Raw genomic sequence first — 57,671 nt, 5'->3', positions numbered from 1 at the left:
GAACTGCAATGCGGTGATCGACGATCATCTTTTCAAGCTGGTGGATGATCAAATCGGCCGAGTCGCCCGACGGCAGGCGGCCGACCGCCCACTGCGGAGCAAAGTAATTTTCGTCCGTCGTTGCGTAGGGGTTGTCGGAAAATACATAATCGTCGTCATCGTCGACGGGATTGGGCAATCGATGGAAGGGCAGGATGCGATCACCGCCGACGAGCAGCAGCGCGCCGATCATTTCGCCGCGCAGTTTCAAGGCTTGATCGAGATCGGCAAGTCGCAGCTTTATTTGCCAGGCGTTCGCCGGATCTGCAGGCTGCATTTTGAAGTTTTCAAACGAAGACGGATCGTCGATGTACACATGATAGGCGGTCCACCCGGGTCTCTTGCGGATGGTTTCGGTCAAAGTCACGATTGCCAGATCGATCTCTTTGAATTTTTCCTCGCCGAAAACTTGAATCAGGCGCGTTCGACTCGACAGGATGATGTACGCAGGGAAGCGGCGATCCTCGTCCGCAGCCTGACGCCGGGCATTCAGGCGCTCCGCGATGCGGGAGAAATCCGCTTCGACCTCGGGAAATGAGCTTGCGTCCGTCAAATCGTCTGCGAGGAGACCGTCGCCGCTGTTGGGTCCTTGAAAGCCTTCTCCGGGCAGAGGTTCGATGGGGTGCACGTCGATCGCATCGGAGGATGCCTGTGTGGATGCGCCGGCCTCGACGCTTTCCTGAATATTCTCCGCTTCGGACTTCAAGGAAGTCTCGGGAGAAGCAGACGGTTCGGAGGACAGCGATTGAGGGGCAGCGCCCGCCAATTTATTGGCCCCCAGGACCGCACTCACTTCTGCAGGCACCGGGCTGGCGAGTTTAAGCGTCATTCTTTCCGGCCACAACGTCCGATAGGGGTGTGCCTCGCCCAGGATTTTCATTGTGACAATTCCCAGCGGGTCGTCCACGGCCGCCTGGTGAAGATACGCCACCCCGCGGCTCACGTCGCCGCGCGCGAGCATATCCTTCGCGAGAAAGATGCGGAAGGCGATGCACTGTGGCCAGCGATCGTGACCCATTCGTGCAAGTGCAAGTGCGATTTGCTCCGCGCCGGCATTTTGATGGGCTTGAATCGCAACCAATATAGGAAGCGGCGTCTCGGGATCAGCGGCGAGTGCTTCCTGGGATTTGCGGATTGCCAACTCAGTATCGCCTTCCTGAATGGCATCGAGGCACTGAGCCAATTGAACGGCCCAGGATGGACTGTGTTCGGGATCGAGTATTTTCCCCTGCAGCAAATCCGCACACGATTGACTCACGCTGGAAGCCAAAGGATTGCCGTTCTCCTTATGCGCAGCGGCGAGCGTCTGAAATGCGGCAGAGTTTTCCGGATCGGATAACGTCAACTTGGTCAAGCGTTCAATGGCTTGTGTAACCCGGGTCTGGTCAATCTCGATTCGGGCAAGCTTGAGTTGAACTTCCATGTCACCGGTCCAAGTTTCGAGCCAGTCCAATGCTATGGAACGTGCAAAATCCAATCTACCTGCGATCCGAGCTGCTTCGATAAGCCGTATGAGTTCGAGGCGATCGATCATCGTTTCACCGTCCGTTTATATGCCGCCGTGCACCAATTCCAGCGCTCGAACAGCGGCTAGCTGCTGGATTATTTCCGTATCTTTCGGATTGAGTTCGATGGCGCGTTCGAGTAGGCGCGCAGCTTGGGGATACGCCTTTTGTTGTTTCAATATCAGCCCGGCGCGATAGTGGGATAAATCGTCCCGTGGATCGAGTTCAAGAGCGCGCCGGTAAGCATCGAGTGCTTGGGCGATTTCCCGGCGTTGTTCGTGCACCTGGCCCAGCTCGCGCGAGATCGAGGCTTGATCCGGTGTAGTGGATTGCGCTTGCAGTAATTCATCCAGCGCGCGATCCAACTGCCCGGCCAGACGGCACAGTCGGCCGACCTGGTAGCGATATGCTGCATCCCGCGGGGAGAGCAGCGTAGCCTGCGTCGCAGCTTCGATGGCGTTCTCGAGATCTCCAGCGCGTTCGTAAGCTTCCGCTAGTGTCGAATGCAATTTTTCGTCCCGTGGATGCGCTTCGAGCAGGGTGTGCAGTTCTGCAATCGCATGCTGCGGCCGGCCGATTTGAAGCAGGAGCTTGCAGCGGCCAACGCGAATGTCAAGCTGCCCTTCCGAGCTTTTAATCGCCTGATCGTATGCTCTGAGGGCTTTCTCGTATTTCCCCTGGCTGGCGAGAATTTCGCCCATCCCCACCAGGACTTCCATGTTTTTCGGCGCCATGCGAGCTGCAGAGTCGATGTGGGACATGGCTTGATCCGTCTTTCCCTGCGACATTGCAGCACGCGCGGCCCCAATCAAACAAGCAGGATCGGAGGGGTACAGCGTAGAGGCACGTTCAAACCAGGTCTGGGCGATTTCCGCTTTTCCGTTGGCCATGGCGACTTCGGCGGCTTCTTTCCAGGCCGATTTTCGTTCCGGCGCTCTCTCGATCAGCTGCTCGTAATAGACCAGGGCTTCGCTGAGCTGCCCCGAATTTTTTAGCGCGTGGGCCAAAGCATGTAAGTTTTCCGGATCATCGGGATCGAGTTCTGCAGCCTGCTGCAGATGCGCCACAGCGGCGTCGAAGCGATTCTGATCCTGATATCGCGATGCAGCGATCGTGTGCCACGTGACTTCGTTCGGCCACGCCGACAAGGCGAGGTTTAGACTCGAAAGCGAATCCTCGATTTCGCCAGCCTGCCAGAGGGTGTCGCTGGCAAGGAAACTGACCAGCGGCTGAACGACCATGTTGCGAGAGGCGATGTTGTAGGCCTGGATTGCCTGTGTGGTGTCACCCAGGCTTGTGTGGCACAAGCCAAGCAAGATCGCTCCCCAGGCGTCTGGGTCGATGTTGTCCGGGTCGGACTCGATGACCTCGATTGCTCTCTCCGGGTTTCCGGTTTTGAAAAGAAAGATCGCCAATGCGTGGACCATGCAGCTCCATCCAGGAGAGATCTCCATATCAAGATCGGAGTCGATATCCTCGATCGAGATCGAGTCGAAAGTTAACGAAGACCAGCGCTTGAGCCGATCGACGGTACGCTTCGCGGCGCCGGCTTGATAAATTCTTTCGATGAGCGAATTGATCTCGTTTTCGGCGGACGGCGATGCACATTGCGGTATTGGAGCGTGGGCCTGAGCGGCTCCAAGGGTTGCGTATAGCCAATATGTGTCCGCGATTCGCAAACGCAGCTTTGCTGATGCCAGAAGCGTTTCCACATCTCCGTCTTTGGAAAGTGTTTCTTCGATAACGTTTACCGCATCATCCCAGTGTCCAAGACGCATTGCAGTTTCCGCGATGCAGAACGTGTCTTCCGTCGTGCGGGGAGATGCTTGTAAGGTGTCTTGGAGAAGCTTCTCCGCTCGCATGAGATCGCCGTTCGTCAGGGCAATCTGTGAGAGCAGCGCATCGGCACGGAGTGGGTAGGTAGAAAACTCCCGAGCTTTCGAAAGCGTGTGTTCGGCTTCATCAAAGCGGCCCAGCTGCAAATAGCACTTTCCCAGATCCATGAGACAATCGATGTCGTTCGGAGAAAGTTGGACCGCGCGCTGCAGCACTTCCAAGGCATCCAGCGGAGATCCAAAACGCAGCAGTGAGTTACCGGCTTCTTTCGCAAGATCTGCAGAACCAGGTGCGAGCTTGTAGGCTCTCAATACATGGTCCAGACCTCTCTGTGTCTCACCGGCGGTGAAATACGCACGACCCAAATGCAAGTTCAGCCCGGCGTTGTCTCCATCGATCTGGATTGCTCGCTGCCAGAGACCGATTGCCGAAGCGTGACGATCCAGGTTCCACAGAGCTCGAGCACCCTGGGTGAGAGCGGCCAGGTTGTCCGGCTCGAACTCCAGAAGACGCATCCAGGCTTTCTGTTCAATCTCGATATCACCCAGCGTCTGACTCGTCTCCGCCAATTCTGCGTAGAAATCAGCCTCTTCTGAAGACCGTGCCAGGGCCTGTCTCAGATTGACCAGGGCGTAGGCGGGTTCGTCGAATTCGATCAGCAATTTTGCCGCTGCCAACAACGACTTCGGGTTCCGCCGATCGATCGCAAGCGCCTGACTCAAGGAATCCCTGGCTAATATGTGTCGTTCCGCGTTATGCGCATATCGTGCAAGATCCAACCAGCTGAGTTGATTGCCCGGATTATCTTCAAGTAGACGTTGTGTCGCCTGCATTGCATGATTCCATTCTTTCATGGCGACGGCGGAATCTCGCAGCGCGTTCAGCGCATCGGCGTTTCCGGGCTCGATTTCGACTGCCTGCTGAGCGACATGCAAGGATTGTTCAGGCATTCCGCCGGATAGGTAAGCGCGCGACAACTGGGTGAGAACGTCGGTCGACGCGGGGAATTTCTCTTGTGCGGTTTCCAGCGTCGTCAAGGCGATTGGGAGCCGTCCGGTGGCGAGTGCGGTTCTTGCGGTCCCCATCAGCGCTTTTATGCTAATATCCCGATCCGTTTCATTAATTGATTTCAAACTCGATTGATAGTTTTGGAACGCTAGCTCGTTTTCGCCGGCGTACTCCTGTGCACGCGCCATCCAATATTCCAGGTTCGGATCGGCGATCCCGGCATCACGTGCGATTTGCAGATGTTCCACGGCCTTCGAAGCAAATTGCATGTCCGAATGTTCTCCGGACTTGGCTATGACGCGTCCGGCAAGATAGTGTGCCTCGGCTGGGGCGTCAGCTGGAAGATGGCTGAGGAGCTCGGCAGCGAGATGATGCTCATTACGGTGTTCATGCACCTTGCCGAGCGCCGTGCGGACTCGCCAGTTGTAAGGTTCTTTCGAATGCGCTTCTTTGAGCGTCGACAATGCCGCATCATCTTGGCCGGAGTGATCAAGGACCGCACCATATCGCAGCAGCCATTCGACGTTGTCGGGATCCAATTCGACTGCCTTTACAATGGAATCTCTGCTCTGGTCCAGCAGTCCCTGGCGGCTATTGAATGCTGCCTGCGCAGCATAAAGCGATGCCTCTTCGGGCAGATGCCCGATGGATTTCGAAAGCACCTCAGCGGCTGCGTCCGAATCGCCGGCTGCTTCTTTCGTTTCTGCAAGTGCGATCCATGCCCGTGGATTATCGGGATGTATCTCTACCGCACGTTGGATATGCTTGAGGGCGGATTCGAAACGGCCCAGTGCAGAATGTGCTCTCCCAAGAACGATGTTGGCGCGCACGGAGTCGGGATCGTTTTTCAGCAGGTTGATTGCTGTCTCTTCCGCGATGGTAGCTTCGTTCGCTTGTAGTGCGCATTCCGCTACGTCCCACAGATAACTGGGATCATCGCTCGCAAGCTCTTTCCAGTGAGTCAGACTCGCATGCGCAGCGCCGCTTTCTTGTAAGTTTATAGCCAGAAGCTGACGCGCTTCATTGGCTTGGGGGTGGATTGCCAACAGCAGCGCGGCTTGTTCGGCAGCGGCCGTATGATCCCCCAGCGAGCTCAACTTGCCGATATACTCCGCTCTCGGTGTGTACTCATACGGTGAACGATTCACGTACGCTCTTGCAATCTGCAGGGAACTATCGAAATCTCCGCAGTCCTGCAATCCTTGCGACAATGCTTTCAGCCAGCGACCACTGAGGTGGAACGCTGTGGGAACGCGTATTGCCGCAGGACGTAGATGCGCAATCGCGTGATCTGTATCGCTTAGCCGAACGAGGGCGTTCCCAAGAGCGATTTGTTCCTCGATGCTCTGTGGGTCCTGATCGATGATGGACAGAACCTCATCGGGCCTATCTTGATCGACATACGTCAAAGCGAGATCGGCACGTCGCCTGGGCGAGGGGCACGAGCGAAGTGCTTGTTTCCGAGCTTCGATCTCCAGAACACCATCTCCCTCGAGATACGCCGTTTCAGCGATATGATCGGCGATCGAGGCTGCGGTTTTCGCGGTTGCCTTCCAGGCGAGATCGAGACGTTCTCTTGCGTCACCGTACTCTCCCAACGTGAGGTCGCGAATTGCATCCGTCAACAAGACTTCGGGGTCAGATTCCGCCGAAGCTGCGCGTCGGGTATCATCTTTCGACGTCGAATGCACGATTGCATTCACGAGTCCGGCTTCATCGAGTTCTCGAAGCAGAAGCGTAAATGGCTTCCACGTGTTCGGGAGCATCTCGATGATTTTCCCGGCAGCCTCATTCGCGGTCATGTTCGCCAGGAACATGTTTGCTGCGAGCGCAACGCCCTCGGGCGTCAGCCCATCGAGTAGAAGGTGGAGTAATTTTTGTGGATCATGGATCCACGTCCAGGCGCAGCACAGTGGTGATTTCCATAGTTGGGGTTGGCGACGAGCTGCGTTCGCAATTTCAGAGGCGTCGTCTCCGGCATTGCATTGGCGGGCAATGCCAACCGCCAGTAATGCGATCGATTCGAAATCCGTTTCGATTTCCGATCCGTGCAGGATCGTTTGCATCGAATTCTGTAGCCGAAATTCCAACGTTTCCGGCAGCGGTGATTCCGCGCTTTCAAGCTTGGCATCATCGAAAATGGAGTGGATCAGTGTGGAAGGTGTGATTGGCTTGGATGCATTTGAATGGATGACGCGCTCGATAAACGCAGGATCATGCAGTTTACTCCAGGCTGCAGGCACACGGAGCAGGTGCGCCAGGCTTAGAGACAACTCCTGGGGGCTGAGAATCGTACGCAGCGCATCGAGAACTGCTGAATCTGAAAGTGGGGAGTCCATGGGTTTCGGCTCAGCCCAGGTTCCATTCAATTTGTTGAATCAGCCAGTAGGACGCCGCGATCATGATCATGCCCAGTGAAATCAGGAATACGCCGATCCCATTTGCGGTACGAACCAGTTGATTGATCGACGAGGTCAACTCAGCCGCACTCTGGACCAATCCACTGATCTCGTGACTCATGCCCTTTTGGCCTAAACGAGCCGTATGCGCTGCAATCGTCTGCAATTCTTTGGAATAGCTTCTCGAAAGCAAGATCAAAACGCCGATCACGACCGACAAGCAGCCCAACAGAAATACTCCCGCTGCGATGATGATTTGCAGATCTTTATAAGAAAGCGGAATCATGTTCGCCTCCAGAATCTAGAATTCTGAAGGTGAATGTTGCAAGGAATGTGCCAGTATGGGTTTGGGCGTTTTTACTTTTTCTTGCTCTTGGACGAAACCTGAATATCCGGAGGCAAGTGTGCGAGGTCGATTTCTTCGTCGTCACAAAACAGCATCGCTCGTTCGATGACGTGCCGGAGTTCGCGAATATTGCCGGGCCAAGAGTGTGCTTTGAGCGCATCGATCGCACGGGAAGTTATGCCGGTAATGTTGTTTCCCGTTCGCAAGTTAATCTGGCGTATGAACGTACCGGCCAGGGCGGGAATGTCGACGATGCGATCTTTGAGTGGGGGTAGATGCAGATCGACCACCTTGAGCCGGTAGTAAAGATCCTCCCGAAATGCACCTTCCGCAATCATGGCCTTCAAATCACGGTTGGAAGCCGCCAGGATTTGGATGTCGACATCAATCTCGGTCACACCGCCGACGCGGCGAAAGCGGTGCTCGTCCAGCACGCGCAACAACTTCGCCTGCATTTCGGGCTTGGTCGACGAGATTTCATCCAGGAACAAAATACCCCCGTCTGCGATCTCGATCAGCCCGGGCTTCCGTTTCTGCGCGCCTGTGAATGCGCCTGCTTCGTGCCCGAAAAGTTCGGATTCGATCATCGTGTCGGGCAGCGCGGCGCAGTTGATGGGAATGAACGCCTTATCCGCGCGGGGACTCATGCTGTAAATCGCTCGAGCAAGCACTTCCTTGCCGGTTCCGGTCTCTCCGGTGATCAACACGGATGCGGAGGCCGCAGCGGCGCGCTGCGCCTCGCTGACGATGCGCTTCATCTCGGACGTTTCTCCGATCACCCATTCGGCTTGTTCGCCCGACGAGCGCCGTAAAAGATCGAGTTCCCGGCGCAGCAAGACCACTTCTTGCGCCCGTTCGACGGCCTGGAGCAAGCGGTTCAGATCCAGGGGTTTCTGGAGAAAATCCTGCGCTCCCTTCTTCATCGCTTCGACGGCGGTGTCCACCTCACCGAAAGCGGTGATCAAGATCACCGGCGGGCTGGGATTTTCCATGCTGATGCGATCGAGCAGGGATATGCCCGACCCATCCGGCAGAACGACGTCCAAGAGTACGATGTCCGCGGCGCCCGTATCGATGGCCTTGTTCGCAGATTTTAGATCGCCGGCCTCGATCGCCTCATAACCCGCGTCGCCGAGCGCTTCGGAAACGAACGATCTTGCGGTGTCTTCGTCGTCGACAATTAGAACCGTTCCACTCATGCATTTTCTCCTGCGGATGGTTTTGCGGCCGGCAGTGATATTGTAAAGACTGTGCCCGCGTCCGGGAAGCTTTCCACGTGAAGACTTCCTTTGTGGGCAGTCACAATCCTGCGGCTTATTGCTAATCCCAGGCCCGTACCTTCTTTTTTGGTGGTGAAGAAAGGATCATAAATGCGGTTGATCACGTCCGGGGGAATTCCGGGACCGGTGTCGGCAATCTTCAACTCGACCATGTCTCCTTGCACGGATTGATTCATCGATACCGCGATGGAGATGGTCCCGCCTTCGGGCATGGCTTCGAGCGCATTGGTGATCAGATTGACGATGACCTGTTCGAGCGTTCTCACGTCCGCCAATGCCTTCGACGCGTCCTTAGAAAACGTCGTGTGGTGAGAAACGTCGGACTGTGACAATCTGGGAGACCAGCGCGCGAGTATCCGGTTCATCAACTCGCTCAAATCGATCGGCTCGATTTTGAGTTCCAGAGGCCTCGAAAAGAAGAGCACGTCACTCATCAATTGATCCAGACGGTTGCATTCCTTTTGAACCCGTTGGAGGGATTTGTATGAAGGGTGGTCTTCTCCAAGTCGAGACGCAACAAGCTGGACGCCGGTGCTGATGTTGTTGATCGGGTTGCGTACTTCATGGGCGAATATGGCCATCAACTCGCCAAGTAAGGCCCGTTGCGAAAGCGTTTCGGTCTGATCCTCGATGGCCTGCTGCTCGGATTGATCTTTGAGAATGAGGAACAGGCTGGATGACAGTTCGCTCGTCGATGGTACGACGCGCAGATGGAACGGCAGACGAGTTCCGTCACGGCGGTGCAGCTGAACGCGTGATTGTTCCGCAAGACGTTGGTGGCCGAGGGCGTCGAGAAGTGTCGCAGAGATGTCTTCCGGTCCCACGAGGACATCCTGGATGGGCAGGCCGACGATTTCTTCGGGTTGATAGCCGAGTGAGCGATGAATTGCGGAATTGGCTTTCAACACGTGTAGATTTTCGTCGAGTGTGATTAGTGTATCTTGAAAGGATTCGAAGTAATTGGCTATTTCCTCTTCGAGACGGTTGACGTTCTGCTCCGCTTCCGCGAGAGCGCCTCGTTGTATTCCGGATAGGATCGCGGCATGGCAGAGATTGGCGATCACAGACATGACGGAATTCGTATCGGGCGGAACGGCTTCTTGCTCTTTCCAGCCGGCGACGAGTAAACCGATCCACGCCGTTGGTGTACCGAGAAGCGAGCAGTGCAGGGCGACCAATCCGGCAGCACGGGCGGCTTTGTGGAGTAGGTGATCGGGACGCTGGCCGATGGTCCAGGTGTTATTGGCCTGTAGCTGACTCAAATCGGTGGCCGCCAGTGATTTTGGAAATTCGAGTCCTTGCGCGTTATTCAAAATATAACCCGGACTGGTTGCGGACACACGATAGAGGTTGATCGAGGATGCGTTGAGCGCTTCTTTTCCAATTTCTAAGGCGGCGGGGAAGGCGGAAGGACCCCCTTCGAGCAGTAAACTGGAGATTTCTGTAAAATACTTCAACCGTCCGGCTTGTGCGCGTCGGTGTTCTGTGACTCGCTTTCGATGGCTCGAACGAGTCAGGATCAGAAGCAGCGCAGATCGTGAAGGACTGACGGGATAAGGCTGGATATCGACGAGTTCGATGGCGCCCTCGTGCGTGTGCAGAGGCACATCCTCGAGTAGAACATCGTGCTGCTCCCAACTATCGAGTAATTTGCCGAGCGCTTTTTCACCCGCTTCGTCTGGGAACAATTCGGATGGTGTTAACGTATCCAGGTCCGTACTCGCGTAGCCCGAGAGTAAAATGAATACATGATTCCAGGCATAGATGCGGGAACCATCTTCCGATATCACTAAAACGGCTGCATCGAGTGTATCTGCGAGGATTCGAAAGAATTCGTGAAAAGGAACAGGTTTGAAGAATCGGGCAATGGGATTTAGAGACGACGAATCCGTTGGCAAGTTATAACCCTATCGATGATTGCCCTTCGAGTCGCGATGCCGCAGACGAGCCGGCAGTATCCCCTCGATCGAACGGTACTTTGCGACCGTACGACGGGCAATTTTGATCCCTTCCTTGTGTAGTTTCTTGGCGATTTGTTCATCCGTGAGCGGACGTTTCTCGTTTTTAACAATCTCCTTGATGCGATCCCGAACCGACAAACTGCGATCGAAGAATCGGGAGAGTGGGAGAATGCGTCCGTCTGGAAATGCAACAGCCTTTTGCGCCACCGCGCGCGATATGGTCGATTCGTGAACGCCGATCTTATCGGCCAGCTCCGCACGCGTCATCGGACGCAGATAACGATCCCCTTTGAGTATGTATTCACGTTGCTGCGCAACGAGATTTTCCATGACCTGGCAGACCGTGTTGTTACGTTGCTGCAAGCATTTCACGAACAAACTGGCGCGTTCGATATGCTCCTTCCATTCCTCGGAAAGATCGCCGTCTTGGCGTTCCTGGTATTTTTTGAAAAGGGGATTGACGCGCAGCCAACCCGTGACAGGCGCAAAGATTTCAACGACGAGAGAGTCATCGTCATCCGACGTACTATGTGTGATAGAGATATCAGGTGAATGGTACACCTCGGGGTTTTCCGGCTGCGGCTGCCTGCCGGAACCCCATGACGATCTTGCGGGATAGGGGCTGAGATTGTCGTGGATGAACTCGGCCGCCTGACGTACACGATTCGCGCTGATGTCCAGATGGGAGGCGATTTTCTCGAATTCCCGGCGCCCCAATTCTGCGAAGTGGTCTTGCAGCAATTGCTTCGCAATTTCGCGCTTCTGGCCCCCGTTTGGCAGCAGATCGAGCTGCACTTGAAGGGCCTGCTGCGGTCCACTCGTCGCCAATCCTGGTGGATCTACGCGCGAAATCAACTGCAAGACGCGGTTCACTTGCGAAATCGGCGCACGCGTCATACGGGCGATGATGACGGGCGGATCTTGTAGAAAACCGTCATCGTCGAGGCTGGCCAGGATGTACAGCGCCAACTTTCGATCTTCAGGTTCCAGGTCCGCAGCCAATTGTTCGAGGACGAACGTCGCCAGGCTTTCGGGGGCAACGATTTCCCGGTCCATGGGATCGAAATCATCGTGACGTCGAGTTCCGCGGTTTGTATTCTGTGAAACACGTGGTGATAAGAAAACGATCGGTTCGTCCCCATCAGCCTTGCGGCTGCATACGGGGCAAGGTCCGGGCTGCCGCAGGCGTTTCTTACATTGGGGGCAGACGTTTTCTTCGACGAGTTCGAGCGCGGGATTCTCCGCAAGCTCGGAGATCACTTTATCCTTCAACTCCTGATTCGAAAGAAGCAGCAGGCTCATGGTTTGGGCCAGGTGGGCCGTCGTAAGCGGGCGCTGGGATTGATCTTGGATTTGAAACATAACTCGCCTCAAGTGTGAGAGTATACATCGGACGTTTCGTGTGCGCAACAACGTTGCAAGTAACGTGCCACTGTTCTTGCATGATAAAATCTCCGCATGGAATTAACTATAGTTGGCGGCGGTTTAGCAGGAAGTGAAGCAGCATGGCAAGCGGCGGAAAGCGGCTTGCGGGTAACTTTGTACGAAATGCGTCCGTCTGTGGAAACCGGTGCGCATCGTACGGATTCGTTGGCCGAACTCGTGTGTTCGAATTCGTTGGGCTCCAAGCTGCCGGATCGCGCCACGGGTATCCTTCTTAACGAAATCAAGCATCTGGGTTCATTATTGATCGGCTGTGCGGAACGCTTTTCCGTCCCGGCGGGTGGGGCGCTGGCAGTGGATCGAGACGGTTTCGCAAGAGCCGTAACACAGAAAATCCGAGATCATCCTCAAATCCGGGTGGTACGTGAGGAAGTTATCGACATCCCGGATGGATTGACGATCATCACGACCGGGCCTCTAACTTCACCGCGATTATCGGAAGCCTTGAAGCGCTTGACCGGTGATGACCATCTTTATTTCTTCGATGCGCTTGCCCCCATCGTCGAAGCGGAGAGCGTGGATATGTCGCTCGCGTATTCCGCCTCTCGCTACGGACGAGGAGAGTTGGAAGAGGGTGATTACATCAATTGTCCTCTTGATGAGGATGAATACGAGATCTTTGTGAACGCGCTGCGATCCGCCGATCGGATTCCACTGCGGGAATTCGAGGAAGTTATTCGGCAGGGCGTAAAAGCCGTACAGCTTCGCCGGGATAATCTGATGGGAAGTCTCTATAATTTGGTTGGATTTCAAACCAATCTAACTTACGCCGAACAGCGAAGAGTATTCCGTCTTGTTCCCGGGCTGCAAAATGCCAGGTTTATACGTTACGGACAGATGCACCGGAATACGTTCATCAACGCTCCGGAGGTGATACGCGAAACGCTGCAATTCAAATCACGCGACGATCTACTGCTTGCGGGGCAGATCACGGGCGTGGAAGGTTACATGGGAAATATTGCCACAGGCCTGCTGGCGGGCATAAACGCAAGCAGGTTTGCCAGGGGATGCGATCCCCTCGTTCTGCCTCACACGACGATGCTGGGTGCGTTGTGTCACTATATCACCAGCGCATCCTCTTCAGATTTTCAACCCATGAAGGCAAACCTGGGTTTATTGCCCAAGATGAACGACGGGGTACGCCGTAATCGTCGTGACCGAGCAAAAGCGTACGCCGAAAGATCGAGAAAAGACCTGGTGGATTATTTTGAGAAAAATAATTGCGCATAGCCATATAGTAATGAAAATGATTCATTACGTTTTCATATCAATGAAATATAGCAAGGCTATGCGAAATATTTTGCTGGTTGGCGTTCTTTTTATAGGGACCATCGTCAACGCAGGGTGCGGCAATCGGAACGAGGAGAGACGTTTCTCAGGAGACGAAGCACTCCAATTGGCCAGTACGCAGCTCGATTTCGGGAGTCGAATTCCTGGCACACTCGGGCATCTTGAGACAGGTGATTGGATCGCGGCGGAACTCGAAGCCGAAGGCTGGATAAGCACAATTCAGGAGTTCGAGTACCGTGGCGTTCAATTGAGGAACATCATCGGCAAATCGAACGTTCAAGCTGCGCCAGGGCCTGTCGTTATCGGTGCTCATTATGATACGAGGCCACAAGCGGATAGAGATCTATCGCATCCTCTTCAACCCGTGCCCGGTGCAAACGATGGCGCTTCCGGTGTCGCCGTTCTCCTCGAGCTGGCCAGCGTGCTGGATGAAGACGAATTTCGACAGCCCATTTGGCTGGTGTTCTTCGATGGCGAGGACAGCGGCAACATCGATGGGTGGGATTGGATCGTAGGTTCGACTTACTTCGTCGAGCACTTGACCTCAACACCCGAGGCCGTCGTGATCGTCGACATGGTGGGGGACGAAGACCTGCAGTTTTATTACGAGCGTAATTCCGACGACGATTTGGCGCAGGAGATCTGGGAAATCGCCGCGGATCTTGGATATCCATCCTTCATCGCAGAAGAACGATATTCGATTATCGATGATCACATCCCGTTTATCCACGCAGGCATACCCGCAGTCGACATCATCGATTTCGATTATCCGTTCTGGCATACTGCACACGATACAATCGACAAAATATCCGCCTCAAGCCTCGAACAAGTGGGGAGAACGCTTCAATTGTGGCTGGAAAGAACCGCTGAAAAGCAATAAATGAGTACATTGCGTCATGACACGTAGGAAAGCATCCATGGGTACCATGGATGTATAATTAGTATATGTCTAAAAAACCACAGAATATTGAACTACCCCAGGAACGCGCCTTTCTTGTTGGCGTCGAACTCGACGGCCAGCATAGTCTGCTGTCGCTTAAAGATTCCCTAGAAGAACTGAAGCTCCTCGCGGATACGGCGGGCCTTTCAGTCGTCGGTACGGCTTCCCAACACATTTCGCGGCCGAACCCCAAAACGCTGGTCGGATCCGGAAAAATCGCAGAGATCAAGGATCTAATCGAGAACACCGTTGCAGACGTCGTGATATTCGACGAGGAGTTATCCCCGCGTCACCAGCGGGAATTGGAGAAAATCTTCGGAGATGAAGTGCGCGTCCTCGACCGTACAGCTCTTATCCTGGATATATTCGCGCAGCATGCAATAACTCGCGAAGGAGCACTGCAGGTGGAGCTGGGGATCGGTCGGGGGCGTGGGCTTGCGAGGCCCGGGCGAGACCCAGCTGGAAGTGGATCGCCGGGAGATCGGCAGAAGGATTGCCAATCTACGAAGTCAGTTGGAGAAGGTCCGGGAACATCGAGGACGGCACCGCGAACAGCGAAGACGTGCAGCAATCCCAACGGTTGCGTTGGTGGGTTACACCAATGCCGGTAAATCGACGCTACTCAATCAACTCTCGAATGCCAACGTGCTCGTTGCGGATAAACTCTTTGCCACTCTCGATCCGACGACCCGTAGGGTCGAGCTGCCCGGTGGCAACGAAGTGCTCTTCACGGATACCGTAGGGTTCATCCAAAAACTGCCCACGACGCTCGTGGCGGCATTCCGGGCAACCTTGGAAGAAATTGGCGATTCAGATTTGCTTCTGCACGTCGTCGACGTCACGCATCCCAATGCGCTTGCGCAAGCAGAAGCGGTCCGAGCGACTCTCGATGAGATCGTCGATAAGGATATCCCACGCTTCACCGCATTGAACAAAATCGATCGATTACCAAATCCAGAAAGCGTTCACGAATTCATCGATGAATTCGAAAGAGCAGTACCAATCTCTGCGCTGCGTGGAGATGGTATAACATCGCTTCTATCCGCGATCGAAATCGAACTGAATGAGCAACTGGCAGAGATCTGTGTCGAGATACCTTATCGTTCGGGCAGATTAATCAGCCTCTTTCATCAACTCGGCCGTGTTGAACATCAAGAAAATCGCACGGAGACCGTCATACTTTCGGGCCGTTTACCCCAGAAATATCTACCGCAATATCAGATCTATCTGATGAACAGAAATCAAGACTGAAAATCCCGGTATTACGAGTATTCCAAGTACAAATAAATAAGAAGGCTGCGTGGTAATGCAGCCTTTAGGCATCAATGATGGTCAATGAGCGAAATTATTTATTTACCGCCAATGTGGCGAGTGAGGTGAAAAGATCTTCGACGCCGGCGCCGGTTTTCGCGCTGGTGTAGATATGCGTCGCGGTATGCTGCACGGCAAATTGCTGCGCAATGGAAGCATCTACTGCATTATCCATGTCGATCTTGTTACCTACAACGATGAATTTTTGGGTAGGTACCACTTCGAGGACGTCCTTGGCCCAAGTCTCGAGATTGGCCAGGCTCTCCGGTAAAGTTACATCATACACGAGTGCCGTGGCCAACGCTCCCCGGTAGAAATCCTGGCGGAAGAAGCGGAATCTTTCCTGCCCGGCCATGTCCCAGATTGAAAGTTTCACATCGCCAGTGGGTAAATGGCAAGTTTGGGTTTGAAAATCGACACCAATGGTTGCCACGCGTGATTCGTCGAATTTCCCTTCACAGTAGCGACGCACTAAAGAAGTCTTTCCCACGTTTTCGTCGCCAGCAATCACAACCTTTAATACCGGTAGCTTTTCCATGATGGGCGGACCTTCTACAATCCAGTTTCAGTCATTTTAGGAGTGATTTGTGTGGCAGTGCAAGATTTGACGCGTCCACCACGTCCTCGTTGAGGAAGTTCCGATTCGCTCTTTCGAACAGTCTATGTAGATCGTCGAGCTTCGATAATTGATTGGCGGAAGGTTCGGTTGTGTAAAGTGTCATCAGCGTCGTCAACTCGCCGGGAACGAAGCACAACCAGTTGCCGTTCTCGATCTGTGTCGAGCGCATCCCAGCTCCAAAAATTTCGCGTGTTGCGGAGCGGTAGGACGACAGCATTGGGACGATCAAGGCAGCGTCGAGTTCGAACTCTCCAATCGTGGCGATCGGCATGCCCGAGTCGTTCTTGTAAATAGCGTAACCAATCACACGGGCTTGATGCCGTCTGCGGATTGCAACGCTTTTACCTTCCGTCCTGGCTTTTCGCCAGGCGTCAGAACCGGGCCATGTGTCCAGCCAGGTCTCGATCGTCCGCATCTCTTTTTGATAGTGATCGAAGAGTTCCTGGAATTGTTCGCGATTGATCATGCCGGTGGCAAATTCCTCCGCCAGCTTACTCATTTTCTTGCGCACCCGCTCGATATAGACCTGTGCATTCTCCTCAGGGTCCTCGGACGTTTGTTGTTCTTCGGCCTGGTCTACGACGTTCTTCGGAGAATGGTCGGTATTTACTGAAGGAGTGCCCGTAGGTGGATTCGCTTGTCGTTGGCTCGAATCATTGGCATCTTCGGCGCTTCCTTCTGAACGGAGCAAGTGACGTAGCCTATCGAACATAACTGAATAAAACCTCTATTTATCGATTTGAACTACCAGGATGACGCGTGCTAGATATTTTACACGTACAGCGTTGATAAAGCATTTGGTACTTTACACTTATAAACGCGCTTTGTCTAGTGGCCATTATGGTACATGCGGCCCGACCTGGCAAGTCCACCGTCGCACGTTGAGTTGCGATTTGCTCACTTGTAGATGTAGCCTGGAATGACGTCGGCTTCGTCGTCCTATTTTGAGGTATCTTTGTCAATCGGTTCTAGATCGAATTCGGATTTCCGTTCTATGCTGCTTATTTTGCTTTCGTGTCGGCTAATCCATCTCGATACATGATCGGCCAGGTGGCTCATCGCTTGTGAATCTCCGGAGACACTGATGGCCGGGTCCAGATCCGGACTGCTGTTCTCAGACGCGGCTTTACTCTCTTGGATACCAACAGGAAGGAGTGGAAGTCCTGCGGCTTGTATAGCGCGGACTGCTTTCTGATGATGCGAGAGTGTGTGATTGTAATAGGTTACGACGACGCCGAGGATGCTGAGATGAGGATTTAGTTCCCTTTTTACTCGCTCGATCACAGTACCGAGCAAGCAAATTCCCCGCAGGTGATTGAGTTCTGGTCTAACGGGGATGAGAACGGTATCGGCTGCGTTGAGCGCGTTGAGCGTCATCATGCCCAAACTCGGTGGGCAATCCAATAACGCGACATCGAAGTCCATTGAGATGGAATCGAGAGCTGCTTTTAATACATGTTCGCGCCCGATACGGAATATCAAACCCAACTCGGATTGAGCCAGGGCTAGATCTGCCGGGGCCAAATAGCAGCAATAGTCCGGCAGAATATCGCGTAGTATGTCCTGCAAACCAACTTTTCCGGGCAGGGAACCACCAAAAACGGACGCCAGCGTACCTTTCTCGCTATCGCTAACGCCGCAAACGGCGCTGAGCGATGCTTGAGGATCCAAATCGACAAGAAGAATACGATATCCCTGTTCGGCGAGTTTCATGCCCAAGGATAATGTAGTTGTCGTTTTACCGACCCCTTTTCTTTGATTTAATATTGCGATCGTACTCAGGTTTGCCATCATGTTTCCATCAGCGTATGAGGAAAGAATCGCGTGCGATCGAGGTCGTGTCCTCGTACTGTACGAGAAACTCCAAAAGAACCTCGCTGTTCGTAGAATATTCATCCGCAGTCAGATGTGTGAACGTCACGCCGTTCTCGTCTGTTACGGGTAACAGGATGTACTGTGGGCCCGATTGAAAGTGCACGGTCAAAAGCGTAGACGCTCCTTCAAGCGGGTTGAGGTCGTCGTCACGAACGGTGACATATACAACTTGTGTTGCACCTGCTTCCAGTAGGGGAGTGGATAATGAAGTCTCGATGTGGAGTTCTTCTTTATTTCCCGAAACGTTCGTATTGGATGATGTTGGCTGGAGCAGTTTGGAGTCGTAGCCTGCGAGCCCGAAATGGATTCTGCCCAGTGGTGAGATGAGAATCGCATGGTCGGAAGAATCGTCTGAAACCCACTCGAGGCGGAATCTTTGGAATAATTGAACGAGATTACCTTCTTCGACACGGTTGCTTGAGATCGGAAGTCCAAATACTTCAACTCCGCCATGCTGTTCGAAAAATTCAAGAAAGGCGTGACAGACCGAAAACCGCGCTTCCGGGAAGAATCGGCAGCCAGGAACGGATTGCGATAGTTCGTCCTCCGATGATTGGTCCCACCCGAAAATCATCTGGGCCAGAGGGGCAAGTTGAACGGCCCATTCTGTTTTTTCACCCGTGATGAGTTCCAAACGTGCATTCTCGAAATATTGGATCAGCAGTCCCGTCTTGGGATCTGTGAAGGCATCCGTAATCGGATCGCCGAGGATTTGTTTGCCACCATGTTTATCATAGAACGCAACGAAATGCGCGTCGATAACGTGACCGGTTTCGGGAACGTAGCGATCCGTCGCGTCGCCCCAAACGACGCTGGCGAGTCCAACAAAGGCCAAAAAGACCACACCAACGATCAACAAATAACGCAGCATTTTTCCGGCATCCGTTTCGTCCATTGCTGTATGGATGCTTTCAGTCTCCTCTGGTTTCCTTGCGTGAGATTATTCCTCACTATAGTAAAGACGTAAAAATACGCAACCTTTGTGTAAATTCATCCAAAAAGGAAAATACAGTTTTTGACGAGACAGTGCACAGGACTGCGTATAGCCGTTATTTCACGCTCCTAACTCCTATCGTCTGCGATCGAATATATCGTGATAGCCCCGATCCAATTCGTCATCCGAAAGGTGCGCGTAACGCTGGGTGACGGCGATATTGCGATGCCGGGCTAGTTCTTGTGCGAGTTTGAGATTCCCGCCAGATGCGCGTAGAACGGTTGTGACGAAGTAGTGCCGAAAGGAATGGGGCGTGATCGCGCCGTCGGAATCCGGACCAAGCGATTCGCGTGCACGCTGATGCACTATTGCACGACCAGTGGTCGTCGATATGGGTAGGATCCGATTTCCTGCGCCGAGATCGTGTCGAGCAAACAACGGTAGAGAATGCAGGGGCTTTCCTGTCTGACCGTCGAGTTTGCCGCGTACGGCTAGATAGTCCTTTAGTGCGGTCAACGATCGGCTGGAAAATCGGACTACGGCCTCTCGATCTCCTTTTCCGATCAAGACAGCGCGGCCCTCATTCCAATCGATGTCGCCCCGGCGCAGCTTACATATTTCGTGAACGCGCAGCCCCGTATCGGCCAGAGTGAGGATGAAGGCCCGATCCCGCAAATTTCGTAAACGTTCGCGTTCGTCCTCGTGCGCTGCGGCTCTGAGATGATCGGCGTGATCGATGATTTCCTCGATTTCGGAACGGGGAAATTGGGGCAGCCGCTTGCCGGGCCTTCGCGCCCGCCGGCGAATAATCAGGCGGAGTCTGGGTAAGTTGATTTCAGCCAAACGTTCTGCGGCCAAATATTCGAACCATCCTGTAACGGCGGTTAGATAAAGCCGTTCGCTTGCCGGGGCGTAATTCTTCAGGTCAGTAGCAAAATCGGCGATCCAATCTTCCGAAGAAATCGATGCGGATTGGGTTTCGATATCCACTCCTATACTCTCAAGCGTGACTGCGAAAGCAGCCAGCGCGTTACGATACGTGCGTGCTGTGTTGGGGCTGCGAGAAAGGGATACGCCTTCCAAGTAAGTTTCCATTGCTTCAAGAATGGATTTTGAAGTCATTATAGTACCTTGAAAGAAGGGATATCGAAAATATTGCTACCTTATCTATGTTTATGCTAATGATACTTATCATAACCATAAGCATTTTAGCATCTATCATGGCGATGTCAAGCTGCCCTGCTCCGGCGGTCGTTCATCTGGTCGGTATTCTCGTTATGTGCTCAGTCACGTAAACGGCAATCTTGAAGAGAAGTATCATGAAACATGTCACTTTGTATGCCCTTCCCCGCATACCCTTGATGCAACCTTAACTGTTGAGAAAGTATCCACACAAATCACGAGAACAGTACATATGTTCTATTCGTTACCTCTGAATATTCATTACATGTAAAAATACCCGGTTCACATTACTGAACCGGGTATTTGTGTGGTCGGTAAAAATACCGCACGATCACAAGGCGCGAGAGTGATAGTCGTACACCTGGTTGATGCTGCTCACCAAATCGTCCAATCGCAAGACCTGTTCCTGTATGTCTTCCCGCAAACGGATCGAGCGACCGCTTTGGATATCCTCGGCGTCGATCAATTGGACCTGGCTATCAACAGTAGCTAGCGCCGTAAGGCTTTGCTCAAGCGATAACTCGGCCTGCTTCATGCGGTTTTCCAGCGCTTGCATCGTCTCGAGCTGCTTCTCCTTGCTTTCGATGACGTCTTCCAATTGCTTTCTGAGCGGAGCGCTGGTTTCACGCTTGCGCTGATCCTTGAGTTTATCGATCGTTTCTACGATCTGATCGAGATCCTGGCGCATGAGTTTGTCGCGCCGATATGTATCCAGCCGGATCGCCAACCGGTACATATTGCGGATCCAATCGTTCAGTTGATTGTTAGTTCCATCCGCACGTTCTTTCATCACACTGGTCTCTGGAAAACGCGTTTTCGTGAATATCCTGCGTTGATACTCGAGGGCTGAGGTAAGTTTATTGTGCAGCTGTGGATCCTTTATGCGTTTCAAATCGAACTGTCTCTGAAAGATTTTCAACAGCATACGCGCATTGAACTCTTCGTTGGTGATACTCGAGAACAAGATCGAAATTACGCCTATCAACCCAAGCAGCAACCAGCCCCACCAGGGCCACCAGGGGAATGGCTGGGGCATCAACGCGATGAGCAAGATCGTTCCTGCGATCACGATTGCATTTTCCCAGCGGAAAAATGCGTATTGTACGATGGTTGAACGTGCCTCTTCAGGCAGTTCTGGACGAAAGATGTTCATGATGATTTTGAATGATTCGGACTACCCAGGGCAGCCTGGGTAGTCCGAATGATCTTACTCGATCTTCAACTTTTTCTTGCGTTCTGCGAGTTGAGCATCGATCTTGCCCTTGTCGAGGATGGAATCGATCTGCTCATCAAGTGACGTCGAACGCAGTTCGGTGACGGTCGTCGCCTTGTCAAGTCCCTTCTGGATGCTTTCTGCGAGACGACTGATGTCGCTGTCGCCAACACCCATGAGGTCATCCAGACTCTTCATGGCTTTGACCATCGTCTCTTTGCTCTTCGCCAGTTCGAGCAGGGCTTGGAGTTCAGTGCGCTGTGTCTTCATTGTAGACAGACGAGCTTCGAGTTTCACCTTCGCATCGAGAAGCTTCTGATACTCGGTCTCCTGCCGGGCGAGCTGTTCCTGGAACGTCTCGATCAGACGTTCCGTACTGTTCAGTCGACTTTGCGCTGCGGTGGCAGCCGCATCATTTCCTTCTTGCAGAAATGCATCAACGGCCTTATCCAATTCTTCAGATTTTAACCGCAAGTCTTCGAGCTTACGACTGATCGACTTCGCTTCGCCCCCAACCGTCGCGGCAGCATCTTCCAGGTCCTCCAGGTGATTCTCGACCTGGCGGATGTACTGATCGATTACCGCCATGCTGTTGGTCGAGAGAGCCTGGTCCACGAGTGCGTGGAGGTTGGCTGAAATTAGCGTTGATACTTTTTCTAATAGGGATGCCATTCTACATTCTCCTTTTTCATAGCATATTGCCAGTGTGAATTGGCAGTTTCGTTTCTCACATCCGTACGAATATTCTTTCTACGGCCGATATACCACCCTCCTTGGTTCTACTTTTCTATCGCGGGCTCCCACGTTTATATCCTCATGCGGCAGGTTGGCCAATAAGGGGCTACCTCCCCACTCCAACGTTGCCGCCGAATGCGGCGGACATCTCCTCGTAAATCAAAATGAGGCTCGCTTCATCACCGATGTAAAAGTTGCCATTCGTTTGCAGCGCTAATTCCTCTAAAAGATCCTCATCCGCGTCGTTTCCGTATGCGATGGCAAAAACCGTTGTGCCGTTTGCAGTGACGAGGTCGAAAAGGCGTCGATCAAAGTCGTAGCGCGTACTTCCCGTGTCCATGCCGTCCGTCAGAACGACCAACGCATTGCTGTATTGAGAAGAGGAATGTCTGTCGATCAACGCTGCACCAACACCCAGAGCGTCGTACAGAGGCGTATTTCCGCCAGCTTCTAAATTACGAATTGCGTCGATTGCCGCAGTTCGTCCTTCTCCTACTTGTTGATATTCGACGAGGACGAACGTCTCGTTTGCAAATGCGATAATGGAAATGTAATCATCGTCCCCCATTTGCTCGACGAAGCGTACGGCTGCATCCTGGACGCTGGCGATCTTATTACCGCGCATACTGCCGGAAATGTCGATCAACATCGCTAGATTGACGTCCTTACGAGCAGATTGCCATAAATCTTGTGCGGCATAAACGGAATCAACACTAGGCGCATCGAATACGCGAGCCGGTTGATGGACGTCGAATCCATCTTGATTGCTCAAGAACGTCGTTGGTGATTCTCCCGATACCTCACGCAGCCCATGCTCGAGTGCCAATTGTTGACCTTCTTCGCCGAGTAAATAATTACGAAAAATCTCCGCTGCTTGCATCCGCTCAACAGAGAGTGACGAATTAATGCATGCCGGATTGGTGGCGATAAACGTTCCTTCAAGTGGATAGATGGGAACAATATCCACATTGCCCGAACCATATTCATAAACCGTGCTTTCGTAGACGATCGCCGCTCCAAGGAAATCGATTCCGCGAGATCGCATCGTCTGAGCCAATCCCTCCGTGCTGCTGCTGAACCACGATACCGCAGCCTCGAACGCGCCGACAGAAGCCTGCACGATCGGCAGTTGTATCTCTTCGGGTTGTACGGCCTCCGTCTTTGATTGAGCTGCTTGAACGAGTGAGAGCAGCGTGCCCGTCCCAGATGCGGATAATCCTGGATGGGTGTGGCCAAGTCTCAGACTGTCCCCATACTGACCGCCGCTGTAATAATCCCAGGCGCTGGGATCGGCTGCAAGACTGCCGACATCCAGCCAACCCAACTCACGCCCCGGCCAGCCCAAAGCTTCGGCAATCGGTCGCCACATAGCAATCACCAGAGGGCTTTCTACTACGCTGTCACAATCGTCGGCAAAAACACCTACCCCTTGATCGGCCAAGATTTCTCCCCACACCGGGTCGTCAGGGATCCAAAGCGCTGGAATTCCGCCGCCGGAGGTCATATTCACGACGGATTGACCCGCTTCGACGATCTGGTATTCAACATAGATCGGCAGGCCGTCGGCAGTCTCAAAATCCGCGTCGTTGAAATTGTCCACGGCGGTCTCGAGCCATGCATGCAGGTTACTATTTGCGACGAGGTCTAGAAGGACGGCGTTCTTCTCTGGACCACTTGAACCTGTGAGATCACAAGCTATGCTTGAAATGAGAAGCGTCAAGATAGGGATGACGATTCGAGCGGCGTTTTTCACCTTGCCTGGCCTCCGGGACTTGTTAATCGTGTTTTCCATGGCTTACTCTCACCGACCCACCGTGATCAGGCTCATTTCGACGTAGCGGTCTTCGGCTTGAATCTCGGGATCCTCCGTCTCCCAGTGATCACGAGGCGGCAAGATTCCTTCGACGATGAATCGAGCCGGGTCGATGCCCTGCGAGACAAGGTAATCAACGACAGATTGTGCACGCGCTATTGCGAATTCTGAAATTTCATCTTTGGTGTACTGTCCGGACGGCCCCGGCCAAGCCGACGAACCTTTCACCTGGAGAAGGAGCCCGACGCTTTGAGATAACGTCGGCAGAACGCATTCGTCCAGTATTCTGCGTGATTCGAGGGTCAACTCTGTCGATTCGGGCAAGAACGCGAAACGCCGGCACGGGAGTACGGCGAGCGTAGCAGCATCATCCGTGCTGATCCCAGACAGATCGATTTGTGAGGATATTGAAAAGCTGTTGTTGACCGGATCGCCATTGGCCTGTAAATTGGCTTGGGCGGCGGAACGCGAGACGAAACCCGGATTAAACAGGTCTTGGACGTCATCGGCAGGAACTTCCAATCCGGATGCTGCCCAGACTCTTCGAGCTGTTTCAAGCCTGTCGATGATTGGATCCGGATCACGCATGACAAGTATGTTGTCGCTCAAGTCGGCTTGGGCGACGTTCTCCAGCCACAATACAAGATCATCTTCCGCGCTTTCAGGATAAACGTAGCTCCAGTCATTGTGACCCCAATCTGCGATCTGACTGGCGGCAGCTTCGAAGTCTTCCACCTGTGTTTTGAGTGTATCAAACCATGCGTCATGGAATGCTTGCACTGTATTCGCTTTGGCTTCGATGGATTGACGTGAAGTCACGATGACGTCCATGACGATACGTAACTGCGCGGAACTCAACAGAGGGATGCCGCCGCTAGATTCCGCTTCGTATATGTCCGGTTCCCATCCTGAAACGGCATCGGCTTGGCCGGCGTTAAAAGCTTCTACGGCATCCGCAACACTATTCTCTGGAACGAGTGTGACATCAAAGCGGGGATTGAGCCTGGCAATCGAGAGGGTATAGTATACAAAGTATTCCCCAACGCTCCCTCTGGAGAAAGTAATTCGTTTATCATCCAGATCGTTGATGGTTTGAATATCGCGCGCCCATAGTTGATCTGCGCCTGCGCTCTCATCCACAATGGCGGTGATTGCACCAGGGCTGGTCAGCGCGACGGAGTCGAGGGTGGTCAGAAGGCAATCCCACTCACCTTGATCTAGAAGTGCAGTACGTTGTTCTTCAGAAATTTCGTAGCGTGGATCCTCATCCAGAAGGAAGGGGATAATACCAAGGTGGAACCCGTGTTCGACGTCCTTACCCGACATCTGCATTTGCTGTAAGGTGAAATAGCTGCCAAACGCGTCGGCGCCGCAGATGTAAGTGGGTAAGCCATCGCTGGCTTTATAATTCGGTCCGAATATCGGATCCGGTGAGCTTAAATCGATGGGTACGGACTCGCCAATAGAGGGTGACGGCGTTTCACCACCTGACGTTAGCAGATCCGAGATCCTGTTATAAAGAAACCCACAAACAACAATCGCAAGCGCCAGTCCTACGATGGCAATAAATATGATTCTCGTTCGATCCATGCTTCTCATCTGCTGCCCTCATCTATTCCTGGTTTGTTCCATTAGGTCAACTTCGTTATACCCGCGGCCGATATCCGAGGTTGCCGAGAACGGCGCGAGGTCCTTGCCCCGCAATCAAATCGAACTTATACTTCCCATCTTTATCTCGATCGATGATCAATTCATCTGCTTCGGGTATAACGCAATGCTTGCTGCCTCCCGCTCCTCCGAGCATCTCCTGGTACGCTCCAATTCCGAAAAAGCCGATATATAAATCACCGGCATCGACAGGAAGAAATAACGGCGATTTGCTCTTGTGAGGTGGATAAATATCATCGCTGTCACAAGTTAAACCGCCCAATTGAACACGCTGGAATGGTCGATCTAAATGGTTCAGCGGCAAGACCGTGAAATGTTCTCCCAGGGCCCAACTGTCGGGAAAGGACGACATGATCGAACCATCGATGATGTACCAGGGATACTTAGAACCGTTATCTTTCACGCTGATGATTTTGAAGAGATGCGCCCCGTGCTCCGTGACTGTATAACGGCCGAATTCGCCGATAATATCTGGAACATCCACACTGTATTTATCACATATGTCTTTGATCGTTGAGAGTAAGTTAACAGCGAAAGCCAGATAATCACATTCAAAGTCAAGTGTCATCGCCACGGGCACTCCGCCACCGAAATCGAATATGGAAAGTTCGGGATATTTTTGACGTAATCGGGCGAATATCTCTATAGGAGGACGAAGCCGCTCTACGAAATTATCAATGTCAACGATTTGGCTTCCTACCATGGCGTGGTAGAGCTTCAGATTGATGTTGGATGCATCGTGTGCGATCTCTGCGGCTTCAAAAATATCATGGACGTTCATGCCGAATCGGGAATTTGAACTATCCATCTCAGACAAATCTCTATGCAGGCCGTAGCTTTTTTGACGCAATCCAATTTCGAAAGGAAGATGAGATTCGATTAGCGATGATAATTCAGGAATATCTTCAACCACCGGTATGACAGGATCGTGTTCGCGTTTGAACTGCACGATCTGGTCTGCGTAAGACGAATTCGGAGGCTTGAATCCGTTACATAGAATCATGGTTTGCGGATCGAGGAATCCACGCTTCTGCATAACACGCAGAATTTCAATATCCATCAAGGACGATATTTCGTGTTGCGCACCGGCATTCAGTGTCGTCCGTATTACTTCTTCCGCTGCGTTTGCTTTAGATGCATATGCGTATCGGAATTTGCCGGCGTACCTCACATCTTCGATTGCCCGGGAAAAAATATCCTGCATGTTGTGGATTTGCCGGCGGATCATTGGAAGATACACGATTTCTAGCGGGCTGTGGAGTTCTCGTTCGAGGTTGAGCGACCGACCTTTTTCCTCGAAAAGCGCTGCTAGATCCAAGTCTTCATAAAACAGGCGCCCATTACGCGCGATGAGATACCTACTCAGAGATTGATCCGGTATTGGGGTTGTCGATTCCCAACCAACGACAGCATGTTTCATGTTTTCCCGTCCATTCACCTCCAGACCACTTGTAGGAAAGCTAAACCTATATCTGGAGTTGAATATAAGCCACTAGCTGAAGTACTGCAGAGAATTGTAGCGTTTCTCATTCTGTGCCGCTGAACATAATCAGCCTTGAAGCTGACTTTCGAGTTAAAAGCTGACGAACCCGTCTCGGATTAACTTACGTGTCTTCGTTCTATGCGCCGGTCGAGTTGTGCAAAATTTCGAGAATAATCCCGTTGTCCCAACATCTCTTAAAAACTGCGACCATGGCGGGGTCATATTTTGATCCGGAATGACTGATGATTTCCTCGCATGCCTCTTCCGGAGTAATTGCTTTTCGGTAGGGCCGGTCGGTGGTCAATGCCTCAAATGAGTCTACGACAGCAAGTAATCGGGCACCGATTGGAATCTCATCTCCTTTGAGGCCATCCGGATAACCTTGCCCATCCCATCGTTCGTGATGATGGCGGATAATTGGGACGGCTTGAGCCAAATAATCGATGCCTTCGATCATATGCCCACCTACTACTGGGTGTTGACTCATTTTCTCCCACTCGTCGGATGAGAGTTTTTGATCTTTTTGCAAAATTGTAATGGGGACTTCGAGTTTACCGATATCGTGCAGAATAGCACCATATTCCAGAATCTCTCGTTTCGATTCACTCCAGCCCAATTCTAGTGCCATTGCCTGCGCATATGCATTGGTTCGCAATACGTGATCATGAGTGTATTGATCGCGGGCCTCTATCGCATTGGCAAGGGCAAGGAGACTAGATTTGTAGGCGATTTTCAGTTGGGCCAACAAGAGTTCATTCGCGCGTGTCAGGCGTGCCTTAACTGCCGATATGAGTTCTTGGCTGGTAACGGGTTTTGTTATGTAATCATCGGCACCAAGGGACATTCCGGCAAAAACATCTTGCCTGGTGCCGCGTGCTGTCAGGAAGATAAAGGGGACTGCTTTCCCTCCGGGCACCTGACGGATGGCTGCAAAAAGCTCGATGCCATCCATGATGGGCATTGAGATATCGGAAAGAATCAGCGCGGGGTTCAGTTCACGGAAGCGGTCCAGGGCTTCTTTACCGTTCGTCGCCGTACTCACCTGATAACCGGCGCCTTCGAGAATGTCACGTAACGCAATCAACATTGCCACATCGTCTTCCACAACCAGCAACCAGGTTTTGGTTCTTTCATCGGTTTGCTGGGCCGTTTTTGGACTTTGCGATGACTGCATACGGGCTTTCACTGTTGCAAGCAGGGTTTGGTTTGAAAATGGCTTCGTGAGGAAGCCTTCGAGCGTCATCGTCTGTCGGATGGTGGGATCATCCAGGCATTCTTGAGATGCCAGGAAGAGAAAATCCGACTGATCACCGATGGCTTCTTTGACTGCCTTGTAGAAAAGAATGCCCTCAAGATCTGCCAGAGTCGATGAAGCAAGGATTAATTTCGGTTGTGCTTTAGGAAGCAGCTTAAGAGCATCGTTCCCCTTATTGGACTTCCAAACGACGTAACCGGATTCTTTCAGGCAGCCAGCAATTCGATCGAGAAATTTCGTATCTTCATCGACCACCAATATCGAGGTGCGAGGATGGCTGATTCTATTTTGTTCTGCAACTGCGGTCATCGAGCAGGCCTAAGTGAGCTCATTTTTGATACAAGAATCACGGTGTTCAAATTATTGCGCTGACATTCTATCCGCGCAAGTGGGCCTTGAAGTCGCGTTTGTTCTAGCCGCCCAGGGTGCTTATTGAAGGGCGTAAACGGGGAATAGCTGCTACGGATTTTTCCATTTTACCCAGGCGCCTTTCCAGAGGCTGCGGCTGGACTTATTTCTGGGCAAGGTCACGGATTCGAAATGTACAGAAATATTTTCGAGAAGATTTAGTGCACTGGAGATATTATCCGTACGGAGTGCGGTAAGTAATTCATTGTATGCACTGGTTGTCCATTCCCAATCACTTCTCAACCGATCCGCCTTTACCCAATAATCGCGGTTTTCCCACGCTCTGGCTGATTGATCGATCGACGCTGCCAGTGCTTTCAGAGTTTGCAACGCGAAGGCGCAAATGTCTTTTTGCTGCGTTTTACTGGTTTCTTCATTGCGATAAAAATAAAATGCACTTGCTAGAAATTGCAGCATTTTCTCTCTGGTTCGAGCTGGGCTCTCGGTCCGTATGATGCGTGACAAAGGTCTCCCTCGGTAATATTCTGCTGCATGCAATTATAGTCGAAACAAAAGTGATCGCTTGGCCATATGGGTGGACGAAGTCGTGCTACAATGCCAGGCATGGACTTTACTATGCTAGATTCAAAACGTAGGCTCTTGGTATTACTTTTGTATAGCATCCTTCTAGTTCTTCCTTCTGTGATAGTAGGATATCAAATTCATGCATTGTGGCCTCCATCGAACGAGCACTATGCCTTGGTGAAAGAAGCCCAGAATCTGATTGACGAATATTTCCTGGGCGAGCTTCCGGAACAAATTGAATTGGAGCGCGGGATGATCAAAGGCATGATTATTGGAGATCCCTACACGATATATCTCGAGCCCGCGGCATCCGAAATTCAATCCGACACCCTCAGTGGAGAATATGGCGGAATTGGGGCACACTTGTCGCGCGATGAGAATGGCCGTTATCGCCTCTTTCCATTCGAGGGAAGTCCTGCAGCCACCGCAGGCGTCGTGGACGGCGACATTCTTATCGCTGTAGATGGCGAGCCGGTCCTCTCGGAGATGGATCAAGACGAAGTGCTATCGATGATTCGCGGCCCCGTCGGGATGGAGGTCATAATTACACTTGCAAGCCGAAATGCGGAAGGAACTGAGATCATTCTCAGCATCGAGCGACAGACGTTCGCCATTCCTTCAGTTTCCAGCTATTTCCTCGAACAGGAAACGCACATTGCCGTGATCGAGATTTCATTATTCAGTGAGCAGACGCCTAGAGAGATCGAACAAACCTATGACGATCTTCTCAAGAATGGCGTGAAGGCTGTTATAGTAGATTTACGCAACAATCCAGGTGGAATATTGGATTCCGGCGTGGCGGTGGCTGAATTCTTCCTTCCGGAAGGAACGATATTATACGAGCAGAAGAAGGGAGAGGAACGTATCCAGTACGATGTGGAAAACCCGGGTGAAGGCCAAAATATCCCTCTCGTCGTCCTCGTCAACGATGCCACTGCGAGTTCTGCGGAAGTCGTTGCGGCAGCACTGCAAGCCAATGGACGCGCGCCGTTGATCGGCCGTCCAACTTTTGGCAAGGGAGTTGTACAATCGGTACTCGTTTTGAGAGACGGGTCCAGTTTATATATTACATCCGCGCGCTGGATGACGCCGGATCTGGAGAGATTTGATCAACAAGGATTACAACCGGATATTCCCATTAGCACAGATAATGGAGACAACGAGCCGTTTCTTCAAGCGGCCATTCAATACTTGAAAGAAACCTCGCCAGGTGGATTGTGAAGCAGACCGGAACGAAGAACATCGCTACGAATCGGAAAGCAACCCACGATTATTTCCTGTACGATACCTTCGAGGCTGGGATCGTCTTGAAGGGAACGGAAATAAAATCGATACGTGCCGGCCGAGTAAGCTTGCGGGAGGCGTATGTTCAAATAACGGATATGGAAGCATGGTTGGTCAATGTCCACATTGCGCCTTACGATCCGGCGAGTCGTTTCAATCATGATCCGAAGCGGTCGCGGAAACTTCTCTTGCACGGGCGAGAGATCTCGAAGCTGAAGGACTTGATGCAACAGCGTGGGTACACGATCATTCCACTCCGGATGTATTTTAAACGCGGCCGTGTAAAAGTCGAAATTGCTCTCGCACGTGGCAAACGGAAGTATGACAAACGGCGTGCGATTGCCAAACGTGACGCTCAACGTGAAATCGATCGCAGCATGTCAAAGAGGAATCGTTCATGATGAGTCCCCAATCGATAGCTGCCGTAAATCAGCTCACGCTTGGGGAAAAGACTTCGATTTATCGACGTTTTATACCTGAGGTGTTACGTCAACGTTTCAACCTCCCCTCCGATTACAAAGATGTCGAAGGGCGAGATCTCCTGCGGCTTGAGTGTGAATCAGGCAGCACAGAGGTCATTCTAGACCTACGTCATTCTTATGAAGCCGAGGATCCCCTGCTTTACGCCCATATAACTGACACGATTAACGGACAGCTGCATATATTATTGTATATCGTCAACGATCCCGATTCTCCCCGTTATAATGTCGACCGTATGCCCGACGGGTCGAAGACGGATTTTGGCACACTCAGGCGCAACATTGAGGCCGAGTTGTCTGCCATGAAAGCGGGGCTCGCGCCTGGTCAAGTTCGCAGTGGTTTGAGGATATTGCAGCATTCAATTCGTGCGTTTGAAGATTTCGCCGAATCGCTGGGACAGACGATATATTTCGTGGAGCCATTGTATTACCATAACGCCGTTATTTTCGAACGCTACGGTTTCGCCTATCAACAAGGTTTAAAGCGTATGCACGCAATCAATGAGCAATTTTCCAAAGACGGGCCTCTGTATAATAAACTCGATGACAGCACCCCGTTCCGCATGAAAGGGATGGAGAAAACGATCCGCGGCAGAAGTTGGTCGATCCACGACGGTATTCTTGGCGAACCCTTTACGTATGTAACGATGTACAAGCACATTCATACAGCCGCTTCAATCACCACTTTCCCGGACAGCACATGGTAGTTCTCCCCCGCGAGATGAAAATAATCCTCAACATACATTTCGCATAGCCTGTTATTATTTAATAAGAAATTATTTAGCGAAAATGTAAGTATTATAAGTGTATGGCTATGCGCATTTTTACAAAATATCTTTACTTGTTTTCAATGATATAATTTCTCTGGGGATGATCGGTTTCGACGGAGTTGGATGATACTGGACTGCAAGCCGAGAGGCACCGATCTCGAAAAATCAGTGCAAAACCTTAAGTGCCAAACGCACTGACTTTGCGGCTCTTCCTTTAGCGGCATAAACTGCTAGAGAACGAGCTCCGGTCTTGTAAATACAAGACCCGCCGCTGTTTACCTCCCTTGTCCGGTGAACAGATCGGTGACAAATGGACGAGGTACCACACGAGATTCCACGGCTCGCGTGTTAGCAGAGCTCTCGGGCTCTAGTGGATAGCTCAATCAGAAGCCTGTCGATTGGCAACTGTAACGAGTGAAAAAGTAATAGATCGACTACGCTTGTAGACGTTCAGCAATCAACATCTTCGGACGCGGGTTCGATTCCCGCCATCTCCACAAAGCGCACATTTATCTGTGCGCTTTTTCAATTCTTATATGAATTGAACGTCAAACGGGATTGTTAAATCGAAAACCCAATCCGCGAACCGTTTCGATATACGGATGATCAGGATCGACGGCGCCTAGCCGGTCACGCAAACGACGTATCAATGCGTCTATCGCTTGATTCGACACTCCAACCCCCTTCGTGCCGGGCCAGACAACTTCAGCGATTTCATCTCTGGTTACTACGCGAGAACCATTCCTGTGCAGCAATTCAAGCAGACGATACTGTGGTGGAGATAACGGCGGCTCGATTTCCTCATCGTAAATCGTCACTCGGTGAGCCTGTGGATCCATTTTTAATCTGCCCAAACCCATCTGCGTTGCCTGCTGTTCGGACAGAGGTACAGTCGCATCCACACCAATGAAAATGATTTCCATCGCCAATGCAATTTGGATCACGTCGCCATCCTGCAGTAGAACAGGCCCAGGTATTTTTACACCATTAAGATGGGTACCGTTTTTACTCCCCAGATCTTCGATCACGTACCCTTCCGGTGTTTGTCGTATTCTTGCGTGATACCTGGATACTTGTCGATCCTGTATGACAAGATCACTGTCCGCACCTCTCCCGATGATGAAAGTGTCATCGTCAAGCGATCGACGTTCTCCTGTCAGCTTCCCTGTCTGCATTACGATATAAGGGACATCCAGCTCTTCATCTGGCACGGAACCACCTCTCCGATGGTACTACTGGCTGCGTACGCATATCTGAGTATAATCCAATTGTATGCGGCGGCGTCAAGAGCTACGGCAAATTGCTTTCGAGTAGGTATTAAATGCCGCCGCGCTGTTTTCGTAAGCCCTAAACTTGAGGGACGATCATTGAAACCTCTGACTAAGGATCAAGTTCTAAAAGAGCGCTATACAATATTGCGAATCATCGGCCGTGGCGGTATGGGATCGATCTATCTGGCTGAAGATCTCCGCCTCCCAGGACGTCAGTGCGCCGTCAAAGAAGTGCAACAAGATCGAAACATCCCTGATGATCTACGCACACAAGCTCACGAGCAATTCTATCGTGAGGCTTCCGTTCTTGCTCGTCTGGATCATCCAAATCTGCCCAAAGTGTCCGACTTTTTCTCCGTTGACGAGTGTGATTACCTTGTAATGGATTTTGTCCCCGGCGACGATCTAAAAACGGTGATGGACCGAGCACGCCGAAAGGGTGAATTTTTAGATCAATCTGAAGTGCTTGAGTGGGGATCACAATTGGCGGATGCCCTGGAATATCTCCACGCCCAAACCCCTCCGGTAATCCATCGCGATATTAAGCCAAGCAACCTCAAACTCACTCCGTCGGGTTTGGTAAAACTGGTAGACTTTGGACTCGTAAAACAAATGGCGCCAGATGAGATGACGGTTACCGTTATACAGGGGCGCGGTACTGCTTTATACACACCGCTCGAACAATACGGTGGCGACACCGGTCATACAGATGTTCGCAGCGATATCTATGCATTCAGCGCTACACTTTATCATCTGCTCACCAACCACCCTCCAATGGATGCCAAGCAAAGGTTCTTGCAGCCAGATGGATTGCCTTCACCAAAGAGCATCAACAATGCCATCGATACCAAAGTAAGCGAGGTTGTGATGTGGGCGCTTGCACTGCACCCTGATGATCGACCCCAGGATATCGCCTCGCTTCGAACGGCTTTGTTCGGTGATGCACTTCCGACGAGAATGCGTATTCAGCAATCCTTTCCGAACAAATATCAAGTCTTCTTCCGATCAAAAGTCGATCGCGCGCTGATCGGGCTAGCAATGCTCCTGTTTATTGTGTCAGCCTTGACAATCTCACGTTGATTTGACGAATTCGAGACACCATATTTTCACCGCGACCACACATATTAAACCCCATACGATGGTCATTATTAATCCTGCAAACATCCCCAATGACTGCAGGAGCACGTTGCTTCCGGGAAATCCTAGTGCAACATAATTATAGCCAATCAGGCTCCCAATTATGGGTATCATCGCGCAGCGCATTTGCATCTTTTCTGTCATTCCGCTGCGATTTGCAAGCATGTAAGCGTAGCTTCCTGAAAACAATACCCCAAGCATTCCGAATAAGAAGTGCGGAAAAGTAATAACGTCCTTTTCCGTACCTGTTTCTTCCCCCCCGCTGGTCAAGGTGGCGGAAGGTGTCGGTGGCTGAGCTACATCCTCCGTCGCAGCATCGGAAGTGGGCACTTGCGTCGGCGTCACGACCGCCTCCTCGATCGGCGCCCCTTCCTGAATGTTGATCTGCAAAGTTTCAGACGTGCGTGCCGGATCGCTGCGCGCGGTTATGGTCATCAGCCCCAATCGTTCTAATGTAATGCTGATTTCAGCATACCCCATTTGCGTCGTCGCATCTACGGTCGTGGAGGTTATGTTTTCGCCTTGTTGAGTAATCATAAACTCTACGACCGTTCCATCCGGAACGTGATGTCCATTCGTATCGAGTATCCGGCCCGTTTTCAATGTTACAACATCGCCGATCGATAACTCTGGATTTTCTTCTTCCGTATTTTCTCCCCCGGCTTCACTTGGTGTTGCTCCAATTCGCAGAAGTGTAATCAATTGTTCAGGATCAGGCGATGTGGCTTCGATCAGATCGTATCCAATACCGGGTATGCTGACCGGGGAAGCCCCTGGAGCTGATTGCTCTAAAAACAGCAGGTGCGCGGCGACATCGACAAATATGGGGCTGCTGCCATAGAGTGCGTAATATACATCGACTTTACTGATATCCGTCGCGTCCAAGCCGTAAGGTATATCGTGTGCGAAAACAACCAATTGTTTATTTCGTGCCAGATCAGGACGTTGATCCAATAACAATTTCAGCGCGTTCGATCCATACACGTCTTCGCTGCCGTCCAGTACAGAAAATACGAGCCAGTCTGCCGATATGAGTAACTGCTCCAGTTCTTCGGGCGGTGCAAGAGCCGTCTCGACAACTCCCTCAACCGGCGCACCAAGGAAATAGGCTAAATCCGCCATACTATATGAACTTAAATTCCACGAACCCACTTCACCCGCAGCGGCCGGACCATACAGACTCAATACCGTCTGTTCTAAGCCGCGTACGTTCATCCATTGTTGATCCTCGCAGGTCGAGCACTGCCGCACCATCCTAACGTCGGTAAAAAACAATATTCGTTCTCCCAATTGAGGAGCACCACCGAGCCTTTGAATAACTTCATCCTGCGATGGGCTGACCAGCGTTGATGCCGACATGGCGACCAGCGCTGTGATTTCGGAATTTTCCCCGAGACCTCCGGGGAAAAATGACGGCGGATAAACCCGCGCTCTTCGGAATTCTTCTCCGAACATACGCAATTTCAGGTTGAGGATCCTCATCACGGCGTTATCTACAAGCTGGGCAAAGGATGTATCTTCTCGATATTTTTGTGCAAAGAAATCCAACGTAAATTGTATGGTCGCCAATTCTGTTTCATCTTCCGGATTTTTGAAATCAGACAGTATCAAAAGGTCGTTACCTGCTAAAAATGCATCCCTTGCGACAAGGTGTGATTTGAAAGTCCGTTCTGTTGGATCCCGAAAACGTCGAATTGCCCGCGTGCCCAAAGAATCGCTAACGGTGACGCCTCCCGCCTCCCGCCACACTGCCAACGGCTCGAGCGCCATCAATTGTGAATAAGCCTGCGGATCGAGACTGATCGGTCGTGTGGTTGCACGCACATTTCCCTGGAAACCCTGGTAACGGATATGGGAAGCGAGCAATCCATCTGCGATCTCGCTGTTCGATCCAGGGGCAGCTCCCGTCACCGAGAAAAACGGTGCCAATTCAATTTGTTTTAACTGTTCCAGAGATTTCCGCACAGTGGCTACTTCTTCTTCGATTGGCCGGTCTGCACTGCCAAGTCCGGGAAAGTGTTTTACGACGACACTCATACCGTTGTTTGAACCGTCATGAACGCCGGAAATATACGCACGCCCCAATTGTCCGACCCAATAGGGATCACCACCAAAGGTGCGTACGCCGAGATCACCTTCTTTAACGAGACGAGGTTCCTCGAGCACATCCAGCGAAGGTCCGATTAGAAAGTTGAAACCCAGGGCATCCAGTTCCCTCCCGATCACACTCCCCACTTGGTATGCATAATCGGTATTCCAGGTTGCGCCGATCGCCATTTGATCCGGCAAATCAGATAATCCTGAAAGTATTTCCGAATACGGCCACCCACTCTCGAAACGGGTCGCAATGAGAAGAGGGATATAGACCTGAGAATTCGCAGGATCGCTTGAGCCCGAGCTTTCGATGTCTTGCAACGTGGAAATTAAATTTCGAATGTCTCGCAACGCATCCGGACCTTCACCGTAATTATTGTTGTTCTTTTCGAGTAGAACACCGGAAACATGATTATCGACGATAAGCTTATAAACAGGATCGTCGATTTCGATTTCTCTACCCTCGAAGGTGACAAGAAAAAGCTGCCCGACTCTTTCTTCGGGCGTCATATTTTCCAACAAATCCGCAGCGGGATCTGTTTGCGTGAGTCCAGAAGCCTCCCCGATTCCGACGTACGGAATCAGAACCATGCTAAGGGAGATGATAACCAATAAAAAACGTCGCATATGCCGAAGTATATCCTCGTGATCGTAAGGGAACAAGCGAACTGAGGTAATGATTTCAATTCATAAGATAAACATGGTTACACATTATGGCTATGCGCAAGTTCTTTCATCAGCACATCCCGCATCGCATCCCGCCTTTTCGGTCCACTCATTGACTCCAAACGACGGATTCCCAGGGGATCAATGACGTCATAAAGCAAATAAATCTCTTCCCGCGAGGGTGGCTCAGTCTCGGTTAAGTCCGGCGACACTTCGAGTTCGAAACCCGTTTTTGCCACGACTCTTTCCAGTGCTACACCTGGATGCAGATGCGTAATACGCATCTTGCCGCCCTCAAAATCAAATTGGCCGAGATCTGTCACGAGATAGCGAGGACCACTTCCTTTCGTCCTCTTCGGGTGATGCCCCAATCCAGATAAGTAATCCAATTTATCGACAAACGTGACTTTTGAATGCCGGGGAACGTAGAGGTAGATATCGGAAAGGATCGGCGTCACATCCGGTATCCCTCCGCTTCCGGGAAGCCGCATCCTGGGCTGCCGATAATTGCCACCGAAGGCAATGTTGTTGAAATTTCCATGCGAATCCACTTGGGCAGGACGGAAGAATTCCTTCGGACGTATGCGTGGCAGAAATTCCATTGCGACTTGAACGAAACTGTAGTGATTCAACGCATTTTCCAACCACAGCGCTTCTACATCCGCAAGTCCTAATGAGGCACCCTCACGGCATACACTCTGTCCGATCGCCGAAGCAAAGTAAAGATCGGGCGCATGTGTGTACCAGGCAAGCAAGTACCCTGCAGCCACAAGCGGAGTTGCCAGTCCTTGCGCGACGACCTCGCCGTTTACTACCTGTCTCGAGATGCACGCACAGATCAGATCGCTTATCGTCCATTCCTCTTGTTCCTTCAACATTGCCTCCCTCGCCACAACGAAACGCATGAAGTGTAATACATCTACTATTGCCAACCGCGCGTAATTATGCCCCGCACAAACCCCGGATCATCAGTGATGATACCATCAACACCCAGGCGTAGCATCTGAATGACATCCTCATACAAATTCACTGTCCAGACGAACACCCGCTTCCCACTTCGTTTATATTCTTCCATCTCATTCTGACCAAGTATGCCAAAACTGGGATGAACGGCATCGTGCGCTACCACAATTCGCAGCAGACGTCTTAACCATCTTGGTTCCGATGATTTGATCAACAACCCACATTGTATTTCCGGTTCAATTTTACGAACCCGGAGAAGTGCTTTTGGATTGAAAGATGAGATAAGCACGCTACCTTGGATTCCGTATTGTCGTATGATCCGGACGACGATATCCGGTAATGCGTCAAACGGTGAAGCGTAGTTGGTCAACTCAATGTTCAACAGCAGTCGATCGCCAACAGCTTCTATCACTTCCTCGAGGGTGGGAATTCTTTCGTTTCTAAAGCTTAGGTCAAATTTCTCGCCGGCGTCCAATTGCTTGATTTCGTTTAAATTCCATGACTTCACTCGCCCAGTACCGTTCGTCGTCCTTTCCAATCGCAGGTCGTGATGGAGCACAACACGATCGTCAGCAGTCAGCTTGGCGTCCATCTCAATCGCATCCGCACCCAAATCGGCTGCCAGGCAAAATGCAGCAATAGTGTTTTCCGGTGCTTGTAAAGACGCCCCGCGGTGTGCAATCACCAACGGGGCGTCAGAATGCCAACTGATAATATTGCGTTTTGTCATAATTCGACGAAGTACGCCTCAGATGCTTGGTCGATCATTTCCTTCGTCATCTCTGGTTCGACGCCGAGATATCTTGAAATATCCAAAATTTGATCGCATATGTCACGAGGATGCGATGCCCGCAATTTACGATTTCTTTTGATGTACCATTCCTGAAGCATGTACGCCAAACCCTGGTCGGAATAAATTACACCCTTCCCCTCGGCAACCTTCTTGAATATCTGCCGATATTCATCATACGTAGGATCGCCAACTTCGATCTTGTGCCGCAATCTGAGCAGGAATGCCTCGTCAACCAAATCGCGCGGCGGAAGATTGGTCGAGAACACAACCAAAACGTCGAAGGGCAACTCGACCTTCCGTCCGTTGTGCAGCGTGAGATAGTCGATGCGATTTTCTAGCGGCACGATCCAGCGATTTAGAAGATCTCTAGGTCGAACCTGCTGCCTGCCGAAGTCGTCAATGAGAAATACGCCGCCGTTCGCCTTGGCCTGGAATGGAGCTTCGTAGTATTTGTTGACGTCATCATAGACCAAGTCGAGACCCGCCATGGTCAATTCCCCACCGACGACAACGAAGGGTCTCTTGATCTTCACCCAACGCGGATCGCGTTTAGAACCCGATTTTCCCGTGCCCGATTCTGTAACGTCCTCTTCATGTGCAAGTTGATGGTTGACCGAATCGTACATTTTCACGACTTGACCGTCGATGTCAATTGCGTATGGAATGTACAAATCCTCTTCGAGTAAGATTTCTCCGATTGCCTGCGCGATCGAAGTCTTACCGTTTCCGGGAGGTCCATATAAAAATATCGAAGTTCCCGAATTCACCGCGGGGCCGATTTTGTTGAACGTTCTATCGGAGAGCGTCAGATCGGATAATGCCTCACGCATCATCCTGGGATGTACGGTTGGCCTGCCGCGGCTTTGGCGGCGGATAGAATCGTTGTAGACCTCCAGAGGTACGGGCGCCGGTCCGGCATATTGACTGCGGTCCAGCGCTTCACGAGCTCGAGCGATCCCAGCACCTGTAATTGCGTACTGGTACGAACCTTCGCCGAAACCCACCTGGGTCTTTACTTCGACGAATTTTTCCCGTTTGAGTGCTTCCAGGATTTGATCCACGATTCCCGCAAACGGAAGCGAGATTGTTTCGGCCACGCTGAATCCCGTTTTGTAGCCCTGGAAGTATAGAATTTTCAGCGCCAGGTCCTGAAGCCAAAGCTGAGTAAGCCCCGTATCTTCGACACGACTTACAGGGGCCGGGGTGAATCTTAAGTTGGAAGTTGTGGTCGCTCGCTCACGACGTTTCGACACAACTGAACTTCGAGGTAATGACATCCCGTACCTCCCTACCTACGAATTAATTCGATAAAAACGCCACCAATGCTATGAATTGGATAACGCGCATCTTGGATTATATATACAGCCCGCCCTGTGAGCAAATGCCCACTTATTCCCATTTCACCGCATTACAGGTACAATCGGCGTTATGACGCTTACAATCGTTATGCCGGTGTTTAACGAAAAAAATACGATCGAAGAAATATTGAAACGGGTCGATGCTTTAGATTTGGTCGACGAAATCGTGATTGTCGACGATGGTTCGACAGACGGCACTCGGGAAATCCTGCATGAAATGCAGAATTCGCATCCCAAGATCAATCTTATCCTGCATGAGAAAAACTCGGGAAAAGGCGCTGCGGTCCGTACGGGCATCCATGCGGCAGCCTCGGATCTGGTTTTGATTCAAGACGCCGATCTCGAATACGATCCCAGAGATTATCCCGCGCTTCTGAAACCAATGGAGGATGGGGTAGCGGACGTCGTATACGGATCGCGCTTCTTAGGAGCCCCGCGTCGTTCAGCGATGTTTTGGCACATGGTTGCCAACAAATTGCTGACATTCATGACCAATCTTCTCTACAACAGCATTCTCACCGACATGGAAACGGGATACAAACTCTTCAAAAGGGAACTAATCCAATCCATTCCCTTGAGATCCAATCGATTCGATTTTGAACCCGAGATCACTGCGAAGCTGCTGAAACGCAAAGTCCGCATCGTAGAAGTGCCCATATCCTTCTACCCACGTGAATATGCGGAAGGAAAGAAGATCGGGCTGAAAGATGCTTTTGAGGCTGTGTGGACACTATTCAAATACCGTCTCGTTGATTAGTCAGGCCAGACATATCACCCGATCTTATCGATCGAGCCCGCTTCTTTAATGTCGCTTATATTCAATTCCAGGCTTGGGGTATTCCAATAATCACTTCGTTCTAATTTGAATGCGATATCGATAAATTCGGGCAGCGTCGAGTATAACTCGCCCTTGCGAAACGCGATGGCATCGAACACTTTACCGCCCTGTTTCAAAGTCAATTTGAGATGGGTGCCGTCTTTGCCTACCTGTCTCTTGCCCAACACTCTGGTATTGGCGGCAGCAAATTGAGGTACCGGATTTCCTTCACCACAAGGCTCGATCCTTTCGATGAACTCCTGCAATTTCCAATCAAGATCCTCAAAACCAACAACCGCATCGAGGGTAATGGCAGGTCGCAATTCTATTCCGGATAGCTGAGAAGATGCGATTTCGCGCAATCGTGCTTCCAATTCATCGAGATTTTCGTTTGCCACGCTAAATCCTGCGGCCGCCGAATGTCCGCCGAATCGTTCCAAAAGGTCGGCACAACGCTCTAAGGCATTCGTGATATGAAATTCCGGGACACTTCTGCCGGATGCTCTGGTGCTCCGCTCTCCCTTTACCGCCACAATTGCCGGCCTGTAGAATTCGTCCACGAGTCGCGAGGCGACCAGACCAATAATGCCCTCGCTAAATGACTCGTCGGCCACGAAGATGAAATCCATCTCCCGGCCTGCATCCAGTCCGAGTTGCCGGGCTTTCTCGATCGACTGCCGCATAATCGTTCTGCGCTTCTGATTCAACTGCTCCAACGACGTCGCCAATTCTCTGGATCGAACGTCATCCGTCGTCACCAATAGACGAAAGGCGTGCTCCGCCGAATCGACTCGTCCTGCAGCGTTGATCCGCGGACCAATTCCAAATCCAATCTTTGTTGCGTCCACTCGCCCAATCTCGTACCCGGCCTCCCTGCAGAGATTAACGATGCCCAGCCGGTTTTCACTCCGGATTACACGCAAGCCTTCCCGCACCATAATCCGATTTTCCGATATCAATGGCGCCATGTCCGCAATCGTCCCGATAGCGACCAGGTCAAGGTTATCGCGGTGCGAATTCGTGCCTAGTTTCCTGGAGATGGCTTCGGTCAACTTGTAGGCAATGCCCACGCCGGCGAGTCCTTTGAAGGGATACTCGTCATTTTCTTGTTTCGGATCGATTACAGAACACGCCTGGGGCAATGAAGGACCGGGCTCGTGGTGATCGGTTACGATCACGTCCAATCCGAGTTCGTTGGCGTGGCGGATTTCTTCCAAAGCCCTGATTCCACAATCTACGGTTACGACGAGATCCGCTCCTTTGGCCTTTATTCGATCCAGCGCATCCCGGTTTAGCCCGTACCCTTCACGAAAACGATCCGGGATGTAGTGGGTTACGTTGCCCCCCAACGCCGAAAAATACTCTACGAGCAGCGCTGTCGCTGTCACCCCGTCGGCATCATAATCTCCGTAGATGACGATGTTCTCGCCGTCGTCAATCGCCTCCTCGAGTCGATGCACTGCCGGCTTCATTCCCTCCAGCAAATAAGGGTCGGCAGCCTCTTGCGCCTTCCCACTTAAAAACATCTCTGCATCAGCCATCGAATGAATTCCGCGATTGGCGAGGATTTGACTTTCGAGTTTCGAAAAATCTGAAAGTACTTCCGTTGATGCGTTCTTGACTCGTTGAGGTAAAATCCAGCGCTTATTCAAATTATTTCCCTTCATCATTTCATCCCCCAATCAGAATATGCAATCCTAATTCTACACGTTTCTCGACATTAAGCGTTGTTTTTCATCAGCTGGAATGCGTGTTACGATATACATATGCGAATCGTATTCGTTGGCTCTCCGGAGTTCGCCCTTCCCAGTCTGGATGCTTTACACGAAAATTTTAACGTCGTCGGGGTGATTACACAGCCGGACCGTCCTGCCGGAAGAGGACGAAACCCGCATCCGCCTGCGGTGAAATCTTACGCTGTCCAACACGAGATTCATTTCATCCAGCCGCTTAAGGTCCGCGAAGCGGAAGTTCAAACGCAGCTCGAGACTTGGAAAGCGGATGTCGCCGTTGTTGCAGCGTATGGGCAAATCCTTCCGGCCTCCCTTCTCGACATCCCCGTCCATGGGTTCATCAACGTGCACGCTTCTCTTCTGCCTCGCTGGCGAGGTGCTGCACCCGTTCAAGCTGCAATACTGCACGGTGACACGGTTACCGGCATCACGATCATGAAAATGGATCCCGGTATGGATACAGGCCCGATTATCTCCCAATCCGAGGTAGATATCGGGGAAGAAGAAACCGCCGGAGAGCTTCTTTCGCGTTTATCTCACGTCGGCGCAAAACTGCTGATCGATACCCTACCAACCTACCTGGAAGGTAAAATCGACGTCACCCCCCAAAACGATCAGAAAGCGACATACGCGCCTCTGATTCGCAAATCGGACGGAAAGTTCACGCCCGTTCAGAGGGCAGTTTATGTCGCCAGACAGGTCCGTGCTTACGAGCCCTGGCCCGGATCCTATTTCGAGTGGGACGATAAACGCGTACGCGTTCTAAAAGCACATGCGCTTCCTTCAAACTCGGCCGAGATCGGCAGTCTTGTCGAAGTCGACGGCTTTCCGGCAATCCGTATGGAGGAGGGAGTGCTCGTGCTCGATGTACTCCAGATTTCGGGCAAGAAGGCACTGTCCGGTGACACGTTCTTGCGAGGAGCGAGGGATTTTCTTGGATCCAGGATTGGACTGTAAACAAACAGCGAATCACGATTTTCCATGGTAGACTGATCGCGAGGTCGCGTTATGTCACCTTCTAAACCACTTTCCGGACCGATGGAACTGCAGATATTGCGGACGCTCCATCCTCCCCTTCCATTGCTCGAACAAATTGCCTTGCTTCACACAGAAGCAGGTTTTTCTGTAACCTCTACAGAAATTAAAAATCGCATCGACGATTTACCAAAATCGGACCGCCTTCTTCTTGCGGTTTCCGGCGAGCATCTTATTGGCTATGCGCATTTGCGTGTTACGTGCGACCTGTACCATGAAAAAGCGGCGGAAATCGCTTCCATCATCGTGCGGAAACCGTATCGAAAACAATACATCGGTCGTCGTTTGATCAAGGCCGCAGAAACGTGGGCGCGCCAGTCCGGATTGCCGCGCGTATTGCTGCGGGTGGACCACAACAAAGGAGACTTGATTTTTTTCGCCCTTGCCATGGAATATGAAGAGGACCGAAATCTTCTCGAATTGAACCGCGAGCTCAATGAAACTTCCTGATCGACATCGATTCCCGCACTCCTTTCGTTTCATCTCCCGATTCTGTTGACAACCACATTTTATATGGCAGAATGGCCGTGCTATGCCCTCATTTTCGACTGAATTGCTTGTCGTTGGCGCCGGCGCCACGGGTCTGGGGGTTGCCTGGGATGCATGCCTGCGCGGGATAAAAGTTGTCGTTGTGGATCAAGGCGGCATCGGCCAAGGTACTTCGGGACGGTACCACGGGCTGCTGCATTCGGGTGGGCGCTACGCAACCACGGATCCCGATATCGCTCGCGAGTGCGCCGTCGAAAATTCAATTCTGCGGCACATCGTACCTCACGTTATTGAAGATTCTGGTGGGCTTTACGTTTCCTTGAACACTGACCCTCCGGATTATGCCCCCGAGTGGTTCCGCACCTGCCAAGAAATTGGTATCGATGTAGAACGCATAGCGCCTGAGGAAGCGCTTAAACTCGAACCGTCACTGACCAAAGACATTGCCCGTACGTTTTTACTCAACGATGGCGCATTGGATTCCTTCGATCTTCTGAACAGCCTGGCCGAATCGATCCGCCAGATCGGAGGCCAGATCTGGCTGCATCACCGGCTAAAGGGTTTCGTAATCGAGGACAATCGAATCGTTGCCGCACAGCTCTTTGCAGAAAACGAACAGGAAACGATTCAAGTTGGCGCTGATATTGTGGTCAATGCTGCCGGACCCTGGACCAACGAAGTCACCTCGTTCGCAGGGATCAACATACCCATCACACACAGCAGGGGTACCTTGATCGCGATGGCGAACAGGACGGTCGACCACGTGATCCACCGCTGTCGTCCCCCCGCGAGTGGTGATGCGATCGTCCCCATCGGATCGGTGATGGTAATTGGCACCACAGATGTTCCGGTCTCCTCTGCTGAGGACCTCGCCATAGATCCATCCGAAATCGATTTTCTACTCCATCATGGCGAGGAACTAATCCCAGGCTTATCTACCCGTAGAGCGCTGCGAGCCTGGTCGGGCATTCGCCCTCTACATGATCCCGGCCGGCATACTCCGGATACGACCAGAGACGTCTCGCGTTCTCACGTTCTAATCGATCACGCCATTACGGACAGTATCTCCGGATTGCTCACGATCTTTGGTGGGAAACTGACCACGTTCCGGTACATGGCGGAGCAAGTGGTTGACGTTGTGGCAAAAGAACTCCACGTCGAGGAAGAATGTTCTACACATTCCGTGCTTATATACCCGCAGCGAAAGAATTATTTACTGCTTACGGATCGGGCAAAGCATTTATACCAACCCTGCCAGGCGATCAACGATTCCGTGATTTGTGAATGCGAAATCGTTACGCATTCGGATGTAGAGACCTCACTTCGATCTGGAGATCAATTCAGTCTGGATAATTTACGGAGTGAAACGCGTTTGGGAATGGGACCTTGTCAGGCTGCTTTTTGCGCCGTTCGCGCGTGTGCGCTGGCCAACCAATCACATGAAACACAGGAGATGCTGCGTGACTTCTTCTCATTCCTAGATCGGTGCTGGAAAGGTACGCTTCCCCTCGCCGGGGGGCAGAGCATGCGGCAGATGACTCTTGCGCGTCGAATTTACCTCGAACTACTCGATGTTCAGCAATTTATGGATGATGATTCGTGACGGACGTGCTGATTGTTGGAGCCGGCCTTAGCGGATTATTCGCATCCATTGTCGCCGTAAAACACGGCGCCCGCGTTACGCTGGTCGCTTCAGGCAACGGTGGACTTTCCCTCTCGCATGGCTGCATCGATGTGTGGTCTGGTTCTCCGCCATCCAGGGTACTTTCCCGTCTCAGGAAATCACATCCGTATCGATTGGCCGGAAAACGCGCCCTCAACGACGCCGTTGATATGCTCGATGAGATATCGAGGAATGCAGACTACCCGCTCCTTGGGAGCCTCTCGAAAGCGACGCTCCTGCCGACCGCATTTGGCGCAATCCACACCACTGCATATGCGCCGGCATCTTTAGCCCAGACAAGCATCCAAAAGGGCAAACCGATCTCGATCGGCACGATTCCCGGACTGCGGGATTTCTTCCCGGACCTGCTGGCCAAGAACATCGAAATGAACGGCTACACAGTCGAGCGTACAATCCAGCTCCCACTCCCAGGAGCAGCACCTCGCCGCGATCTCTACGCCACAGATCTTGCTCAGCGATTTGAAAATCCCTCAGATTGGGTGTCGATTGCCAGGCTGTGGAAACCGCGCCTCGCAGGTGTTGATCGTCTCGGCATCCCTGCGGTGCTCGGCATTCATGATTCCCATCGTATCTTTACGGCTTTCCAAGACTTCCTCGATATTGGAATTTTTGAAATCCCCACTCCGCCGCCAAGCCTACCGGGGCTGCGCCTGGAAAAGATACTATCTGCCGCGGCGACCAAAATGGGAGTCGACATCATCCTCGGCTCATCCGCAACGGGACGTATAGAACGCAGCAAGAAAGTCCGGCGCGTATCCGGTGTCGTCCTTCACACCACGGGGGGCGAACACAATCTCGATGCTCGCGGCGTAATCCTGGCGACCGGCGGTTTCCTAAACGGAGGTCTGGCTGCTAGGCGGGATGGGAATATCGTCGAGACTGTTTTCAATCTTCCCGTTCAGCATTCAGAGGATCGTCAAGCCTGGCTTGCATCCTCACCCTTCGAGGAGCAGCCCTACGAGAAATTCGGTTTGCTCGTCAATTCACGCATGCAGCCTCTCGATCTGCATGGCGATCCGGTTTTCGAAAATCTGTATGCTGCGGTCGTCATCATTTCAGGCGCGGATCGACAGTGCGAAGGTTCGCGCCAGGGCATTGATCTCGCAACTGCATATCGTGCCGCGGAGGCTGCACTCGAATGAACCAAGAGTTCCTCGCTGCGGACCAATGCCTCAAATGCAACATATGCACGGCTGCGTGCCCCGTCGCAAAAGTGACGGATCTATTCCTCGGTCCAAAAGCCGTCGGTCCTCAGGCTTACCGGTTCCGGCATCCGCATGCATCCCTGCCGGACGTAAGCGAAGCATGGTGCTCGAGCTGTGGCACGTGCTCGCTCGTTTGCCCGCATGACGTCCCGGTGGCAGAAATGATCGCCAAGATGAAGGAACGGTCGGCAGGCGAGGTCTCGTTGAGAGATCGAATCATTTCGCGCCCCGAAACCTTGGGGCGACTCGCTTCGAGATTCACGGGCCTTGCGAATTCTCTGTTTAGATCACCCGCTGTGCGTTCCATGCTCGATAAATATCTTGGCATCAGCAGCAAAGCGGTGCTCCCGACTTTCTCACGGACGAATTTGCGTCGGTCGCTGCGCGATTATTCTGTCAAAACGCCGAATCGCCTCGAAGAAATATCCCGTCTCACCGTCGGTTATTTTCACGGTTGCAGTACGAATTATTTCGAACCCGGAATCGGTGAATTTACGATCGCGATTCTCGAAAGGCTTGGATTGTACGTGTTTCTACCCCCTCAGGTTTGCTGCGGCTTACCACTCCAATCCAATGGACTTTTCGATGCCGCACGTAAACTCGCCAATCAAAACATCAGATATCTGGAACCATTTCTACGGGAGAAAATCCCGATTGTGGGAACCAGCCCTTCCTGTACGCTGGCGCTAAAGCATGACTACCGCACCATTCTCGGGATCGATACAGAAGAGTCGAATCTACTCGCGAACTCGACCTACGATTTCTTTGAATTTATTCTTCTATTCATGAGCGATGAACTTTCGCGAATTAAACTCAGACCCGTGCCGGCTCGTGCTCTTTATCACCCGCCATGCCAATTGCGCAGCCACGGGATTGGTACACCCGCATTATCGATCCTGCGCAATATCCCCGGGCTGGAACTCGAAGTATCCGATTTCGCCTGCTGTGGAGCGGCAGGCACCTACGGCATGAAGTCCGAACGCTTCGAGATTGCTTATGCGATTGGAGAGAGGTTATTTCGCAAGGCGATCGAAACGAACGCCGACTTCATTATGTCGGATTCGGAAACATGCCGTTGGTGGATCGCAGAACACACGAACCTGCCTGCATACCACCCCCTTGAAATACTCGCTCGTTCGATGGGAATCGTATGAAAAGGCTGTTCCTCGTAAGACACGGTCTTTCGGTGGCAAACCGCGAACACATCGTACAAGGTCAAACCGATTATCCACTTTCGGAAGAAGGACGAATTCAATCCCGGAAACTTGCGGAGTACTTATCGACGTCGATCGATTCACCCGCTGCCATCCTTTCCAGTTCACTCATGCGCGCGCGAGAGACTGCTGAAATCCTCGCCCAGCAATTCGGCGGCAAGGTGGAATATGACGAAATATGGATGGAGCGCAGGTTGGGCAAAGCACAAGGCCAGAATTACGAAACCGTCAGGTCCTGGTACACATCGGACGGCGTGCCTTCTCCGTATGAGCCCATTCATGGCGACGGAGAAAGCTGGCTCGAGCTATTTATTCGCGCCGGTCATGCACTACTCACACTCATGAATCGACCAGCAGGCACTTACATCGTCGTGTCTCACGGCGGTTTCCTTAACGCCATTCTGCGCGCCATCTTGGGACTGGCGCCACACGGTGGCCGGACTTTTCCTCCTAAATTCGTCTTCGAGAACACCGGATTTGCACAAGTGGAGTACGATGAAGTCTATGCCAGTTGGCAAATCGTAAGGCTTAACGCTACACCCCACCTCGAAGAAGAAACTTCTTAGTCGGCGTGTACCTAAGAATCCATTTTCGTGATGTAGCTACGAGGCAAGGATACGCTCGTCCCCTTTTCTCATCGTTATGCCGACCGAATCCATGTATTCCATGATGGCCAGTGCATATTTTCTTGAAGTTTGGAACTTATCGCGTACCTGGGCGACCGTAATGCTGTTCCCTTTCTCGAGGAATTGTTTTATTTCTGACACGAAGGCCTCGAAGTCGGTCGAACGTAGAACAACGTCCTTCGACAACTGTATCAGCGTTCCGGATTCAATCAAATACCGATACAAATCGTCTCCGATCAGTTGGCTGCTCTCCTTGACGCTGGGTGTCGAGTACGGATTCTGCTCAAACACATGCAGCAATTCGTCGATTGCCGTTTCCTGCTGTTTGGATAATTCGACTTTATACCCATGAATAGAAACTCGATCGTTTTCAATAGCGACGACGTTAGCGTCCGCAGCTCTATTCAGCATGACTGGAAAAAGTCTTGCGGGAAGGTTCAGTTTCGCTTTGAGTTCTTCCACGGGCATACCCAAACGCAGAGGGCTGTGTTGGTGGAATGTTTCGAGAAGATGCCGCAGCCGCAAGGCAAAATTCTCCCAAGCCCCGCGGCTGATGACGACGTCCTCTGTTTTTGGAAATTCTGCTGTCGCTTCGCCGCTCAACACGATAATTTTCTTCTGACCAATGAGATCCGCGATGGCCTGTTCTTCTTTCCCCTCCTCGATTCTCGCATGCACGAGCGCCTTTCGAAGCGTGACGGGGCCAAGATCGTCGAGCGATTGGGCGAGGATGTCCGCAGTATTTCCTTGCAGCAATTTCTCCAGTCTCGTGATATTTCTTTCATCGAAGCGTTTTCGTAAATGCGCGGGATGCGGCTCGAGTATCACGCCGCCCCCCAGCGTAGCTCCGGGTGAAGGCCAGCGGAGGATAAACCGATCCCCGCGAGCAGCAACGATGGGTTTGTCCAGGATGAGTTGCAGCCAGCCTGACTCCCTGGGATTTAGTTCATCGCGAGCGAGAAGGCGCACGCGGGCTTCTCGCTGCGCTGACCCGGTGAACAATCTCAGTTGCATATTGTGCTTCAGCTTTGCGGCCGCGTCTTTCAAATGCCGGTAATGCACCTCGATATTTTGCGTCTCCACGTACGTATCCGGAAGCGCAACGACGTCTCCCCGTTCTAATTCTGCGACTTCAATGCCCGTCAGATTTGCCGCAACGCGACTTCCGGGAACAGCCGTCTCAATTTTCTGCATATGCGTTTGCAAACCACGGATACGTGTTTTTTGCCCGCCGGGAAGCACTACGGCCTCCTGCCCGACACTCAATTCCCCATCGATCAGCGTTCCCGTCACGATCGTCCCAAATCCTGAAATCGTGAAAACTCGGTCGATTGGAAGTCTCGGCCGTCCTACGTTCTTTCGTTCTTCGCTTTCATCCAACACTTCCCGAAGCACGCTTACCAATCGATCGAGGCCGATACCGGTCTCGCTCGAAAGCGGTACGATCGGCGCCGAAGCAAGCCTGGTCGGCGCCAGCAGCTCCCGTATTTCATCCGTGACCAAATCGAGCCATTCCTCATCCTCGACCAGATCCACCTTCGTAAGCGCTACAACTCCGCGGTGGACGTCCAGCAAATCGAGTATTGCCAGATGCTCTCGGGTCTGCGGCATAACCCCTTCGTCGGCGGCGATCACGATCAATGCGGCGTCGATCGCACCAACGCCTGCGAGCATGTTGTCGATGAAATCCCGATGGCCGGGGACATCGATAATGCCCACCGTCTCCCCGTCCGGCAATTCCATCCAGGCAAAACCGAGGTCGATGGTCATTTCTCGATCTTGTTCTTCCTTCAAGCGGTCGGGGTTAATACCGGTCAGCGCCCAGATCAAACGCGACTTGCCATGATCCACGTGTCCGGCAGTTCCAATGACCTTCATCGCTTTGCCACACTCCCGTGCAAGTTTCTACAAGGAATTCGTGTGCAGCGATGGATCACACTGCATCGTTTCTTACACATTATTAGGTTCTATCATTCCAATGGTTCTGCGTCTACCAAATTCGGTATCCCACCGTAACGCACCCGATTCATCAAGTAGAAGGTTCATGAGGCCTCGATGATTGCGAGATATGAGTTGTTGATTCATAAGAAATATCGGATGGCTTTATTCCTTCGATTCGGCGGCCCACTCACGCAACATCGTCATCATATGTGTCAAACGTTCGAGGTCATTTTCCCGCATCATGTTCAACAAACGCAACGCTTCGGTTGAATTTTCTTCAAGAAGATCCAACTGGGCAGTGATTTTATCGTGCAGCCGACTATGCTCGCGCCATTGTTCATCGGCGGTCAGTTTGTATGTATTCCACCGCTTTTGGTCATCCGCCTGGAAGGCACTCCACTCCTGCTTCGACCGATCCGTATTGATGCGATGCATTTCAGTCACCTCGTTGATTCTTCTTTCCAGACGGTCTAACGCTTTGTCCAGATCATCTTTTACTTGCTTTAAATTCTGATACGCTACCTCGAAGGCCAATAAACGTTCGTCCAGTTCGCCGCCTCGTTTGATGTATTCGTCGAACTTCTTCTCTTTCTCTTTCCACACACGTTCGAACTCGGCTTGTTTCAAGTTTTGCTGCTCTGCCCATATTTTTTGGGCTTCTTGCTGCTCGTCTTCACTCGCCTTCAACTCGGAAATCCGAACTTCGATTCGCCGCACTCGATCAAGAATGCTGTCGAATTCCCCGCGAATTTCGTGGGATCCTTTTCGAACATTGGAAATTTCGGATTGAACGTCCGCAATCCTCTTCGCATCCTGTTTTCTACCTTCTTCCATTGAAGCTATCGATCGGGAACGCAAGTCGTCATTGGCGATAAAATCATCCAATTCCCTGCGGAAATTATCCAACTCCTTCGAAATACGAATTTCCTCCTGCTTTCGCTCCTGGGCTCGTTCGTCAATCTTGCCTAAATCTTGTAATTGCAGCCGAATTTCATCAATCGTGTTCGCATTTTCTTTGAGATCTGCGCGCCTTATTTTTTCAATATCCTTTTCCTTCTTCGTTCGCCTCTCTTCGGCATCCTTCAACTGCTTCGAGACTTCTTTCCGGTGTTGAACGAGCGTATCGTCAAATTGATTGATACGAGCCGCCAAAGCTTTCAAGCGCGTCAACTCTTCGGACATATCTTGTCCCTGATGCACCTGTTTATTGACGCTTTCTTCAATGTTGCTCATGCGCTCCATCAACCGGCTGATGGCATCGGCGTCCTTCCTGCGAGTTTCGTCCAGCCACTCAAGCCGCTTTTCAATTTGCTCTTGCTCCATGGTTTTTACCTCGGTTAATAGAAGCGCGCGGATTATAGCATACGGACAATAGGCTCTTACGGAAACAATTGGGTCATCCCGGCCGCTGCTTCGACGACCCACGGATAACTCAACTGGGGGAAAATGCCAAGTAACAAGCAGAAGGCTACACCGGCGATCATGAAACCTCTTTCAAAAATCGGCATCACCATTCGTTTACCTTCGTAGTCCGTCGAAAGGAATATTCGCAGCCATCTCAACGCAATGGCTCCGATACACGCAAGCGATAAAATCACAGACAAACCCGCTATTAAATCGGCATTCAGCAATGCTTCGATCAGCGCCCATCTTCCCGGAAAACCTGCCGATAATGGAAATCCCGCCACGGAAAGCAGCCCCGTTATTACGGCCACAACGGAGATCGGCGAGTAATACGCCGCTCCCTTATACTTGAAGTCTTCTTTCAATTCAGGCTTGTAATTCTCAATCGTCGCCAATCCGATACCCAGCATGGTAAGGCTGATCGCACGAACGACTACCATATCGATGGCCAATTGGAACCCCGCTGGTGTATTTGTTCCGATGGCCAACAAGGTCACGCCGAAATCCGAAACCAGCGCGTAGGCCATGATCTTTCGAAGTGAATGCTGCGCAAGCGCCCAGATGCTGCCCAGACAAATCATGACAATTGCGGCGACGCGAATCCCTTGAAACAAGCCGAGATTCTCGCGAAGCCAGACAAAGGAGTCGAGGAAACGCAGCAGGAAAAACACGCCAGCACTTTGAAGCAGTATCGTAACGAACGCCAGAGCATACGGGTTCGATTGTTCCGCCACGCCGGGGAGCCAGATATGAAACGGCGGCACTGCCATGAGTACGCAGAAGCCAAGCGCAAGTAGAATCGTCGCTCTAATGGCTAATTCCGGCGTTGCCGGTGTGACGCCCTGACTTTCGAGAATCCAACCCGCAATGAGGATGGAAACCATTCCGATGGTGTAGAGTACGAGTAATCGGACACTTCCGGATTGAGAACTTGATTCTCTGGACGAGAGAATGAGAACCGCTCCCATTGCAGTGATTTCAAGGAATATCGCTGCAAACAAGAATGGTTGGATCATAAAGGATGCTGCTACCACGCCGATCGATATGATCCCTACGAAGATAAAAGTTCGATTTGGGCGCGCAATCCAAACACCGCCAAAAATAAAGCTTCCAACGAGATACATGAACGCAACAGCCGCTCGATTTCCCTGATCCAGGACCATCGACCTTCCAAGCAATCGCCAGGTTGTGCTCCATTTCAACGAAGCGCCGAGTAAGACAAAAGGTTCTTCCAGCGTGGCTAACAACGTAAACCCCCCGATCAGCAACGCCCCAACAGATGCGATTGAAGCCGTCAACCCCAATCGCCTTCGGAAGGGTAGAACCACGATCGCCAGTATCCCAGTCAGTATCAGGATGATCAACGGCACGCTCATCTTACAGCCTCGTTTCGTACTGATCGAAATCATGGACAAGCATCAAATAGCCGCAGACGAGTGCAATTCCGACATGCACACACGCCAACAAACCCACGACTGCCAGGGATGGCTCGAGGATGCTGTACGTGATCTCGAACCCCGATAGGAATGTCAGCAGACCGACGCCTACACGCAGCGGCTCTTCACACAATCCCAGGTGAAGAAAACTCAAACAAATCAGTAGCGCGGTGCCTGTCCCTACCTCTGGCGGGATACCCTCGAGATTGATCAGGTTGCCCGTGCTGACACCGATGGCCACGAGTAAAACCAGCAGCACGGCAAAGACCCGAAATAGACGATTGAAAGGAATCGTTCTCGGCATTTCATCTGCAACATTTCGTTTCACTGTCCTCAGATAAATCAATAAAATCACGCATGAGACCATCCCGGCAACCAATTTCGCAGCAGCAATTTGCAAGTTTAGCGTGAAAGAGATCAGGAATGCGGCCAAGGCATATTGCACGGCGAGTGTGAACACCAACAACCTGCGATCATCGATCAACACGAGTAAACTGCCGGTTATGGCGATCCCGATCGTCGCAATCTGGAGCCACGCATCCGCTGCGATCATCCCAAGCCCCTCACACCCAAGTAGGTCAGAAGCATTACCACTACGAGCCACAACATCGCACCCTCGCCTTCGAAGATTTCGCTCGTAGCTCGTGCGGCCCTCAGGATGAGGCGGCCGACAAGATCGAAGAAACGCACGGCTGGATCCAGATCGATCCACGTAAGCAGCCTGCCCCATCGATCGACTTCCCGATGAGGTAGACGGCGAATGACGTGAAGCGATAAAACCGCTATCCCGCCAATCGCCAAGAAGCCCGCCAGGGCTATCAAACTGAATCCGCTCGCCATCCACAAACCGAGGCCGATAGAGACAATCACCGGAAAACTCAGCCCCAATCCGTACGTGAATCTTACGGAACTCTCAGCGGTTTGCCATTGAACGGTAGGTAGATAGAAGTAGCGCAGCGTTCCTAGGCATAAAAAAACCATGCCGGCAAAACCTACAGCGATCAAAAGAACACCAGGCAAATTGTCAATCTGCTCAATCATGGATGTGAGTATGAGGCCGCCAGGCGTCCCGGGAAATCCGGCGACGATGATCGCGCAGATGATGGGCCAAATTCGATGCGCTGGAGAAAAAATCTCTATCGAATAGAAAACGGATCCAAGTAAAATCATTAGCACGCCTGCAGCCGCAATCACGCCGGCATCTCCGTCGAACGCACTTGCAGCGAACACGCCGAGACCCGAGATTGCCATCTTAAAAGCCTGCTGGAGTCTCGACTCGTCTCGATCGAAGACCCATTGCACCCCACCGATCAACAGGGCCAAACCGCTCACCAATCTCAACCAGGGCAATACGTCATCCGGCAGACTAAGACTAAAAATCCTGGCGAACAAAGCCAACGCCGTAGCTGCGGGTAAAAGCTGCTGCAAAATATCGATTCCTTCCCGCTTGGCCGGATTTTGCACTATGCCAGACCTCGACTGGAAGAAACCAAGCCGCAGCATGGCTGCAAAAGAAATTAGCAAAATAGCCATAGAAGAACGGAATGAAGTAGATAACGTACTATCGCCTCCTGCCGACACATTCACCATCGCCGCCAGCAGTACGAGAAGCAGGCTTCCACCCTTAATCGACAAACGCGACGCCAGCAATGGGATAAGCTCTTCGCGGGTTTTCGTATCGAACATTACAATCACAGACGCAACATCCATTAATGCCCATGTGATTGCAAAGGTAAGTATGTTCCCGGACAACATGCTGATCATCGGAAATACAGCATACAGCAACAGAAATGCCCGTCTTCGCGGCCGCGCTTTATAGCGCGCGGGATAGGTCAGCACGATCGTCAAGAGCAAGGTCGAGGAGGCGTAGATGAAAGGCCAACTTATCGAATCCAGCTTTAACTCAAGCTGTGATTGGAACAAGGATTGTGGTCTCCATACGGATAGTTGTGTAACGCTGGGAATGGCAGTGATCAGGATCAAACTCACCAACCATACCAAAAGTGCCGTGCTTACTTCTACGATCCATCCAATTCTTGTCGGACGATTTCTGCTGTACCAGGCGATTGCGGCACCCAACAGCAAAACAACGGTTGGCAGTAGAACCATTTCCACCTCGAGATCTGACGACCTTTCACCACCTCGGCCATAAGCATACCATGGGTGGCTTCGTGGTAGTTAATCTTCTTCTGACTCGTTTTAGAATCCTAATTCTTATGCGATCTGATTACCTGCCGCCGTTCAGGCTACGGCGCTTGGTTTCCGGCGATGTGCTATAATCTTGGCCGATAATTCTCGTCGCTCCTTGTATCGAATGCCGATGGCATCAAAACGCCGTCATTCGTGCAAGGAGCATGGATCGGGTGAACAATCCTCGCCCCACTAGAAATTAGGTCATGCGATCAAGGACGGCACAGGGAACGACCCGCCGTCTTTTGGGTTATAAGTTCGGGAGATTCAGAATGTCGACTATTTCTGCAGTAAAAGGGACGCGTGATTTTTACCCTGCCGACATGGCTGTCCGTGATTGGTTGTACGAAACCATACGAACGGTCTCGGAGCAATTCGGTTACCAGGAATTTGAAGGCCCGTATCTCGAGAAAATGGAGTTGTATGCCGCGAAATCTGGTGAAGAGCTGGTCAACGAGCAATCTTTCGTGTTCGAGGATCGCGGCGGCGATATCGTCGCGTTACGGCCCGAACTTACGCCGACGCTGGCACGAATGGTGGCCGCGCGCAGTCGCCAATTGATCCAGCCGATACGCTGGTGGTCGTTCGGCCCATTCTGGCGCTACGAACGTCCGCAGAAGGGACGTTCCCGAGAATTTTTCCAGTGGAACATCGATCTGCTCGGCATTGTTTCACCCCAGGCCGACGCAGAATTGGCGGCCATCGCAGCCACCTTCTTCCGCGCCGTCGGCCTGACGCCAAAGATGATTCGCATACAAATCAACAACCGTCGTTTCATGGACACAAAATTAGAAGCAATCGGCATTCCCTTAAATTCACGACCTGCGGTTTTTCATCTGATCGATCGCAAAGACAAAATGAGCGAGCGCGCATGGCAGGAAAAAGCAAATTCGATCGACATCGACAAAGACCAATTTTCAGGGCTCCTTCAGCTTTTGGAAAATAAAGATGCCTGGAAGGATTCCGATGAGTTATGTGAATTTTTCGACGCCGTCGAGATAATGGGGGTCGCCGATTACATCGAATACGATCCGATGGTCATACGAGGTTTGGATTACTACACGGGGACTGTTTTTGAAGCACGGGACGTTTCCGGAAGATTCAGGGCAATTCTTGGTGGAGGCCGCTACGATAATCTCGTTGCAGACGTCGGCGGCGATCCAATTCCTGGCGTTGGATTCGCAATGGGCGACATCGTGATCGGTATCGTGTTAGAAGAGAACGGCGTCATGCCCAGTCTGAAGACGAATCCTTCCGATGTGTTTGTTCCGTTGTTCGACGAGGCGACTCTCTCTGAGAGTTCGAGGCTGGCGGCCGAACTTCGTACCGCCGGGCTACGGGTGGAGTGGTATCCTCAGCCGGATAAATTGAAAAAACAGTTTAAATATGCGGATCGCAACAACATCCCCCTTGCTGTAATATTGGGTCCGGATGAGATTCAATCCGGAAAGGTCACGATCAAGGATTTACGTACCGTCGAACAAGAAACGGTGGCGAGATCAGAGATGATCGACAAAATCAAAAATCTGCTCTCGGCCGATCCTCCTTCTAAATGATAGTTGTATGTAAGCTCTCTCGCTGCGTTCACATGATAGGATAGGTTAAATCGCCGCCCGGACGGATCGGGAGAGAACAGTATATTAAATCGGAGAGCGACTAGAGCCGAACTACATTGTAGCGATCGGCCTGCGCCTCAAAAATTAGAGATGCTCTCCTCGATCCCAAGGCGGCGATTTGCTGTCCAGACCATTCTTCGCCCACTTGTATTTACGCCCTTGAAAATAGTGAATCATGTTAGAATGAAATCTATCGTGGTGCCCGTAGCTCAACCGGCAGAGCGCCGCACTGTGGATGCGGTGGTTGAGGGTTCAAATCCCTTCGGGCACCCTCCCAAACAACGCCCAGAAATGGGCGTTATTGATTCCCAACCCTAAACCACTCGCCGGCTATCACCTGCACACGCCCATCGCACGCATCATTTAGCACACCGAAGATGGCAGCATCTTCTTGTGCA

Annotated in this window: 45 protein-coding genes, 1 tRNA gene and 1 other RNA gene (2 of these 47 cut by a window edge); 17 read left to right on the top strand and 30 right to left on the bottom strand. The window is 51.8% G+C overall.

The window, feature by feature from the left end:
* The 6 genes from P8Z34_00945 to P8Z34_00920 form a co-directional block, all read right to left on the bottom strand.
* Window positions 1-1,573: the 5' portion of a hypothetical protein gene (locus P8Z34_00945; protein MEJ2549229.1), read on the bottom strand. The gene continues 1,091 nt to the left of window position 1, outside the view; 1,573 of the gene's 2,664 nt are visible here — the first part of the coding sequence; the start codon lies at window positions 1,571-1,573; its stop codon lies beyond the left edge, outside the window.
* A 15-nt stretch (window positions 1,574-1,588) separates the two neighbouring features.
* Window positions 1,589-6,727, bottom strand: coding sequence for a tetratricopeptide repeat protein (locus P8Z34_00940; GenBank protein MEJ2549228.1), 5,139 nt, complete (start codon window positions 6,725-6,727; stop codon window positions 1,589-1,591).
* Between the two features lie 10 nt (window positions 6,728-6,737).
* On the bottom strand, window positions 6,738-7,073 hold the full coding sequence (locus tag P8Z34_00935; protein MEJ2549227.1) for a hypothetical protein: 336 nt from the start codon (window positions 7,071-7,073) through the stop codon (window positions 6,738-6,740).
* A 71-nt stretch (window positions 7,074-7,144) separates the two neighbouring features.
* Window positions 7,145-8,332, bottom strand: a complete 1,188-nt coding sequence (locus tag P8Z34_00930) for a sigma-54 dependent transcriptional regulator (GenBank protein ID MEJ2549226.1) — start codon at window positions 8,330-8,332, stop codon at window positions 7,145-7,147.
* Window positions 8,329-10,203 (bottom strand): ATP-binding protein, encoded by a 1,875-nt coding sequence (locus tag P8Z34_00925; protein MEJ2549225.1) that lies wholly within the window; start codon window positions 10,201-10,203, stop codon window positions 8,329-8,331. The genes P8Z34_00930 and P8Z34_00925 overlap by 4 nt, the downstream gene beginning before the upstream one ends.
* A gap of 117 nt (window positions 10,204-10,320) precedes the next feature.
* Window positions 10,321-11,736 (bottom strand): hypothetical protein, encoded by a 1,416-nt coding sequence (locus tag P8Z34_00920; GenBank protein MEJ2549224.1) that lies wholly within the window; start codon window positions 11,734-11,736, stop codon window positions 10,321-10,323.
* Between the two features lie 96 nt (window positions 11,737-11,832).
* Between P8Z34_00920 and trmFO the strand changes: the two genes are divergently transcribed.
* The 3 genes from trmFO to hflX all read left to right on the top strand — a co-directional run bounded on the left by trmFO (window position 11,833) and on the right by hflX (window position 15,298).
* Window positions 11,833-13,047 (top strand): methylenetetrahydrofolate--tRNA-(uracil(54)-C(5))-methyltransferase (FADH(2)-oxidizing) TrmFO, encoded by a 1,215-nt coding sequence (gene trmFO / locus P8Z34_00915; GenBank protein ID MEJ2549223.1) that lies wholly within the window; start codon window positions 11,833-11,835, stop codon window positions 13,045-13,047.
* Window positions 13,048-13,105: 58 nt separating this feature from the next.
* The gene (locus tag P8Z34_00910; protein ID MEJ2549222.1) at window positions 13,106-13,987 is read left to right on the top strand and encodes a M20/M25/M40 family metallo-hydrolase; all 882 of its coding nucleotides are present in this window, start codon (window positions 13,106-13,108) and stop codon (window positions 13,985-13,987) included.
* Window positions 13,988-14,476: 489 nt separating this feature from the next.
* Window positions 14,477-15,298, top strand: a complete 822-nt coding sequence (gene hflX / locus P8Z34_00905; protein ID MEJ2549221.1) for a GTPase HflX — start codon at window positions 14,477-14,479, stop codon at window positions 15,296-15,298.
* A 94-nt stretch (window positions 15,299-15,392) separates the two neighbouring features.
* Here hflX and P8Z34_00900 read toward each other — a convergent pair whose 3' ends face one another.
* The 12 genes from P8Z34_00900 to P8Z34_00845 all read right to left on the bottom strand — a co-directional run bounded on the left by P8Z34_00900 (window position 15,393) and on the right by P8Z34_00845 (window position 28,960).
* Window positions 15,393-15,896 carry a GTP-binding protein gene (locus tag P8Z34_00900; protein ID MEJ2549220.1) on the bottom strand — a complete coding sequence of 168 codons (504 nt, stop codon included), beginning with the start codon at window positions 15,894-15,896 and terminating at the stop codon, window positions 15,393-15,395.
* A gap of 31 nt (window positions 15,897-15,927) precedes the next feature.
* Entirely contained in the window at window positions 15,928-16,668 is a 741-nt protein-coding gene (locus P8Z34_00895) for a hypothetical protein (GenBank protein ID MEJ2549219.1), read from the bottom strand.
* A gap of 248 nt (window positions 16,669-16,916) precedes the next feature.
* Window positions 16,917-17,768: an AAA family ATPase gene (locus tag P8Z34_00890; protein ID MEJ2549218.1), complete on the bottom strand. Its 852-nt coding sequence runs from the start codon at window positions 17,766-17,768 to the stop codon at window positions 16,917-16,919.
* Between the two features lie 10 nt (window positions 17,769-17,778).
* On the bottom strand, window positions 17,779-18,747 hold the full coding sequence (locus P8Z34_00885; protein ID MEJ2549217.1) for an Ig-like domain-containing protein: 969 nt from the start codon (window positions 18,745-18,747) through the stop codon (window positions 17,779-17,781).
* 174 nt (window positions 18,748-18,921) lie between these two features.
* Complete coding sequence (locus tag P8Z34_00880) at window positions 18,922-19,869, bottom strand: tyrosine-type recombinase/integrase (protein ID MEJ2549216.1); 948 nt, start codon at window positions 19,867-19,869, stop codon at window positions 18,922-18,924.
* Between the two features lie 430 nt (window positions 19,870-20,299).
* Window positions 20,300-21,121 carry a hypothetical protein gene (locus P8Z34_00875; GenBank protein MEJ2549215.1) on the bottom strand — a complete coding sequence of 274 codons (822 nt, stop codon included), beginning with the start codon at window positions 21,119-21,121 and terminating at the stop codon, window positions 20,300-20,302.
* 54 nt (window positions 21,122-21,175) lie between these two features.
* The gene (locus P8Z34_00870; protein MEJ2549214.1) at window positions 21,176-21,853 is read right to left on the bottom strand and encodes a PspA/IM30 family protein; all 678 of its coding nucleotides are present in this window, start codon (window positions 21,851-21,853) and stop codon (window positions 21,176-21,178) included.
* Between the two features lie 169 nt (window positions 21,854-22,022).
* Window positions 22,023-23,669, bottom strand: coding sequence for a VWA domain-containing protein (locus tag P8Z34_00865; GenBank protein ID MEJ2549213.1), 1,647 nt, complete (start codon window positions 23,667-23,669; stop codon window positions 22,023-22,025).
* A gap of 48 nt (window positions 23,670-23,717) precedes the next feature.
* Complete coding sequence (locus tag P8Z34_00860; protein ID MEJ2549212.1) at window positions 23,718-25,319, bottom strand: ABC transporter substrate-binding protein; 1,602 nt, start codon at window positions 25,317-25,319, stop codon at window positions 23,718-23,720.
* A gap of 55 nt (window positions 25,320-25,374) precedes the next feature.
* Window positions 25,375-26,817: a hypothetical protein gene (locus tag P8Z34_00855; protein MEJ2549211.1), complete on the bottom strand. Its 1,443-nt coding sequence runs from the start codon at window positions 26,815-26,817 to the stop codon at window positions 25,375-25,377.
* Window positions 26,818-27,016: 199 nt separating this feature from the next.
* On the bottom strand, window positions 27,017-28,444 hold the full coding sequence (locus P8Z34_00850; protein MEJ2549210.1) for a response regulator: 1,428 nt from the start codon (window positions 28,442-28,444) through the stop codon (window positions 27,017-27,019).
* Window positions 28,445-28,594: 150 nt separating this feature from the next.
* Window positions 28,595-28,960 carry a hypothetical protein gene (locus P8Z34_00845; GenBank protein ID MEJ2549209.1) on the bottom strand — a complete coding sequence of 122 codons (366 nt, stop codon included), beginning with the start codon at window positions 28,958-28,960 and terminating at the stop codon, window positions 28,595-28,597.
* A 138-nt stretch (window positions 28,961-29,098) separates the two neighbouring features.
* On the opposite strand from P8Z34_00845, the gene P8Z34_00840 reads away from it, so the two are divergent.
* The 4 genes from P8Z34_00840 to ssrA all read left to right on the top strand — a co-directional run bounded on the left by P8Z34_00840 (window position 29,099) and on the right by ssrA (window position 32,101).
* Window positions 29,099-30,289, top strand: coding sequence for a S41 family peptidase (locus P8Z34_00840; protein ID MEJ2549208.1), 1,191 nt, complete (start codon window positions 29,099-29,101; stop codon window positions 30,287-30,289).
* Window positions 30,283-30,753 (top strand): SsrA-binding protein SmpB, encoded by a 471-nt coding sequence (smpB, locus tag P8Z34_00835; protein ID MEJ2549207.1) that lies wholly within the window; start codon window positions 30,283-30,285, stop codon window positions 30,751-30,753. Before P8Z34_00840 ends, smpB begins: the two co-directional genes overlap by 7 nt.
* A complete protein-coding gene (locus P8Z34_00830) occupies window positions 30,750-31,538 on the top strand; it encodes a hypothetical protein (protein MEJ2549206.1) in 789 nt (262 codons plus the stop codon). Before smpB ends, P8Z34_00830 begins: the two co-directional genes overlap by 4 nt.
* A gap of 159 nt (window positions 31,539-31,697) precedes the next feature.
* Window positions 31,698-32,101, top strand: a transfer-messenger RNA (tmRNA) gene (gene ssrA / locus P8Z34_00825).
* Window positions 32,102-32,149: 48 nt separating this feature from the next.
* On the opposite strand, the gene P8Z34_00820 is transcribed toward ssrA, so the two are convergent.
* On the bottom strand, window positions 32,150-32,776 hold the full coding sequence (locus P8Z34_00820) for an FHA domain-containing protein (protein ID MEJ2549205.1): 627 nt from the start codon (window positions 32,774-32,776) through the stop codon (window positions 32,150-32,152).
* A 192-nt stretch (window positions 32,777-32,968) separates the two neighbouring features.
* Between P8Z34_00820 and P8Z34_00815 the strand changes: the two genes are divergently transcribed.
* Window positions 32,969-33,952 (top strand): serine/threonine-protein kinase, encoded by a 984-nt coding sequence (locus tag P8Z34_00815; GenBank protein ID MEJ2549204.1) that lies wholly within the window; start codon window positions 32,969-32,971, stop codon window positions 33,950-33,952.
* Here P8Z34_00815 and P8Z34_00810 read toward each other — a convergent pair.
* The 4 genes from P8Z34_00810 to P8Z34_00795 all read right to left on the bottom strand — a co-directional run bounded on the left by P8Z34_00810 (window position 33,944) and on the right by P8Z34_00795 (window position 39,802).
* Window positions 33,944-36,730, bottom strand: coding sequence for a glycoside hydrolase family 3 N-terminal domain-containing protein (locus P8Z34_00810; protein MEJ2549203.1), 2,787 nt, complete (start codon window positions 36,728-36,730; stop codon window positions 33,944-33,946). The genes P8Z34_00815 and P8Z34_00810 overlap by 9 nt on opposite strands.
* A gap of 77 nt (window positions 36,731-36,807) precedes the next feature.
* On the bottom strand, window positions 36,808-37,647 hold the full coding sequence (locus P8Z34_00805) for a hypothetical protein (protein MEJ2549202.1): 840 nt from the start codon (window positions 37,645-37,647) through the stop codon (window positions 36,808-36,810).
* Between the two features lie 44 nt (window positions 37,648-37,691).
* The gene (locus P8Z34_00800) at window positions 37,692-38,462 is read right to left on the bottom strand and encodes a glycerophosphodiester phosphodiesterase family protein (GenBank protein ID MEJ2549201.1); all 771 of its coding nucleotides are present in this window, start codon (window positions 38,460-38,462) and stop codon (window positions 37,692-37,694) included.
* Entirely contained in the window at window positions 38,459-39,802 is a 1,344-nt protein-coding gene (locus tag P8Z34_00795) for an AAA family ATPase (protein MEJ2549200.1), read from the bottom strand. Before P8Z34_00795 ends, P8Z34_00800 begins: the two co-directional genes overlap by 4 nt.
* A 151-nt stretch (window positions 39,803-39,953) precedes the next feature.
* Here P8Z34_00795 and P8Z34_00790 point away from each other — a divergent pair, with 151 nt between their 5' ends.
* The gene (locus P8Z34_00790) at window positions 39,954-40,640 is read left to right on the top strand and encodes a glycosyltransferase family 2 protein (protein MEJ2549199.1); all 687 of its coding nucleotides are present in this window, start codon (window positions 39,954-39,956) and stop codon (window positions 40,638-40,640) included.
* Between the two features lie 14 nt (window positions 40,641-40,654).
* On the opposite strand, the gene recJ is transcribed toward P8Z34_00790, so the two are convergent.
* Window positions 40,655-42,367 (bottom strand): single-stranded-DNA-specific exonuclease RecJ, encoded by a 1,713-nt coding sequence (gene recJ / locus P8Z34_00785; GenBank protein MEJ2549198.1) that lies wholly within the window; start codon window positions 42,365-42,367, stop codon window positions 40,655-40,657.
* 99 nt (window positions 42,368-42,466) lie between these two features.
* Between recJ and fmt the strand changes: the two genes are divergently transcribed.
* The 6 genes from fmt to P8Z34_00755 all read left to right on the top strand — a co-directional run bounded on the left by fmt (window position 42,467) and on the right by P8Z34_00755 (window position 48,626).
* Complete coding sequence (gene fmt / locus P8Z34_00780) at window positions 42,467-43,390, top strand: methionyl-tRNA formyltransferase (GenBank protein ID MEJ2549197.1); 924 nt, start codon at window positions 42,467-42,469, stop codon at window positions 43,388-43,390.
* A 123-nt stretch (window positions 43,391-43,513) separates the two neighbouring features.
* Window positions 43,514-43,918 (top strand): GNAT family N-acetyltransferase, encoded by a 405-nt coding sequence (locus P8Z34_00775; GenBank protein ID MEJ2549196.1) that lies wholly within the window; start codon window positions 43,514-43,516, stop codon window positions 43,916-43,918.
* An 82-nt stretch (window positions 43,919-44,000) separates the two neighbouring features.
* A complete protein-coding gene (locus P8Z34_00770; protein ID MEJ2549195.1) occupies window positions 44,001-45,560 on the top strand; it encodes an FAD-dependent oxidoreductase in 1,560 nt (519 codons plus the stop codon).
* Window positions 45,557-46,783, top strand: a complete 1,227-nt coding sequence (glpB, locus tag P8Z34_00765) for an anaerobic glycerol-3-phosphate dehydrogenase subunit GlpB (protein ID MEJ2549194.1) — start codon at window positions 45,557-45,559, stop codon at window positions 46,781-46,783. The genes P8Z34_00770 and glpB overlap by 4 nt, the downstream gene beginning before the upstream one ends.
* Window positions 46,780-48,000: an anaerobic glycerol-3-phosphate dehydrogenase subunit C gene (locus tag P8Z34_00760; GenBank protein ID MEJ2549193.1), complete on the top strand. Its 1,221-nt coding sequence runs from the start codon at window positions 46,780-46,782 to the stop codon at window positions 47,998-48,000. The genes glpB and P8Z34_00760 overlap by 4 nt, the downstream gene beginning before the upstream one ends.
* Window positions 47,997-48,626, top strand: coding sequence for a histidine phosphatase family protein (locus P8Z34_00755; protein ID MEJ2549192.1), 630 nt, complete (start codon window positions 47,997-47,999; stop codon window positions 48,624-48,626). The genes P8Z34_00760 and P8Z34_00755 overlap by 4 nt, the downstream gene beginning before the upstream one ends.
* 36 nt (window positions 48,627-48,662) lie before the next feature.
* Here the strand turns inward: P8Z34_00755 and selB are convergent, their stop codons facing one another.
* From selB to P8Z34_00730, 5 genes are all read right to left on the bottom strand, one after another.
* Window positions 48,663-50,564 carry a selenocysteine-specific translation elongation factor gene (selB, locus tag P8Z34_00750; protein ID MEJ2549191.1) on the bottom strand — a complete coding sequence of 634 codons (1,902 nt, stop codon included), beginning with the start codon at window positions 50,562-50,564 and terminating at the stop codon, window positions 48,663-48,665.
* Between the two features lie 225 nt (window positions 50,565-50,789).
* Window positions 50,790-51,950, bottom strand: a complete 1,161-nt coding sequence (locus tag P8Z34_00745; protein ID MEJ2549190.1) for a hypothetical protein — start codon at window positions 51,948-51,950, stop codon at window positions 50,790-50,792.
* 56 nt (window positions 51,951-52,006) lie between these two features.
* The gene (locus P8Z34_00740) at window positions 52,007-53,407 is read right to left on the bottom strand and encodes a proton-conducting transporter membrane subunit (protein MEJ2549189.1); all 1,401 of its coding nucleotides are present in this window, start codon (window positions 53,405-53,407) and stop codon (window positions 52,007-52,009) included.
* Window position 53,408: 1 nt separating this feature from the next.
* Window positions 53,409-54,020, bottom strand: a complete 612-nt coding sequence (locus tag P8Z34_00735) for a hypothetical protein (protein ID MEJ2549188.1) — start codon at window positions 54,018-54,020, stop codon at window positions 53,409-53,411.
* Window positions 54,017-55,315, bottom strand: a complete 1,299-nt coding sequence (locus P8Z34_00730; protein MEJ2549187.1) for a hypothetical protein — start codon at window positions 55,313-55,315, stop codon at window positions 54,017-54,019. The genes P8Z34_00735 and P8Z34_00730 overlap by 4 nt, the downstream gene beginning before the upstream one ends.
* A 614-nt stretch (window positions 55,316-55,929) precedes the next feature.
* Here P8Z34_00730 and hisS point away from each other — a divergent pair.
* Together hisS and P8Z34_00720 are read left to right on the top strand one after the other, a co-directional pair.
* Window positions 55,930-57,213 (top strand): histidine--tRNA ligase, encoded by a 1,284-nt coding sequence (hisS, locus tag P8Z34_00725; protein ID MEJ2549186.1) that lies wholly within the window; start codon window positions 55,930-55,932, stop codon window positions 57,211-57,213.
* Window positions 57,214-57,471: 258 nt separating this feature from the next.
* A tRNA-His gene (locus tag P8Z34_00720) sits at window positions 57,472-57,544 on the top strand.
* A gap of 27 nt (window positions 57,545-57,571) precedes the next feature.
* Here the strand turns inward: P8Z34_00720 and P8Z34_00715 are convergent.
* Window positions 57,572-57,671 carry the 3' end of a hypothetical protein gene (locus P8Z34_00715; protein ID MEJ2549185.1) on the bottom strand. Its footprint extends 269 nt past the window's final position, so the window shows 100 of its 369 coding nt (coding positions 270-369); its start codon lies off the right edge, out of view; the stop codon is at window positions 57,572-57,574.

This window comes from Anaerolineales bacterium (assembly GCA_037382465.1).
In the GTDB taxonomy this organism is placed as follows: domain Bacteria; phylum Chloroflexota; class Anaerolineae; order Anaerolineales; family E44-bin32; genus WVZH01.
This window is presented reverse-complemented; position numbering and strand designations above follow the sequence as displayed.

Excerpts from the sequence above, each read along its gene's own strand:
- P8Z34_00940 (MEJ2549228.1), bottom strand. The coding sequence starts at position 6,727 with ATGGACTCCCCACTTTCAGATTCAGCAGTTCTCGATGCGCTGCGTACG.
- P8Z34_00935 (MEJ2549227.1), bottom strand. The coding sequence starts at position 7,073 with ATGATTCCGCTTTCTTATAAAGATCTGCAAATCATCATCGCAGCGGGA.
- P8Z34_00930 (MEJ2549226.1), bottom strand. The coding sequence starts at position 8,332 with ATGAGTGGAACGGTTCTAATTGTCGACGACGAAGACACCGCAAGATCG.
- P8Z34_00920 (MEJ2549224.1), bottom strand. The coding sequence starts at position 11,736 with ATGTTTCAAATCCAAGATCAATCCCAGCGCCCGCTTACGACGGCCCAC.
- trmFO (MEJ2549223.1), top strand. The coding sequence starts at position 11,833 with ATGGAATTAACTATAGTTGGCGGCGGTTTAGCAGGAAGTGAAGCAGCA.
- P8Z34_00910 (MEJ2549222.1), top strand. The coding sequence starts at position 13,106 with ATGCGAAATATTTTGCTGGTTGGCGTTCTTTTTATAGGGACCATCGTC.
- P8Z34_00900 (MEJ2549220.1), bottom strand. The coding sequence starts at position 15,896 with ATGGAAAAGCTACCGGTATTAAAGGTTGTGATTGCTGGCGACGAAAAC.
- P8Z34_00890 (MEJ2549218.1), bottom strand. The coding sequence starts at position 17,768 with ATGGCAAACCTGAGTACGATCGCAATATTAAATCAAAGAAAAGGGGTC.
- P8Z34_00885 (MEJ2549217.1), bottom strand. The coding sequence starts at position 18,747 with ATGGACGAAACGGATGCCGGAAAAATGCTGCGTTATTTGTTGATCGTT.
- P8Z34_00875 (MEJ2549215.1), bottom strand. The coding sequence starts at position 21,121 with ATGAACATCTTTCGTCCAGAACTGCCTGAAGAGGCACGTTCAACCATC.
- P8Z34_00870 (MEJ2549214.1), bottom strand. The coding sequence starts at position 21,853 with ATGGCATCCCTATTAGAAAAAGTATCAACGCTAATTTCAGCCAACCTC.
- P8Z34_00860 (MEJ2549212.1), bottom strand. The coding sequence starts at position 25,319 with ATGGATCGAACGAGAATCATATTTATTGCCATCGTAGGACTGGCGCTT.
- P8Z34_00855 (MEJ2549211.1), bottom strand. The coding sequence starts at position 26,817 with ATGAAACATGCTGTCGTTGGTTGGGAATCGACAACCCCAATACCGGAT.
- P8Z34_00850 (MEJ2549210.1), bottom strand. The coding sequence starts at position 28,444 with ATGACCGCAGTTGCAGAACAAAATAGAATCAGCCATCCTCGCACCTCG.
- P8Z34_00845 (MEJ2549209.1), bottom strand. The coding sequence starts at position 28,960 with ATGCTGCAATTTCTAGCAAGTGCATTTTATTTTTATCGCAATGAAGAA.
- P8Z34_00840 (MEJ2549208.1), top strand. The coding sequence starts at position 29,099 with ATGCCAGGCATGGACTTTACTATGCTAGATTCAAAACGTAGGCTCTTG.
- P8Z34_00830 (MEJ2549206.1), top strand. The coding sequence starts at position 30,750 with ATGATGAGTCCCCAATCGATAGCTGCCGTAAATCAGCTCACGCTTGGG.
- P8Z34_00820 (MEJ2549205.1), bottom strand. The coding sequence starts at position 32,776 with ATGCAGACAGGGAAGCTGACAGGAGAACGTCGATCGCTTGACGATGAC.
- P8Z34_00810 (MEJ2549203.1), bottom strand. The coding sequence starts at position 36,730 with ATGCGACGTTTTTTATTGGTTATCATCTCCCTTAGCATGGTTCTGATT.
- P8Z34_00805 (MEJ2549202.1), bottom strand. The coding sequence starts at position 37,647 with ATGTTGAAGGAACAAGAGGAATGGACGATAAGCGATCTGATCTGTGCG.
- P8Z34_00800 (MEJ2549201.1), bottom strand. The coding sequence starts at position 38,462 with ATGACAAAACGCAATATTATCAGTTGGCATTCTGACGCCCCGTTGGTG.
- P8Z34_00795 (MEJ2549200.1), bottom strand. The coding sequence starts at position 39,802 with ATGTCATTACCTCGAAGTTCAGTTGTGTCGAAACGTCGTGAGCGAGCG.
- P8Z34_00790 (MEJ2549199.1), top strand. The coding sequence starts at position 39,954 with ATGACGCTTACAATCGTTATGCCGGTGTTTAACGAAAAAAATACGATC.
- recJ (MEJ2549198.1), bottom strand. The coding sequence starts at position 42,367 with ATGAAGGGAAATAATTTGAATAAGCGCTGGATTTTACCTCAACGAGTC.
- fmt (MEJ2549197.1), top strand. The coding sequence starts at position 42,467 with ATGCGAATCGTATTCGTTGGCTCTCCGGAGTTCGCCCTTCCCAGTCTG.
- P8Z34_00770 (MEJ2549195.1), top strand. The coding sequence starts at position 44,001 with ATGCCCTCATTTTCGACTGAATTGCTTGTCGTTGGCGCCGGCGCCACG.
- P8Z34_00760 (MEJ2549193.1), top strand. The coding sequence starts at position 46,780 with ATGAACCAAGAGTTCCTCGCTGCGGACCAATGCCTCAAATGCAACATA.
- P8Z34_00755 (MEJ2549192.1), top strand. The coding sequence starts at position 47,997 with ATGAAAAGGCTGTTCCTCGTAAGACACGGTCTTTCGGTGGCAAACCGC.
- selB (MEJ2549191.1), bottom strand. The coding sequence starts at position 50,564 with ATGAAGGTCATTGGAACTGCCGGACACGTGGATCATGGCAAGTCGCGT.
- P8Z34_00745 (MEJ2549190.1), bottom strand. The coding sequence starts at position 51,950 with ATGGAGCAAGAGCAAATTGAAAAGCGGCTTGAGTGGCTGGACGAAACT.
- P8Z34_00740 (MEJ2549189.1), bottom strand. The coding sequence starts at position 53,407 with ATGAGCGTGCCGTTGATCATCCTGATACTGACTGGGATACTGGCGATC.
- P8Z34_00735 (MEJ2549188.1), bottom strand. The coding sequence starts at position 54,020 with ATGATCGCAGCGGATGCGTGGCTCCAGATTGCGACGATCGGGATCGCC.
- hisS (MEJ2549186.1), top strand. The coding sequence starts at position 55,930 with ATGTCGACTATTTCTGCAGTAAAAGGGACGCGTGATTTTTACCCTGCC.